This window comes from Marinobacter sp. F4216, from assembly GCF_019931195.1.
GTDB classification, from domain to species: domain Bacteria; phylum Pseudomonadota; class Gammaproteobacteria; order Pseudomonadales; family Oleiphilaceae; genus Marinobacter; species Marinobacter suaedae.
This window is the reverse complement of the sequence record NZ_JAIOUO010000002.1, coordinates 1-57,671: the sequence shown is the minus strand read 5'-3', so window position 1 is coordinate 57,671 and position 57,671 is coordinate 1. Positions and strand designations below refer to the sequence as shown.

56 protein-coding genes and 2 tRNA genes are annotated in these 57,671 nt (G+C 57.3%); 26 read left to right on the top strand and 32 right to left on the bottom strand.

The window, feature by feature from the left end; all coding sequences use genetic code 11:
- Positions 1-9: 9 nt before the first annotated feature.
- The 8 genes from K8I84_RS00800 to ffh form a co-directional block, all read right to left on the bottom strand.
- A complete protein-coding gene (locus tag K8I84_RS00800) occupies positions 10-1,311 on the bottom strand; it encodes a homoserine dehydrogenase (RefSeq protein WP_223792822.1) in 1,302 nt (433 codons plus the stop codon).
- A 136-nt stretch (positions 1,312-1,447) separates the two neighbouring features.
- On the bottom strand, positions 1,448-2,158 hold the full coding sequence (locus tag K8I84_RS00795) for a thioredoxin fold domain-containing protein (RefSeq protein WP_411722648.1): 711 nt from the start codon (positions 2,156-2,158) through the stop codon (positions 1,448-1,450).
- Positions 2,159-2,317: 159 nt separating this feature from the next.
- Positions 2,318-3,220, bottom strand: a complete 903-nt coding sequence (xerD, locus tag K8I84_RS00790) for a site-specific tyrosine recombinase XerD (RefSeq protein WP_223792820.1) — start codon at positions 3,218-3,220, stop codon at positions 2,318-2,320.
- A gap of 111 nt (positions 3,221-3,331) precedes the next feature.
- On the bottom strand, positions 3,332-3,688 hold the full coding sequence (rplS, locus tag K8I84_RS00785; RefSeq protein ID WP_223792819.1) for a 50S ribosomal protein L19: 357 nt from the start codon (positions 3,686-3,688) through the stop codon (positions 3,332-3,334).
- A 37-nt stretch (positions 3,689-3,725) separates the two neighbouring features.
- Positions 3,726-4,472, bottom strand: a complete 747-nt coding sequence (trmD, locus tag K8I84_RS00780; protein WP_223792818.1) for a tRNA (guanosine(37)-N1)-methyltransferase TrmD — start codon at positions 4,470-4,472, stop codon at positions 3,726-3,728.
- Between the two features lie 3 nt (positions 4,473-4,475).
- On the bottom strand, positions 4,476-5,003 hold the full coding sequence (rimM, locus tag K8I84_RS00775) for a ribosome maturation factor RimM (RefSeq protein WP_223792817.1): 528 nt from the start codon (positions 5,001-5,003) through the stop codon (positions 4,476-4,478).
- Positions 5,004-5,028: 25 nt separating this feature from the next.
- Positions 5,029-5,268 carry a 30S ribosomal protein S16 gene (gene rpsP, locus K8I84_RS00770; RefSeq protein WP_223792816.1) on the bottom strand — a complete coding sequence of 80 codons (240 nt, stop codon included), beginning with the start codon at positions 5,266-5,268 and terminating at the stop codon, positions 5,029-5,031.
- A gap of 163 nt (positions 5,269-5,431) precedes the next feature.
- The gene (gene ffh, locus K8I84_RS00765) at positions 5,432-6,820 is read right to left on the bottom strand and encodes a signal recognition particle protein (protein WP_223792815.1); all 1,389 of its coding nucleotides are present in this window, start codon (positions 6,818-6,820) and stop codon (positions 5,432-5,434) included.
- A gap of 183 nt (positions 6,821-7,003) precedes the next feature.
- On the opposite strand from ffh, the gene K8I84_RS00760 reads away from it, so the two are divergent.
- The 4 genes from K8I84_RS00760 to K8I84_RS00745 all read left to right on the top strand — a co-directional run bounded on the left by K8I84_RS00760 (position 7,004) and on the right by K8I84_RS00745 (position 12,346).
- Positions 7,004-7,810: an inner membrane protein YpjD gene (locus tag K8I84_RS00760; protein ID WP_223792814.1), complete on the top strand. Its 807-nt coding sequence runs from the start codon at positions 7,004-7,006 to the stop codon at positions 7,808-7,810.
- Positions 7,811-7,890: 80 nt separating this feature from the next.
- A complete protein-coding gene (locus K8I84_RS00755) occupies positions 7,891-9,171 on the top strand; it encodes an HlyC/CorC family transporter (RefSeq protein ID WP_223792813.1) in 1,281 nt (426 codons plus the stop codon).
- A 177-nt stretch (positions 9,172-9,348) separates the two neighbouring features.
- On the top strand, positions 9,349-11,559 hold the full coding sequence (locus tag K8I84_RS00750) for a DUF1631 domain-containing protein (RefSeq protein WP_223792812.1): 2,211 nt from the start codon (positions 9,349-9,351) through the stop codon (positions 11,557-11,559).
- A gap of 547 nt (positions 11,560-12,106) precedes the next feature.
- Positions 12,107-12,346, top strand: coding sequence for an energy transducer TonB (locus K8I84_RS00745; RefSeq protein WP_223792811.1), 240 nt, complete (start codon positions 12,107-12,109; stop codon positions 12,344-12,346).
- Positions 12,347-12,354: 8 nt separating this feature from the next.
- Here the strand turns inward: K8I84_RS00745 and grxD are convergent, their stop codons facing one another.
- On the bottom strand, positions 12,355-12,681 hold the full coding sequence (gene grxD, locus K8I84_RS00740) for a Grx4 family monothiol glutaredoxin (RefSeq protein ID WP_223792810.1): 327 nt from the start codon (positions 12,679-12,681) through the stop codon (positions 12,355-12,357).
- Positions 12,682-12,915: 234 nt separating this feature from the next.
- Between grxD and argF the strand changes: the two genes are divergently transcribed.
- Positions 12,916-13,830, top strand: a complete 915-nt coding sequence (gene argF, locus K8I84_RS00735; protein ID WP_223792809.1) for an ornithine carbamoyltransferase — start codon at positions 12,916-12,918, stop codon at positions 13,828-13,830.
- Between the two features lie 2 nt (positions 13,831-13,832).
- Positions 13,833-14,906 carry an ABC transporter ATP-binding protein gene (locus tag K8I84_RS00730; RefSeq protein WP_223792808.1) on the top strand — a complete coding sequence of 358 codons (1,074 nt, stop codon included), beginning with the start codon at positions 13,833-13,835 and terminating at the stop codon, positions 14,904-14,906.
- An 8-nt stretch (positions 14,907-14,914) separates the two neighbouring features.
- Here the strand turns inward: K8I84_RS00730 and glpK are convergent, their stop codons facing one another.
- The 8 genes from glpK to dinB all read right to left on the bottom strand — a co-directional run bounded on the left by glpK (position 14,915) and on the right by dinB (position 24,783).
- Positions 14,915-16,396 carry a glycerol kinase GlpK gene (gene glpK / locus K8I84_RS00725; protein WP_223792807.1) on the bottom strand — a complete coding sequence of 494 codons (1,482 nt, stop codon included), beginning with the start codon at positions 16,394-16,396 and terminating at the stop codon, positions 14,915-14,917.
- Positions 16,397-16,657: 261 nt separating this feature from the next.
- A complete protein-coding gene (locus K8I84_RS00720) occupies positions 16,658-18,232 on the bottom strand; it encodes an ATP-binding protein (RefSeq protein ID WP_223792806.1) in 1,575 nt (524 codons plus the stop codon).
- 69 nt (positions 18,233-18,301) lie between these two features.
- Positions 18,302-19,030, bottom strand: a complete 729-nt coding sequence (locus tag K8I84_RS00715; protein WP_223792805.1) for a response regulator — start codon at positions 19,028-19,030, stop codon at positions 18,302-18,304.
- Positions 19,031-19,259: 229 nt separating this feature from the next.
- Positions 19,260-19,730, bottom strand: a complete 471-nt coding sequence (locus K8I84_RS00710) for a peptidylprolyl isomerase (RefSeq protein WP_223792804.1) — start codon at positions 19,728-19,730, stop codon at positions 19,260-19,262.
- The gene (locus K8I84_RS00705; RefSeq protein ID WP_223792803.1) at positions 19,730-21,940 is read right to left on the bottom strand and encodes an acetyl-CoA hydrolase/transferase C-terminal domain-containing protein; all 2,211 of its coding nucleotides are present in this window, start codon (positions 21,938-21,940) and stop codon (positions 19,730-19,732) included. Before K8I84_RS00705 ends, K8I84_RS00710 begins: the two co-directional genes overlap by 1 nt.
- A 131-nt stretch (positions 21,941-22,071) precedes the next feature.
- Positions 22,072-22,395: a hypothetical protein gene (locus K8I84_RS00700; protein ID WP_223792802.1), complete on the bottom strand. Its 324-nt coding sequence runs from the start codon at positions 22,393-22,395 to the stop codon at positions 22,072-22,074.
- 224 nt (positions 22,396-22,619) lie between these two features.
- Positions 22,620-23,657, bottom strand: coding sequence for an NADP(H)-dependent aldo-keto reductase (locus K8I84_RS00695; RefSeq protein ID WP_223792801.1), 1,038 nt, complete (start codon positions 23,655-23,657; stop codon positions 22,620-22,622).
- Positions 23,658-23,718: 61 nt separating this feature from the next.
- Positions 23,719-24,783 carry a DNA polymerase IV gene (dinB, locus tag K8I84_RS00690; RefSeq protein ID WP_223792800.1) on the bottom strand — a complete coding sequence of 355 codons (1,065 nt, stop codon included), beginning with the start codon at positions 24,781-24,783 and terminating at the stop codon, positions 23,719-23,721.
- Between the two features lie 115 nt (positions 24,784-24,898).
- Between dinB and K8I84_RS00685 the strand changes: the two genes are divergently transcribed.
- From K8I84_RS00685 to minE, 5 genes are all read left to right on the top strand, one after another.
- The gene (locus tag K8I84_RS00685; RefSeq protein ID WP_223792799.1) at positions 24,899-25,183 is read left to right on the top strand and encodes a DUF1244 domain-containing protein; all 285 of its coding nucleotides are present in this window, start codon (positions 24,899-24,901) and stop codon (positions 25,181-25,183) included.
- A complete protein-coding gene (locus K8I84_RS00680; RefSeq protein ID WP_223792798.1) occupies positions 25,180-25,560 on the top strand; it encodes a HopJ type III effector protein in 381 nt (126 codons plus the stop codon). The genes K8I84_RS00685 and K8I84_RS00680 overlap by 4 nt, the downstream gene beginning before the upstream one ends.
- Entirely contained in the window at positions 25,557-26,324 is a 768-nt protein-coding gene (minC, locus tag K8I84_RS00675; RefSeq protein WP_223792797.1) for a septum site-determining protein MinC, read from the top strand. Before K8I84_RS00680 ends, minC begins: the two co-directional genes overlap by 4 nt.
- Before the next feature lie 77 nt (positions 26,325-26,401).
- Positions 26,402-27,214, top strand: a complete 813-nt coding sequence (gene minD / locus K8I84_RS00670) for a septum site-determining protein MinD (protein WP_223792796.1) — start codon at positions 26,402-26,404, stop codon at positions 27,212-27,214.
- A 3-nt stretch (positions 27,215-27,217) separates the two neighbouring features.
- Entirely contained in the window at positions 27,218-27,469 is a 252-nt protein-coding gene (minE, locus tag K8I84_RS00665) for a cell division topological specificity factor MinE (RefSeq protein WP_223792795.1), read from the top strand.
- Between the two features lie 41 nt (positions 27,470-27,510).
- Here the strand turns inward: minE and K8I84_RS00660 are convergent, their stop codons facing one another.
- Entirely contained in the window at positions 27,511-28,539 is a 1,029-nt protein-coding gene (locus tag K8I84_RS00660; protein WP_223792794.1) for a DUF2804 domain-containing protein, read from the bottom strand.
- A 115-nt stretch (positions 28,540-28,654) separates the two neighbouring features.
- Here K8I84_RS00660 and K8I84_RS00655 point away from each other — a divergent pair, with 115 nt between their 5' ends.
- From K8I84_RS00655 to K8I84_RS00645, 3 genes are all read left to right on the top strand, one after another.
- Positions 28,655-29,383 (top strand): START domain-containing protein, encoded by a 729-nt coding sequence (locus K8I84_RS00655; RefSeq protein WP_223792793.1) that lies wholly within the window; start codon positions 28,655-28,657, stop codon positions 29,381-29,383.
- A gap of 74 nt (positions 29,384-29,457) precedes the next feature.
- Positions 29,458-29,943: an HPP family protein gene (locus K8I84_RS00650; protein ID WP_223792792.1), complete on the top strand. Its 486-nt coding sequence runs from the start codon at positions 29,458-29,460 to the stop codon at positions 29,941-29,943.
- A gap of 61 nt (positions 29,944-30,004) precedes the next feature.
- Positions 30,005-31,360, top strand: a complete 1,356-nt coding sequence (locus tag K8I84_RS00645; protein WP_223793702.1) for a PhoH family protein — start codon at positions 30,005-30,007, stop codon at positions 31,358-31,360.
- A 93-nt stretch (positions 31,361-31,453) separates the two neighbouring features.
- On the opposite strand, the gene K8I84_RS00640 is transcribed toward K8I84_RS00645, so the two are convergent.
- The 8 genes from K8I84_RS00640 to K8I84_RS00605 form a co-directional block, all read right to left on the bottom strand.
- Positions 31,454-33,637, bottom strand: a complete 2,184-nt coding sequence (locus K8I84_RS00640) for a TRAP transporter permease (RefSeq protein ID WP_223792791.1) — start codon at positions 33,635-33,637, stop codon at positions 31,454-31,456.
- An 80-nt stretch (positions 33,638-33,717) separates the two neighbouring features.
- Positions 33,718-34,692 (bottom strand): TAXI family TRAP transporter solute-binding subunit, encoded by a 975-nt coding sequence (locus tag K8I84_RS00635; RefSeq protein ID WP_223792790.1) that lies wholly within the window; start codon positions 34,690-34,692, stop codon positions 33,718-33,720.
- A gap of 203 nt (positions 34,693-34,895) precedes the next feature.
- Entirely contained in the window at positions 34,896-35,321 is a 426-nt protein-coding gene (locus K8I84_RS00630) for a secondary thiamine-phosphate synthase enzyme YjbQ (protein ID WP_223792789.1), read from the bottom strand.
- A 22-nt stretch (positions 35,322-35,343) separates the two neighbouring features.
- Positions 35,344-36,408, bottom strand: coding sequence for a succinylglutamate desuccinylase/aspartoacylase family protein (locus K8I84_RS00625; protein WP_223792788.1), 1,065 nt, complete (start codon positions 36,406-36,408; stop codon positions 35,344-35,346).
- A gap of 3 nt (positions 36,409-36,411) precedes the next feature.
- Positions 36,412-37,317, bottom strand: coding sequence for a 30S ribosomal protein S6--L-glutamate ligase (rimK, locus tag K8I84_RS00620; protein ID WP_223792787.1), 906 nt, complete (start codon positions 37,315-37,317; stop codon positions 36,412-36,414).
- The gene (locus K8I84_RS00615) at positions 37,314-37,811 is read right to left on the bottom strand and encodes an ATP-dependent zinc protease (protein ID WP_223792786.1); all 498 of its coding nucleotides are present in this window, start codon (positions 37,809-37,811) and stop codon (positions 37,314-37,316) included. Before K8I84_RS00615 ends, rimK begins: the two co-directional genes overlap by 4 nt.
- Positions 37,795-38,679 (bottom strand): mechanosensitive ion channel family protein, encoded by an 885-nt coding sequence (locus tag K8I84_RS00610; protein WP_223792785.1) that lies wholly within the window; start codon positions 38,677-38,679, stop codon positions 37,795-37,797. The genes K8I84_RS00615 and K8I84_RS00610 overlap by 17 nt, the downstream gene beginning before the upstream one ends.
- Before the next feature lie 15 nt (positions 38,680-38,694).
- On the bottom strand, positions 38,695-39,510 hold the full coding sequence (locus K8I84_RS00605) for a hypothetical protein (RefSeq protein WP_223792784.1): 816 nt from the start codon (positions 39,508-39,510) through the stop codon (positions 38,695-38,697).
- 152 nt (positions 39,511-39,662) lie between these two features.
- Here K8I84_RS00605 and phrB point away from each other — a divergent pair, with 152 nt between their 5' ends.
- Positions 39,663-41,063 (top strand): deoxyribodipyrimidine photo-lyase, encoded by a 1,401-nt coding sequence (gene phrB, locus K8I84_RS00600; protein WP_223792783.1) that lies wholly within the window; start codon positions 39,663-39,665, stop codon positions 41,061-41,063.
- An 80-nt stretch (positions 41,064-41,143) separates the two neighbouring features.
- Here phrB and K8I84_RS00595 read toward each other — a convergent pair whose 3' ends face one another.
- Genes K8I84_RS00595 through hemA form a run of 4 tightly spaced genes read right to left on the bottom strand, consistent with a single transcriptional unit; the run spans position 41,144 to position 45,137 of the window.
- Positions 41,144-41,893 (bottom strand): HesA/MoeB/ThiF family protein, encoded by a 750-nt coding sequence (locus tag K8I84_RS00595; RefSeq protein WP_223792782.1) that lies wholly within the window; start codon positions 41,891-41,893, stop codon positions 41,144-41,146.
- Positions 41,894-41,903: 10 nt separating this feature from the next.
- Positions 41,904-42,773 (bottom strand): peptide chain release factor N(5)-glutamine methyltransferase, encoded by an 870-nt coding sequence (prmC, locus tag K8I84_RS00590; RefSeq protein ID WP_223792781.1) that lies wholly within the window; start codon positions 42,771-42,773, stop codon positions 41,904-41,906.
- Positions 42,763-43,851 carry a peptide chain release factor 1 gene (prfA, locus tag K8I84_RS00585; RefSeq protein WP_223792780.1) on the bottom strand — a complete coding sequence of 363 codons (1,089 nt, stop codon included), beginning with the start codon at positions 43,849-43,851 and terminating at the stop codon, positions 42,763-42,765. The genes prmC and prfA overlap by 11 nt, the downstream gene beginning before the upstream one ends.
- Positions 43,848-45,137 (bottom strand): glutamyl-tRNA reductase, encoded by a 1,290-nt coding sequence (gene hemA / locus K8I84_RS00580; protein ID WP_223792779.1) that lies wholly within the window; start codon positions 45,135-45,137, stop codon positions 43,848-43,850. Before hemA ends, prfA begins: the two co-directional genes overlap by 4 nt.
- Before the next feature lie 234 nt (positions 45,138-45,371).
- On the opposite strand from hemA, the gene K8I84_RS00575 reads away from it, so the two are divergent.
- From K8I84_RS00575 to K8I84_RS00530, 10 genes are all read left to right on the top strand, one after another.
- Positions 45,372-47,120 carry a tetratricopeptide repeat protein gene (locus tag K8I84_RS00575; protein ID WP_223792778.1) on the top strand — a complete coding sequence of 583 codons (1,749 nt, stop codon included), beginning with the start codon at positions 45,372-45,374 and terminating at the stop codon, positions 47,118-47,120.
- A gap of 8 nt (positions 47,121-47,128) precedes the next feature.
- Positions 47,129-47,761 carry a lipoprotein insertase outer membrane protein LolB gene (gene lolB, locus K8I84_RS00570; RefSeq protein WP_223793701.1) on the top strand — a complete coding sequence of 211 codons (633 nt, stop codon included), beginning with the start codon at positions 47,129-47,131 and terminating at the stop codon, positions 47,759-47,761.
- On the top strand, positions 47,758-48,621 hold the full coding sequence (gene ispE, locus K8I84_RS00565; RefSeq protein ID WP_223792777.1) for a 4-(cytidine 5'-diphospho)-2-C-methyl-D-erythritol kinase: 864 nt from the start codon (positions 47,758-47,760) through the stop codon (positions 48,619-48,621). The genes lolB and ispE overlap by 4 nt, the downstream gene beginning before the upstream one ends.
- A gap of 19 nt (positions 48,622-48,640) precedes the next feature.
- Positions 48,641-48,715 (top strand) — tRNA-Gln (locus K8I84_RS00560).
- A 52-nt stretch (positions 48,716-48,767) separates the two neighbouring features.
- Positions 48,768-49,718: a ribose-phosphate pyrophosphokinase gene (locus tag K8I84_RS00555; RefSeq protein ID WP_223792776.1), complete on the top strand. Its 951-nt coding sequence runs from the start codon at positions 48,768-48,770 to the stop codon at positions 49,716-49,718.
- A gap of 168 nt (positions 49,719-49,886) precedes the next feature.
- Positions 49,887-50,537: a 50S ribosomal protein L25/general stress protein Ctc gene (locus K8I84_RS00550; RefSeq protein ID WP_223792775.1), complete on the top strand. Its 651-nt coding sequence runs from the start codon at positions 49,887-49,889 to the stop codon at positions 50,535-50,537.
- Between the two features lie 21 nt (positions 50,538-50,558).
- A complete protein-coding gene (gene pth, locus K8I84_RS00545; protein ID WP_223792774.1) occupies positions 50,559-51,146 on the top strand; it encodes an aminoacyl-tRNA hydrolase in 588 nt (195 codons plus the stop codon).
- A 117-nt stretch (positions 51,147-51,263) separates the two neighbouring features.
- Positions 51,264-52,355: a redox-regulated ATPase YchF gene (ychF, locus tag K8I84_RS00540; RefSeq protein ID WP_223792773.1), complete on the top strand. Its 1,092-nt coding sequence runs from the start codon at positions 51,264-51,266 to the stop codon at positions 52,353-52,355.
- Between the two features lie 93 nt (positions 52,356-52,448).
- Positions 52,449-52,525: transfer RNA gene (locus K8I84_RS00535), tRNA-Met, on the top strand.
- A 199-nt stretch (positions 52,526-52,724) separates the two neighbouring features.
- Positions 52,725-53,675: an alpha/beta fold hydrolase gene (locus K8I84_RS00530; protein ID WP_223792772.1), complete on the top strand. Its 951-nt coding sequence runs from the start codon at positions 52,725-52,727 to the stop codon at positions 53,673-53,675.
- Between the two features lie 52 nt (positions 53,676-53,727).
- Here K8I84_RS00530 and K8I84_RS00525 read toward each other — a convergent pair whose 3' ends face one another.
- Together K8I84_RS00525 and K8I84_RS00520 are read right to left on the bottom strand one after the other, a co-directional pair.
- Positions 53,728-55,440: an Ig-like domain-containing protein gene (locus tag K8I84_RS00525; protein WP_223792771.1), complete on the bottom strand. Its 1,713-nt coding sequence runs from the start codon at positions 55,438-55,440 to the stop codon at positions 53,728-53,730.
- A gap of 185 nt (positions 55,441-55,625) precedes the next feature.
- The gene (locus tag K8I84_RS00520; protein WP_223792770.1) at positions 55,626-57,170 is read right to left on the bottom strand and encodes an Ig-like domain-containing protein; all 1,545 of its coding nucleotides are present in this window, start codon (positions 57,168-57,170) and stop codon (positions 55,626-55,628) included.
- 35 nt (positions 57,171-57,205) lie between these two features.
- On the opposite strand from K8I84_RS00520, the gene K8I84_RS00515 reads away from it, so the two are divergent.
- Positions 57,206-57,671 (top strand): hypothetical protein (locus tag K8I84_RS00515; protein WP_223792769.1); only part of this gene is annotated, 466 nt, incomplete at its 3' end.

The following is a 57,671-nucleotide window of genomic DNA, read 5'->3' as shown; positions in this document are numbered from 1 at the left end:
GGGTACCTGTCAGTTAAAGTTTTCAGCGCGGATGCGAACCACCTGGCCATCCGTGTCGGCCAGAGCTTCCAATTCTTCGATAGCCTGGTTCATCTGCCGTTCCTGAACCGTGTGGGTCAGGATAATCACCGGTATGCGCCCATCCTTGAGTTCGGATTCTTTCTGCATGATGGACTCAATGTTGATGCCATGCTCACTCAGGATGGAAGAAATGTTAGCCAGCACCCCCGGGCGGTCGAGCGCCGTAATCCGGAGGTAATAAGCCGAATGCACGTCCTCCATGGGCAGCACGGAAAGATCTTCTACTGCTTCCGGCTCAAATCCGAGATAGGGAATCCGCTGCTCGCTGCCGACGGAAACGGCTCGAGCCACATCAACGATGTCAGCGATTACAGCAGAAGCCGTTGCCTCGTCACCGGCGCCTGGGCCGTAATACATGGTCTGGCCAACGGCGTCGCCATCCACCAGAACGGCGTTCAGCACGCCATCGACCTTGGCAATGAGATGGCTTTGGGGAATCAGCGTCGGATGAACTCTCAATTCGATACCGTCCTCACGGCGACGGGCAATGCCCAGATGCTTGATGCGGTAACCGAGCAATTCTGCATGGGCGATGTCGTAAGGGGTAATCTTGGAAATCCCCTCGGTAAAGCCTTTCTCAAACTGCAGGGGAACACCAAAACCCGCGGATGCCAGGATGGTCAGCTTATGGGCCGCGTCGATACCCTCAACATCAAAAGTCGGGTCTGCCTCGGCATAACCCAGCTCCTGTGCTTCCTTGAGCACTTCGGCAAACTCGCGACCGGCCCGCATCTCAGTCAGGATGTAGTTCCCGGTGCCGTTGATGATGCCCGCGATCCAGTCAATACGGTTGGCGGCCATACCCTCGCGAATCGCCTTGATCACCGGAATACCACCGGCCACACCGGCTTCGTACGCTACAACCACACCGGCTTTCTGGGCAGCGTCAAAAATTTCGTTGCCGTGCACGGCGATCAGCGCCTTGTTGGCGGTGACCACGTGCTTGCCATTGCGAATGGCTGCCAAGACCAATTCCTTGGCCGTGTCGTAGCCGCCAATCAGCTCAACAACAATATCAACAGAGGGGTCGTTGACGACATCAAAGATGTCGGTGGTGAAAGGAATGTCACCAAGATCCATATCGTCACGGGGACGACGACTGGCGATTCGGATGATGTTAATACTGCAGCCTGCCCTGCCGGCAATCAGCCGGGCATTACGGGTCAAGACATTGAACGTACCGCTACCAACGGTCCCCAGTCCGCAAATTCCGACACTAACGTCCTTCAAACTATTACCCTCTGATCCCGAAAAATTCACTAAGAGGGGGCATAGTATACTGATTAGGGTGCCACTGATAAGCCCCGGCCTGGAAACGCATCACGACCAGTGCGAGTCCCAGGCCGGCATGGCAGAAGGTTGGAAATCAGAGCAAGCCAAGCCCCTTGGCAAGGTTAGCCGCAGGCACGTACCCGCGCACGATGTTACCGTCTTCCAGAATGATCGCCGGTGTACCGGTCACCCCGACGCGACCACCGAGCTGGAATTGCTCCTGCACCGGGTTGTCACACTTGGCAGGCTCAACCGAACGCCCTCCTTTGGCTGCATCCATCGCTGCCTGCTGGTCTTCGGAACACCAGACCGACACGTATTTATCAAACGACGGCGTACCGGGACCGGAGCGGGGAAAACCATAGTAATTAACGGTGATGCCGTAAGCATTCAACTGCGGAACCTCATCGTGCAGCTTGCGGCAGTAGGGGCAGTCAATGTCCGTAAAGACATCAATCACCGCCTTCTCCTCGCCATCCGCCGGAAAGCTGATCGCCTGCCCATCGCCATAGCTGGCCATCAATTCGTTGCGGCGGTTGGCCCGGGCCTCTTCGGTCACATTGGCGACACCCGCTTCCGTTAACCGAAGCAGATCACCGTTCAACAGATATTTGCCATCGGCTGTACTGTAAATGGTGTCTCCGCTGCTGGTTTCGACCGTGTACAGCCCTTTGGCCTCGGATTCCTCAACAGACTCGATCTTCAAGCCGGGAACCATGGAGGTAAGACGCTCGGCAATAGCATCTTCAACCTCACCAGCCGATACCGACGATGCGATCCCGAAGCCGGAGATCAAACCAACCATAGCAATAACGTTTCGCACATTTAGTCTGGCAACCATAAATACTACCCAGTTAGATGATATTCGGCCGCTGCCGGGCATCGGCAGGCCGCGAAAGGCACGGAGTTGCGACATAGGCATCCGGCAAAAGTTCAGACAACACCATACCCAAAAACACCCCGATCAGCCACGGGGATGATGGGACTGATGCAGGGACTGAAGGCGCTGACGCGCCACATGGGTATAGATCTGCGTTGTCGACAGATCCGCATGGCCAAGCAACATCTGAACAACGCGGAGGTCAGCACCGTGATTGAGCAGATGTGTGGCGAAAGCATGACGCAAAGTGTGAGGAGATAAATGTTTGCGGATACCCACCCGGGCAGCGTAATGCTTGATTCGATGCCAGAAGGTCTGCCGGGTCATGGCGGCAGCCCGGCTTCCGGGGAACAGTGCATCGCAGGTTTGCCCCTTGAGCAACTCGGAACGAGCTTCCCTCATGTAGCGGAGCAGCCAGTCAACCGCTTCTTCCCCAAGAGGCACCAGTCGCTCTTTACCCCCCTTACCGGTAATGCGCACCACGCCTTGGCGAAGGTTTACCTGATCCACCGTCAGACCCGTTAGTTCGGACACCCGCAGGCCACAACCGTACAGCACCTCAAGCATGGCTTTGTCGCGAAGCTCAATGGGCACGTCAGGATCCGGCTCAGTCAGCAACGCATCGACCTCCTCTTCCGTGAGAGCGTCGGGCAGTCGCCGCGGCAAACGTGGACTCTCGATTCGGAGGGTGGGGTCTTCCGATATACCGCCCTCACGCAGGAGGAAACGATAGAAACGACGTAAACCAGAAAGCCTCCTGGCCGCCGTGGACGCCTTCACACCCTCAACCAGCCCCTGGGACACCCAAGCCAGCACATCCGACCGTTTGGCGTCCAGCAACAGGGGCTTACCCGGACGCATGTCGAGCCATTGAGCAAACCTGGCAAGATCGCTCTGGTAGGCAGATCGGGTTTTCTCACCCAAGCCGTCTTCTAACCAGAGCGCATCGGTAAAACGGGCGACTACCGCCTCATCGTCTGGCCTCACGCCACTCACCTCAAAACAATCACTGCGAAAGGATGCCCCAATTTTCGTGCAGGCACAAAAAAGGCAGCCCGAGGGCTGCCTTTTTCTCCAGTCTGCTCAGCAGAGTGCTGATCAGCCCAGCTTCTCCTTAATACGAGCTGCCTTACCAGACAGGTCGCGCAGGTAGTACAGCTTGGCCTGACGCACATCACCGCGACGCTTCACGTTGATGCTGTCGATCAGCTTGGAGTGAGTCTGGAAGGTACGCTCCACGCCCACACCGTAAGAAATCTTACGTACGGTGAAGGAGGAGTTCAGACCACGGTTACGCTTACCGATCACAACGCCTTCGAACGCCTGCAGACGCTCACGGTTTCCCTCGGTAACACGAACCTGAACAACCACGGTGTCACCCGGCGCGAACGCAGGGATTTCCTTGGTCATCTGTTCCGCTTCAATTTGACTGATGATGTTGTTCTTGCCGCTCATCGTAATGCTCCTGATACCCAATCTTTCAATGCCCTGATTATTCAGAGGCACCCGGTTCGTTCAAAATCTCATCCAGTAGCTGACGCTCTTCTTCCGTAAACACCCGCTTTTCCAGCAGGTCGGGGCGCCGCTCCAGAGTTCGCCTCAGCGACTGCTGCAGTCGCCAACGCCGGATCTGATCATGGTGACCGCCCAATAAAACATCCGGCACTGCCTGACCTTCATAAACTTCTGGCCGGGTGTAGTGCGGACAATCCAGCAAACCGTCAGCAAACGAATCCTGCTCTGCTGACTGCGCATGACCCAGCGCTCCGGGGATGAGGCGCGTAACCGCATCAATCACTGACATCGCAGCCAGTTCGCCACCGGAGAGTACAAAATCACCCAGCGACACTTCCCGATCCACCTCGGAGGCAATCAGGCGCTCATCGACACCCTCGTAGCGGCCTGCAACCAGGATCAGGGACTCATTTGAAGCCAGCGACTCCACACCAGCCTGATCCAGTCTCTCGCCCTGGGGCGACAGGTACACCACGCAAGCCTTACCGGGTGCTGATTCCCGCGCCGCATGAATTGCGTCCCGGAGCGGCTGAATTTTCATCAGCATTCCGGGACCGCCGCCATACGGCCGGTCATCCACGGTGCGGTGCCGGTCATGGGTGAAATCCCGGGGATTCCACGCATTAAAAGTAAGGAGCCCGTCCCGGACCGCCCTACCCGTAATTCCGTAATCCGTTACCGCACTGAACATTTCCGGGAACAGACTGACTGCGCCAATCCACACCCGTCAGAACTCCGGATCCCAGTCTACAGTCATACGACCAGCCGCCAGATCTACGTCTTTCACGACCTGATCCGGCAGATAGGGAATCAAACGCTCCCGCTGATCAATAGAAGCCGATGATGCATGCACGACCAATACATCATTGGAACCCGTTTCCATCAGATGATGCACCTTGCCCAGGCACTCATCATTCACCGTGAAAACGTCGAGATCTTCAAGCTGGTACCAGTAGAACTCACCCTCAGGGAGTTCTGGCAACTCGTCAGTCCCAACCCGCACCTCTGCGCCGCAGTAGGTCCGGGCAACGTCACGGTCATCAATACCTTTAAGCCTGACAACGAGCCCCTGCCCCTGGCGACGCCCCTCTTCAAGCTTTGCAGGAATACGCTTACCGTCCAGATCAAGGATCCAATCCCGGTAGTCCAGTATTCCTTCTTTGGGATCAGTGTAGGAATAGACTTTCAGCCATCCCTTAACCCCGAACACCGAGGTAATCCGGCCGATCACAGTTTCCTGCGAATGCTGTGTCATGACCAGACCCCGGCTTGGAACGAAATTACTTAGCAGCTTTCAGCAGCTGTGCAACACGCTCGCTGGTTTGGGCGCCCTGGCCCAGCCAGAAATCAACGCGGTCGCGATCAACACGCAGACGCTCTTCCTGGCCCCGGGCAACCGGGTTGAAGAAACCAACACGCTCAATGAAACGACCGTCGCGGGAGTTGCGGCTGTCAGTGACTGTCAGATGGTAGAACGGGCGCTTCTTAGAGCCGCCACGAGCCAAACGGATAGTTACCATTTAACTAATATCCTGTCCTGTTGTACGAACTTTGTACGCTTCACACCTCGCCAAACAAGGCTGGCGGGAAGACCCATACTCGAAAGGGCCGCTATTCTATGCTAAAAAATCGCCAATGAAAACAGGGAAACGCCCTGTTTCCCTGTTTTCCTTATACGGCATTTTACATACGCCCGAAGGGTGGCATTCCACCACCGCCACCGCCCGGCGGCATCATACCACCCATGCCGCGCATCATGTTGGCCATGGCACCTTTCTTACTGAACTTTTTCATCATCTTCTGCATCTGCTTGTGCTGCTTGAGCAGCCGGTTCACGTCCTGAATCTGGGTACCGGAACCTGAAGCAATACGGCGCTTGCGGGAGTTATTGATCACATCGGGATAACGCCGTTCCTTGGGCGTCATGGAGCTGATGATCGCCTCCATCTGACCGACTGACTTGTCATTCACCTGCTGCTGGGCCATCTGAGCCATCTGCCCCATACCCGGCAACTTGTCCAGCAGACCGCCAATACCACCCATGTTCTTCATCTGCTGCAACTGGTCCCGGAAGTCTTCCAGATCAAAACCCTTGCCTTTCTTGATCTTCTTGGTGAGTTTCTGGGCCTTCTGTTTATCCAGCTTGCGCTCAGCTTCCTCAATCAGGGAAAGCACATCCCCCATACCAAGAATGCGTGACGCCACCCGGTCCGGATGGAAAGGCTCCAGGGCATCGCTCTTCTCGCCCACACCAAGGAATTTGATCGGCTTGCCGGTGATATGACGGACTGACAACGCCGCACCACCCCGGGCATCACCATCCGTTTTGGTCAGAACCACACCGGTCAGAGGCAGCGCGTCATTAAACGCTTTAGCGGTATTCGCCGCATCCTGCCCCGTCATTGCATCGACGACGAACAGCGTCTCTACCGGCTCAACCGCTTTATGCAGCCGACCGATCTCGCCCATCATCTGCTCGTCAATGTGCAAACGACCAGCGGTATCCAGAATCACCACATCAATGTGCTTCTTGCGCGCGGCGTCGATCGCACCCTCGGCAATGTCTACCGGATCCTGGTCACCGGTACTCGGGAAAAACTCAACCCCGACCTCACCCGCGAGCGTCTCGAGCTGCTTGATGGCAGCCGGGCGGTAAACGTCTGCGCTCACGACCATTACCGACTTCTTTTCACGCTCTTTCAGGAAGCGGGACAACTTTGCAACGGTGGTGGTTTTACCCGCGCCCTGCAAGCCCGCCATCATGATCACTGCCGGGGGGCGCGTTGCCAGATTCAGGGAGGCACTGCCATCCCCCATTACCCGCTCCAGCTCCTGCTGGACAACCTTCACGAACACCTGGCCAGGCGTCAGGCTGCGCTGAACCTCCTGTCCGATAGCGCGCTTGCGCACACCTTCAACAAAATCCTTGACGACTGGCAGGGCGACGTCTGCCTCAAGCAGGGCCATACGCACTTCGCGGAGCGTGCTCTTGATATTGTCATCGGTTAGCCGCGCCTGACCCGAAATCTTACGCAGGCTACCGGAAAGTCGGTCTTGGAGATTCTCAAACATTTGGCTCTTCCGTACCCCGGATAAATTAAGTGCATGGTCCTCAGAGCCGGATTAGGCTCCTTGATTCCAGTTGCATAATCGCGACATTATAAACAGACTATCGCACTGAAACGACCGGCACGGTCAAATCGGTGCGACAGACCCACCGTTTTCTTACTTTGCAAAGCATTAAATAAGGACAACATGGGAACGCTGATTCTCGCGGTCACCTCTCTTCTTTTATACAGCGTTGGTACCGCATTGCAGGCGCTCCACTTCAGAGGCCGCTTCAACAGTAATCTAGCCATCACCACCGTCATCGGCGCGCTCGCCCTGATCAGTCATGGCTTACTGATCACCCAGAGTGTGTATCACGATGGTGGCTTTGACTTCAGCTTCTTCAAAAGTTCCGTACTGATCTCGTGGCTCATCGTCGTGCTACTGGTGGGACTTAATCTGCGAAAACCGGTTCAGAATCTGTTTTTAGGCGCGTACCCGATTGCAGCGCTGACGATTATCCTTGCCCTGATTACCCACGCTCCGTCCCGACTCGTTTCGGGAGACAGCTACGGAATGCTCTCCCATATTGCCCTGTCCATCACGGCCTACAGCCTGTTCACACTCGCCGCACTTCAGGCCATTCTCCTGTCTGTCCAGAACCGTCAGTTGAAGCACAACTACAACAGCCTTCTGGTACGCAACCTGCCGCCACTGCAAACCATGGAATCACTGCTGTTTGAGCTGGTATGGGCTGGTGTAGTTGTCCTGGTGCTTGCGATCGCGACCGGCGCACTGTTTGTCGAAGACCTGTTTGCCCAGCATCTCGCCCACAAAACCGTCTTCTCGCTGCTGTCACTGGCCGTTTTTGTTGGCCTCCTGATCGGCCGATACACCAAAGGCTGGCGCGGAATGACGGCCACTCGCTGGACCCTCGCGGGCTGTATACTGCTAATGCTAGCGTTCTACGGCAGCAAATTTGTGCTGGAACTGCTGTTTCAGCGCGCAGGCTAACAGCCTGAGGTTCGCGGCTTGACAGCACCCGCAGGCACCCCCTATTTTCCCAACTTGTCAGCCAAATAAGGACACCACTCTTGAACGAAACATCGCTTACCGCGCTGTTTATTCTCCTAGTTGGCCTCATCATTCTCTCCGGTTTCTTTTCCAGCTCCGAAACCGGCATGATGTCACTGAACCGCTATCGCCTGTCCCACCTGGCCAAGACCGGCCACAAAGGCGCCAAGCGAGCACAGCGATTACTGCAACGAACTGACCAGCTGATCGGTGTCATTCTGATCGGCAACAACTTCGTGAACATCCTCGCGTCATCCATCGCCACCGTCATCGCGATCGAACTTTGGGGTGATGCCGGTATTGCCATTGCCACCATTCTGCTGACGCTGGTCATCCTGGTGTTTGCCGAGGTGACCCCAAAAACGCTGGCAGCCCTCTTTCCGGAGAAGATCGCCTTTCCCGCCAGCTACGTTCTCGCGCCCCTACTAAAACTACTTTATCCCCTTGTGTGGGCCGTAAATCTGTTCACCGGCGCCATCCTGAAGCTTCTGCGAGTGTCGCCAGAAGATGCTGCCAACGATCACCTGAGCCGGGAAGAGCTTCGCACACTGGTGAACGAAGCCGGCAGCCTGATTCCCGCCAAGCACAAGGACATGCTGGTCAGCATTCTTGACCTGGAAAAGGTGACCGTGAATGACATCATGGTGCCCCGTAACGAAGTAGTCGGCGTCGACCTGGATGACGATACCGATACCATTCTGCGTCAGCTCAGAAGCAGCCAGCACACCCGGCTACCGGTGTTCAAAGGCGACATCAATAACATTCAGGGCATCCTCCACCTGAGAAGCGCCTCAAAACTGGTGCAGCAGGAGGAGATCAACAAAGCGATGATCATGCAACTGTGCCAGGAGCCTTACTTCATTCCCGAAAGCACACCGCTCAATACACAGCTTATCAACTTCCAGAAGGGCAAGCGGCGTTTCGGTGTGGTGGTGGATGAGTACGGCGATGTTCTTGGACTCGCCACCCTTGAAGACATACTGGAAGAAATCGTCGGCGAGTTCACGACGGATTACGCCGCCACCAGCCCCGACATTATTCCGCAGGATGACGGCACGTTTATCATCGATGGCACGGCAGCAGTACGAACCATCAACAAAACCCTTGGCTGGAAGCTACCGACGGATGGCCCGAAGACTCTCAACGGACTGATTACCGAGGCACTGGAAAACATTCCGGACACCAACGTTTGCCTGAAGGTCGCAGACCATCGACTGGAAGTGCTGCAAATCAAGGACAACGTGGTGAAGGCCGCCATCGTACACCCGAAAAAACGCCGAAAATCCGGCAAACCGCAATGAGAAGCAGCTAGCCGGGCGAAAGAAACCAGCCGGTGCCAGAATATATGACGAACGTCCCAGCTCGGCGTTTCAGCATGGGCAGTTTGGCAAAAATGCGGTAAATTTAATCAATAACGTAAAATATCAGGATTAAAAGCTCGGTCATGTATCCGGTTGAGGCGCATAAAGGAACCAGCCATGAATAAGCAGCCCGGTATACATTACCTCCGCGAACACAGGGACGCCGCAGCCGTGCCCGTGGAGGTGACACGAATCAAAGACACTGTTGTTGCAGGACTCGGCGACCTGCTGCAGGGCGCCTTCGATGCCGTTGACGACTCGCTGTTTGAGCTGGCCAATAATGCCCGAAGCAACAACGAGCAGAACCGCTATTTCGAAGCCATGCGAGAAATTCGCATCAAGCGAAAGGGTGTTGAAAAGCAGTTTCACGATACCATCGGCTCGCTATTTTCAAACCCTCCACGCATCGGCCAGTTAAATACCGACGCACCCAAGCCAGCGGATACAGCCGAGTCGCTCTCTCTGCTGGGTGACGATACCCTGGAAGAACAGGTCGCTCTTAACGCGATGGCCACCAAGGCCAGGGCCCACTTCCAGGGACAGCTGCTGCAATTGCAGACCCGGTTTAGCGAAGTCTATCCTGGTGCCGGCGAGCAGTCGCCAGTCAATCCAATGGCGCCGGAACACCTCTGCGCCGCCTTCGCAGAGGCGATTCAAAGCCTTGATGTCGACATTCGTGAACGCCTGATACTTCTCAAGCAATACGATCGCTACGTTATCTCAAACCTTGGCATGCTTCTGGACGAATCTAACCGGATTTTAATCCAGGCCGGCGTTATTCCGAATTTCCGCTACCATGGCCGCACATCGTCGTCAGAGACCGCCAGCAAGGACGCCAGCCGAAACACCGGAGTCAAAGCTTTCTCCGAAGCGAGCGCCCAGCCGGAGGACCGAAACAACAGCTTGATGTTTGAGCAGATCCGGCAATTGCTGGCTGACCAAAGGGCCGGCCAAGGCGCCCGACTTCGATCTACAGACCCTAACGTCCGGGTCATCGCAGATCATGAACTTGTGGAACTGCTTAACCGCATGCCCTCGCCAGATCCCCGCCCCATCAGCGGCAACCTGAGCGATGGCGATCCGATCACCATTGACCTGCGACACCTGGTTACTCAACTGATCACCAGTGCGGATGCCGAAACAGGCAAAGACGCGGCGCTGAACGAGGCTGACGAGGACCTGATCAATCTGGTGTCCATGTTGTTCGAGTTCATTTTGGACGACTACAACCTGTCAGCGCCGGTTCAGGTTCTGATCAGCCGCCTGCAAATCCCGATCCTGAAAGTGGTCCTGAAAGACAAGGGTTTCTTCAACAGGTCTACACATCCGGCCCGCCGATTGCTCAATTCGCTGGCTCGCTCCGGAATTGGCTGGAGCTCCAGTGACGAAAAAGCCAGGGACAAGCTCTACAACCAGATTCATAACACCGTCCAGCGCATACTGAATGAGTTTGACGGTGACATTAGCCTGTTTGAAACCCTGAACCAGGAGTTTGACGCCTTTCTGGAGAAAGAAAACCGTCGTGCCTCGTTGGTCGAACAGCGAACCCGGGAATCCGAGCGAGGTCGAATCAAGTCCCAGAAGGCCCAGGAAACCGTCGACCACCTGCTGAAAGAGAAGGTCGCCCGCTACAAGCTGCCCTACACCATCAACAACATCCTGATGAATGGATGGAGCCGCGTCTTGTTTCTCGCCTACCTCCGGGATGACGCAGAGCATCGCTGGAAAGATCGAGTCCGGGTTGTCGATGACCTCATCTGGTGCCTGCACCCGCATCAGGGCGAACACGAGCGAGATCAATGGGTCAGACTCGTCCCCAAACTGCTTAAAGAAATACGCTCCGGACTCGAAGAGGTTTCCTACAACTCCTCACGCCTCGATGACATGATGGGCCAGATCAAAGTGGAGCTGACCGATGCCTTCCGGGCCAATGGCACTATTGAAACACGTCAGGAATCTCCCGCTCGACAGAATCAGGCATCGCTATCCACGGAGGCACTGCAGCACACCGCCGCCAACCATCAGGCGGAGCTGGAAGATGCAACTGTGGCAGAATACATCACCCAGATTGACAACCTCTCGATCGGTAATTGGGTGGAGTTTCGACTGGTCAACGGTGCCAGCTTCCGCTGCAAACTGTCTGCTGTCATTGAGGATGCAGACAGCTTCGTGTTCGTGAACCGGATGGGACTGAAAGTTATCGAGAAGAATCGTATCGAACTGGCCCATGAAATGCGGCGCGGCCGCCTTAAACTACTGGAACAGGGCGCACTGGTAGATCGGGCGCTGAACGCGGTTGTCGGCAATTTGCGGAACAAGACAGCCTGACCCGATGAGGGAACCATCGACCCTTTATCAGAGCGTTCCGGCCGAATACAGGATTGGTCTTGCCTTGTCGATGGCCATCCTGTTTCACGCTGTCTTATTATCCTTCCCGTCGGCCCCGCCCTCAAAGCCTGAAGCCCATCGAAATACCGTGAGGTTTGAACTATTGGCGAGCGCTCGCAGCCCCAGCTCCCTGGCCACAACGCCATCAGAGGGATCAAACCGCAATCCACAGTTCGATATCCCTCCGCTTCAGGACGAAAGGTCTTCCGCCATAACTGAGGCAACCACAGGCCAGCGCAAAGCTAGCGATGTATCGCCGGCAGATACATACCACGCAAAATCAGAGCAGACCAACGCCGCTACGAAACCAAGCGTCATTTCTTCGTCGATGAGCCGCTCATCAGCCAGCAGGCCTCAAACAGAGAATGAACGGAGCGAGGGGGAGGAAAACGGACGGGATACCAATAATCAGGTTTCGACCAACCCTGCGGAGCAAGACCCGTACTTGATCACCCTCGCCAGCCATTTGGGACGAGAGATCGAGAGATTGAGCATACCCGGCGTCAGCCAGCTATCCGAGAAACTATCGCTGGAAGTCGAGCTTCAACTGCTCGGTAATGGCGCGCTCACCAGAGCAAAAATCCTGAAGTCCTCGGGTATCAAGAGACTGGATGATGCGGCCTACCACGCCTCGCTGTCCGCCAGCCCTTACCCGGCACCACCGGCCCACCATGACGACCAGAACCGCTTCGAGGTCGAACTCATTTTTTCCCCGAAACGATTCTGACAGGAATATCAGGCTTCCGTCTGTTTGGCAGCAGCCTTAACCATGGTTGCCAGCTCACCACTCTCGGACATTTCCAGAACGATATCGCAGCCACCAACCAGGTCACCATTGATGTAAAGCTGCGGGTAAGTTGGCCAGCTGGAATATACTTTCAGAGCTTCGCGCAGCTCCTGGTTATCCAGAATGTTAACAAAGGCAAAGCGCTCGCCGCACGCCATCAGCGCCTGAACCGTCTTGGCTGAAAACCCACACTGAGGTGCCTGTGGCGTGCCCTTCATGTACAGAATGATCGGGTTTTCGTCGAGCTGGCTTTTGATAGTTTCGTTAATGTCCATGAACATACACCTCTTGGGTAGATAGAATCGCCCGAAGGCTATTTAACATTCAGTTTGGCAGCATTGTACACGCCCCGCATTCGGCGCACCAAACCCGGAGTTTGCAGGTCCGCAGAAGCACGGAGTGCGCCGTTGTCTTCCTTTTTACGAGGGGCTAGACTTGGAGCCCATTTTTTCCTCGATTTTTCACCTACCCTCGTAAGTTGGGTTTTTGTTGATATGAAGGACCATTGAATGGCGGCAAGGCATTTTCTTACGCTTGATGACATGACAGCGTCCGAGCTGGACAGCTTGGTAAATCACGCCAGCAAGCTCCGGACCGAGTGGCGCGAAGGGAAGGTCCGGGATTCACTGAAGAACCGCGTTCTGTCGATGATTTTCGAAAAATCGTCGACCCGGACCCGGGTTTCGTTCGAGGCTGGCATGGCCCAGCTCGGCGGCTCCGCCATGTTCCTGTCACCGAGAGACACCCAGCTCGGCCGCGGCGAACCCATCGAAGATTCTGCGATCGTTATCTCGAGCATGGTGGATGCGGTGATGATCCGCACCTTTGCCCATGAAACAGTAGAACGTTTCGCCCAAGCCTCCAGGGTGCCGGTGATCAATGCGCTGACCGATGATTTTCATCCCTGTCAGCTTCTGGCTGATATGCAGACCTACCGCGAGCATCGCGGCAGCATCAAAGGCGCGACCGTGGCCTGGATTGGCGATGGCAACAACATGTGCCACTCCTATATGAACGCAGCAGCCCAGTTCGGTTTCCATCTCAATGTAGCGTGTCCGGAAGGCTATGAACCCGATCCGGCCCTGATGGACAAGCACAGCAGTCGCGTTACCCTGTATCGCGAGCCCGCCGAAGCGGCACGGAACGCCAACGTACTGGTTACTGACGTGTGGGCCTCCATGGGTCAGGAAGAGGAACAGAAGGCGAGAGAGCAGGCCTTCAAGCGTTTCCAGATTAACCGGGAACTTATGCAACTGGCCGACAAGGATGCCCTGTTCATGCACTGCCTGCCGGCCCATCGCGGCGAAGAAATTTCCCACGACATGATGGAGCATCCCGGCTCCGTGGTATGGGATGAAGCGGAGAACCGCCTGCACGCTCAAAAAGCGCTGCTGGAATTCCTGATTCTGGGTACGCTGGACTGAACATGACCCTAGGCACCATTGCGCCAGACGACTGGCTACTTGAAGTCAACAACCTGTCTTGCGGCTACGGCGGGGACTCGGTTATCCGCGATGTCAGCTTTGCCCTCAGCCACGGTGACATCGGTTGCCTTCTGGGCCCCAGCGGTTGCGGGAAAAGCACCATTCTTCGGGCTCTGGCGGGCTTTTTGTCGCCAAACACCGGCGAAATCCGACTGCAGTCCCGGGCCATTAGCCTGCCGGGCCGGTCCTTGCCACCGGAAAAGCGAAAAATTGGCATGGTCTTTCAGGACTACGCCTTGTTTCCACACCTGACAATCGCTGACAACGTCGGTTTTGGCCTGAAGGACCTGCCGAAACCGGAAAAACGCCAGAAGGTGATGGAGCTACTTAAACTGGTTCATCTGCAGGACCTGGCAAACAGCTATCCCCACGAACTGTCAGGCGGTCAGCAGCAGCGTGTCGCCCTTGCCCGGGCACTCGCCCCCGAACCCACACTGATCTTGCTCGACGAGCCTTTCTCCAATCTGGATGCAGACCTGCGTCGCAGGCTGAGCCTGGATGTTCGTGAGATTCTCAAAACCCTGGGCATCAGTGCCATTCTGGTCACCCACGACCAACAGGAAGCCTTTGCCATGTGCGACCAGGTGGCCGTGTTGCGAGATGGCCAGATCCAGCAATGGGATGTCCCCTACAACCTGTATCACGAACCCTCTAACCGGTTCGTTGCGAGTTTCGTTGGCCAGGGAGGTTTCATTCCGGGCAAGGCTCTGGGGCCGGACACGATCGAGTCGGAACTGGGGGTTATCGAGGGCAACCGGGCTTACAAATGGGAAGCGGGCACGCTGGTGGATGTCCTCATTCGACCGGACGACATCGTGTATGATCCGGAGTCCACGCTACGACCGAAAGTGGTTGAGAAAACCTTTGCCGGCACATCGACCCTCTACCGGTTCCGCTGCTCAGAGGAAACTGAGTTCGAGGCGCTGTTCCGCAGCCACCTGGATTTTCACCTTGGCGAATCGGTCCCCGTGCGCGTCGAGGCCGATCACCTGATCGCCTTCGAGCGCACGGGCTAACACCCTTTTTAGTTATTGCAAACGCGCTCTACTGCATCCAGCCAGCCTGAATAGAGCGATTCCCGTAATGCGGGCGTCATCACCGGATGGAATTGGCGCTCGCATTCCCAGAGCGCAGACACTTCATCGAGGCTTTCGTACACGCCGGTTTGCAATCCGGCTAGGAAAGCCGCACCCAGAGCGGTTGTCTCGGTCACTCTCGGGCGGTCAACCGTGACGTTGAGAATATCCGCCAGGAACTGCATCACCCAGTCGTTCACTGACATTCCGCCATCAACCCGTAAACCTTCCAGCGGCGCGCCATCGTTCTGGATAGCCCGAACCAGATCTTTGGTTTGGTAACAGACCGACTGCAGACCAGCCGTGACGATTTCCGCGATGCCCGTGTCACGGGTCAACCCCATGATGGCTCCGCGAGCATGAGGATCCCAGTGAGGGGCGCCCAAACCGGTGAATGCCGGCACCAGGTAAACCGGGTTGTTGACCCCCACCGTTTCCGCGTGGGCCGAGGACTCGCTGGCGTGACTGATAAGCTTCAGACCATCCCGCAACCACTGCATGGCCGCCCCCGCCACAAAAATACTCCCTTCCATGGCATAGCATGGCTTGCCATTGAGGCGGTAAGCCATAGTCGTCAGCAACCGGTTTTCCGACCGAAGGGCCTGATCCCCGGTGTTCAGCATGAGGAAGCAGCCAGTGCCGTAGGTACTCTTGGCCATGCCCGGCTGAAAGCAGGCCTGCCCGATCAATGCCGCATGCTGATCACCGGCAATACCGGCAATGGCTACCGGCGCTCCCAGCCATCTTGACTCTGTGGTTCCAAAATCAGCTGCGCTGTCGAGCACGTCTGGCAAAATGGCTTTCGGCACACGGAACAGCTTCAGGAGCTCGTCATCCCAGGACTGATCGTGAATATTGAAGAGCGCCGTCCGGGACGCATTCGTGGCATCGGTATAGTGGGACTGGCCATCGGTCAGATTCCATAACAACCAGCTATCCACCGTTCCGAACGCAAGTTCGCCGTCTTCCGCACGCTGACGGGCGCCATCAACATGATCAAGAATCCAGGCCGCCTTTGTCGCAGAAAAGTAGGGATCGATCAGCAGCCCGGTTCTTTCTACCACCAGGTCTTCATACCCGTCAGACTTCAGCTTTGTACACAATGACGCCGTTCGCCGATCCTGCCAGACGATGGCGCGGTAGATGGGCTCGCCCGTTTGACGATCCCACACCACCGTCGTTTCCCGCTGATTGGTAATACCAATGCCCGACAGGCCCGCCGCTTCAACACCTGCTTTTGCCAGGGCCCCACGACACACGGCGAGTGTACTGTTCCAGATTTCGGTCGCATCATGCTCGACCCAGCCGTCCCGTGGGAAGTATTGGCGAAATTCCTGCTGGTCGACACCAACAATGGTGCCCGTTTCATCGAATACGATGGCGCGAGAGCTTGTCGTTCCCTGATCGATGGCAAGCAGATAGCGACTCATGAGTTCCTCCGGTGATTTTTCCCGGAGTTTAGCAACCCGCTCACCTGAGGGAGAGGACTCAGCACAAAAAAATGGAAGGAAAAGATAAAAAAAGGGCCGGAAAACCGGCCCTCAAAATGACGAATGAAACAAGGAAAGTTCGTAAGAACTACAACCTCAAAAGTCATCCCTTACGGTTTCCATTATTGGGAAAAGCCCACTACACGTCAGTAGCGGTTCTGTAGCCGCTTTGTTACATAAGGTGAGAGGGCGAGAAGTGGCTCACACAATGGCGTCCACCGGCTTCTTGCGGGGCCATACAAGGCTGAAACGAGCACCGCCCAAACGCTCACTTCGGCCGACAAATGCCTGCCCACCATGCCAATACAGAATCCGGCGCACGATCGATAACCCCAGACCATAACCACCGGAGGTGCGAGTCCGGCTATCATCCAGGCGGGCGAAGGCTGTGAACACCTTTTCCCAGTCACTTTCAGGGATACCGGGGCCATCATCCTCGACGTCGACCCGGCAGTTATCTTCATCAATGTGGCAATGCACTCTCACCCTGCCGGCCGCATATCTCCCGGCGTTACCAACAAGATTCTGAATGGCCCGGTGAATATATCGAGGCTCGATATCCGCCATGGCCCACTGCTCTGAACCCTCTTCGATATCCGCCTCAATAGTCAGTGCCGGCCGGATTAACTGCTGCTCGGAGACAACCTGCCGCACCAGATCGGTGACCGATCCTTCCTGAAGAGAAAACACCGGCCCACCTTGTTCAAGGCGGGCATAGGTCAGTATTTCGTCAATCAGTTCATCCAGTTCCTGGATGTCCCCGTCAATACCTTCCAGCTGCTTCTCCAGCCGCTTTTCATCCTCACAGTTTTCAATCATCTGAACCCCGAAACGAATCCGGGCAACAGGCGTCCGAAGCTCATGGGACACCGCATGGATCATTTCCCGCTGAACCTGAACCAGTCGCTGAATGTGCTCTGCCATGCCATTGAACGATGCGGCAAGCCGGGAAACCAATGTACCCGAACCAGACTCGACTCTGGCTCCCATCTCGCCACGGGCAATGCGGACAACAACGGACTCAACCATTCGCAAGTTGTTGTCGACCTCCCGAAGTGCCAGTGCCAGTACCACCGCCAGCACGCCACCGACGGCCATGACAAGCAGAACAATGACGGGCAAGGCCCAGGGATCAAACGGCCGAGCCATGTCAATGCGGAACAACTCCCCGTCCGACAGCTGCATCAACACATGGCCCACGCCGCCAGAGTCGTCACGAAAGAAGACGACACCGCGGCGCAGAACCTGCTCCAGCACTTCATCAGACGGCAGGGTTTCCGGCTCTGAAACCCGGCCTATGCCCACAGCCAGTGCCTCGCCAAGCTGCTTCGCTAGGACCGCCCGGTCATCCGGCATTGCGGCATCGAGATGGCGAAGAACGATCATGGCCGTTGCCTCGGAAACCCCGCGATACAATTCCTCAAATCGAACCTGGATGACCTTGCCATCACCACCCTGGGCAAGTACCCGATAACCTACGCCGTTTTCGAGGGAAACAACCTGATCGTAACCAAGCCGTTCTTCCACCAAGGGCGCCAACTTCAACTCATTGATATCAACAAATCTGAAGTCGTAGCCGGCATGGAGCCAGTGCTCCGGAGCATTCAAATCGGGCTCGGCCTGAAGCCAACGCATCAGAGGATCGGGGAAGTGCTCATGCCAGGCCATGGAACGCACGGCGTTAACCCCTACGAACAGGGCAACGCACAGCAGCATAACCAGCACCATGAGGCCGGCAAAGCGGGCATAGAGTTTGAGAAAAAACGTCAGGGACATGTCACAAACCCTGGTGGGCGTCGCCGGTGAACACCCGGGGTGTTGTCACCGGCACTGAGGGCAGCGGAGTCAGGCTTCCTTAACGAACAGATAACCTTTGCTGCGAACCGTTTTGATGCGTCGTGGGTGAATCGGATCGTCGCCAATCTTGGGACGAATTCTCGATACCCGAACGTCGATGGAGCGATCCTGACCGTCGTATTCGATACCACGCAGGGCGGTAAAGATTTCCTCACGGCTGAGTACTCGGCCGGCGTTGCTTGCCAGGAGCCAGAGCAAGTCAAACTCAGCGCTGGTGAGGTCAATACTCTCGTCGTTAAGCCAGGCTTCACGCATGGAGCGATCGACAACGAGATCGTTGAACTGGAGACGAACCGGTTCTTCACCACTGGCTTTTTCGTCGCCGCCCTGACCGGACTCCGTCACTCGACGGAGCATCGCACGGATGCGGGCCAGAAGAACACGGGGTTTGACCGGCTTGCCAATGTAGTCATCTGCGCCCATTTCCAAACCGAGAACCTGATCGAGATCGTCAGTTCGGGCCGTCAGCATAATGATCGGACCGGTGAAAAACGGGCGGACCCGCCGACAAATGGACAGACCGTCTTCGCCGGGAAGCATTAGATCCAGAACCACCAGATCTGGCTGCTCGTTCCGGATACGTTCAACCGCTGCGCCTCCATTGGTCTCGAGCGTCACCTGCAGGCCGTTACTCTCCAGGTACTCCCTGGTCAGCTCTGCCAGTCGTTCGTCGTCTTCGACAATGAGAATTCGCCAACTTTCGTTCGTCTGTTCCACGCCGTCTATCTCTGATTTTGTTATCGCGGGTTTGGAAAGACCACCTGCCACCGGGGGCCGATAGCCTGATGTTTCAGCAATTATACATGCTGCCACCGAATATACATGGAACAACGCTGCTGTTACACCCCGTGACAGAGCTTAGACAAGATAAGTATTAAATGCCCGTCACAAACATGCCACAAAGCAGAATTAATTCTAACAATCAGGCGCAATTGGTCGTTTTAACTCAGAAAAGCGGACGCCCCTGAGCAACCTCGTCATCGGTCGCCGGCCGACGACCGACAATTTCGAGATCAAAATAGAGGGTATAGCCAGCGAGAGGATGATTTGCATCCACTTTCACCAGATTGCCATCGATCGCCACAACCTTGACGACCTGCGCCTGATCGCCGGTGTTGGTCTGGAACTTCATACCCACTTCCAGCTTCTCAATCCCTTCGAACATCGAGCGTGGCACCTTGCGAATCAACTCAGGGTTATGCTCGCCATAGGCCATGGCTGGCGGCACGGTGACCTCAAGGCAGTCCCCCACACTGCGATCCTTCACAGCCTCCTGAATACCTTCAATGATATTCGGGCTCCCGTAGACGAAATGGAGGGGCTCGCTCCCTTCTGAAGTATCGACCAGATCACCAAGCTTGTTTTTCAGAACGTAGTGAACCGTGAAAACATCGGGTTTGACACTTGCATCAACCATCAGCCGCTTGAATTTCCTGTATTGGTGGGTGGCTCAGTCAGCTGCAGGCCATAAATCACGAGGCGCTGATCCAGCGTCTGCCTCAACCCTTTGGGGTTGGACAATCCCATGCGATCGAGAAGGGGCTGGTAAATGCCCTGCTCATCCCGCGCCCGGATAGCCTGCAATATGGCGCGGAGTTTACCACGACGACTGCCGGTTGCGGCCTTAAGCGCCTTAAGGGCTTTCCCTAACCTCAACTCATCATCGGTAAAATCGCAACCGAACGGGAATGCCGGGAACAGATCGGGCCGTCCCGGCGCAGCCAACGCCTTGCGAACAGCCTCTGGCGTGTTATTGCACCAGGCATCAGGCAATCGAAAGTTCGGGGCGACCTTGCCCGCTTTCTGCGCTTGCTTGAGCAATGAAGCCTGGAAACGCGAGTCGGCAATTCGGATCAGTCGCAGATAGACCTGCTCATCAGGCTGTCCCCGCAGATCGGCAATGCCATACTCGGTAATAACCACGTCCCGAAGATGTCGTGGAATCGTGCAGTGGGCGTAATTGAACACAATGTTGGACAGGGTCTCACCACCGGATTTCCGGGTTGCCCGCATGGTGAGGATGGATCGCCCGCCCGGTAACTCATGGGCCATAGCGACAAAGTTGTACTGACCACCAACCCCACTCACTACCCGGCCGTCCGCCAGCCCATCCGATACGGCGGCGCCGCTGAGGGTATACATCATCGCCGAATTAATAAACCGGCCATCGACCCGCTGGGCCGCCTTAAGCCGCTGATTGCCATAGCGATGATCGTAGAGCTGATTGATATAGTTGACGCTGGTCATGCACACCTGAGCGCGTTGTTCATCGGTCATTTCCCGAAGTGCCTGGTAAAACCGTTCCGGACCGACATAGAAACCACCGTGCATGACAATACCGCCTCGTAACCGGTCTCCCAGCAGGTAGGCCTCAATGGCCTTGCGCGCGTCGGGGTTATCCAGATCACCTTCCACAGAGTGCTCGCCAATGAGCAGTCGGCCACCCCGAAACTCCACGGAGTCCTTGAGAACCCCCAGGCTCACCAGCCAGGTCACGTCTCTGGACCGGAAAGGTGAATCAATCAACTGGTGCTTGCGAAGCACGTCCAGAGACTCGATGGTAATGGCGTCGCTCAGCTCCCCGCGATTGATCAATTCCTGCAGGTCCGCATTGTCGTAAACCTGACGTTTCAGGATGCCGGCCTGCATCAGATACAGGAAGCCATCCACCATCATTTCACTGCAACCATAGAGCCCTTTTTCGAAGGTTCCTGTCCCTCCTTCTGCAGCGACCATTGGAAATTGGCCCGCCACATCAAGGTGATCGAATACCGCCTGCCAATCCGGGTTCTGGGTGTGACGGAGAATTGTGCTGTAGACCAGGGCCGCACCCAAAGAGCCGATACCCACCTGCAGGGTACCGCCATCCCGCAGCAACGCGCTGGCGTAGAATCCGATCAGATGATCCTCGGGACTGATGGCCAATGCCGGAGCCGAGAACAGCGGGTAGTCCGTGGAAGGCTGCTCAAACACCACATCGAAATCCGTCTCGCCGACGGCGGCGTGATTTCCCATGTAGGGAAGATTCCGGTTTATTTCCGCCACCAGGGCCACAGGCTGCCCACCCGCTTCCCGCTCCCGCATCAGCGGAATCAGGTCCAGCGTCAGATCCGGATTGCAGCTCAGGCTGGCCCGCCCCGGATCGCCCGCACGCTCTCCGGGAGACACCATTTGCGCAACCACGTTGATCCCCTGGGACATCAGGTCCCGCACGGCATGGGTGTAATTGCTGCTGACGTAATGACGCTGCTGGGGCTTGTTGTTCAGGTAACTGCCTGCCTTGAAGAAGAACTCAGAAACCGTCACGTTGGGCGGCAGGGCATTACTGGACACCGCCCGGGCATAGGCCAGCTCGGGGATCTCACCGTACAGGCGTTCGGTGAAAGGCTCGAGGAAACGCTTCTCGAGGGAGGAACCTCCTCTGGGAGCAAGTAACGACAGAGCCGTTACGATGTGCAGCCTGATATCCGGATCGGCCTTGGCGCGCTCGTAAAGAGCGTTGGCAAACCGAACCGGTTTTCCCAGCCCCAGGGGCATACCGAGAGTAATGCTCTTGCCAACCCGACGAATGACTTCGTCGACGCAAGTCTCGACATCATTCAATCGACGACCGCTTTCCTGCGCCATTCCCAAGCTCCTTCTTATTCTCAGCCCGTTGTTTGACCAACGATGATCACATGGCCGATCAGGAGTGGCAATGTACCCGGAGGGGTTTTGTGTTTTTTTTGATCAGAAATTTAGAGAAACACTGATCTGGATCAGAAGATCCACTTGAGATTGAGGCAGGCGCCTTCGTTCAGCAGAGCAACGCCATGGTCTGGCTGGGCAGGTTCGGAAGCAAAGCGCTTGTCGTCATCTCGGCGGGACAGGGACCAGGTCAGGAGACGGGAGCCAAGCTCGGATAAAACACCGACCGAAACGTCGTCATTGTCATTGCCGGCGAGGCGTTCCTGGGCGCCGATAATCCCTTCAACGGCACTGCTTTCCGAACGCTCTTCAAAGACACGCTCGTCGGCTTCGGCACGAACCACAAAGGCGACCAGATTGAGAACAAGCAGTGCGACAAATAGACGAATAATCATGACACTTCTGAAACCTGAAAAATCGAAACGCGATACGGATATCAACTAATTCTAAAGTCTAATGATTGTGCGCCGAAAAGGTGTGAAGTTGTACACAAAGCAGTCATTTATTTGTCATTTTTTAACTTTCTTTTTGTCAAAAAATAATCCTGAATATTTCCGGATGTAATCGGAGCTGCCTTTGCCCCGACCTGGTGCCGGGGCAAAGGACCCAAAAGAGAGCGTCAAGGACAGGGGTAAGTAAATGTTTGGTGGAGATTTTCCAAAGACTCCAACAACTCTTCGCTGAGCTCGATGAACGCTGACCCCAGGTTTTCCTGAAGCTGCTCCAATGTCGTCGCACCAATGATATTACTGGTGACAAAACTCCGACTATTTACATAGGCCAATGCCATCTGTGACGGCGACAACCCGTACTCTTTCGCCAAGCCCACGTAGGCTCGGGTGGCAGCCATTCCTTGCTCGCCAGTGTAACGGCTAAACCGCTCGAAGAGCGTCAGTCGCCCGTTCTCTGGCCAGACATCGCCAAGATATTTCCCGGACAGCATGCCAAACGCCAGAGGCGAATAGGCCAAAAGCCCAACACCCTCACGATGGGCAACTTCGGCAAGACCAACCTCGAAAGAACGATTCAACAGGTTGTAGGGGTTCTGGATACTGACGGGCCTGGGCCAGTCATTTTCCCGGGAAAGACGCAGGTACTCCATGGTCCCCCAGGGGGTTTCATTTGACAGACCAACATGACGAACCTTGCCCTCCCTGACCAGTTCATCAAGAGCCTCAAGAGTCTCTTCTATGGGAGTGAAATGTTCATTCGCCTTGTGCTCGTAACCCAGCTTCCCAAAGAAATTGGCGACCCGGTCTGGCCAGTGCACCTGGTACAGGTCGATATAATCGGTCTGCAACCGCTTCAGGCTGGCCTCACAGGCCTCGCGGATGTGGTTGCGGGTAAGACGCGGCCCATTTCTCAGATAGGTCAATCCATTGCCCGGCCCCGCCACTTTGGAGGCAATCACCAAATCGTCCCTGCGCCCCCGGCGTGCCAGCCAGTTGCCCAGATAGGTTTCCGTCAGGCCTTGGGTCTCCGCGCGGGGCGGCACCGGATACATTTCGGCCGCATCAATAAAATTCACACCCTCCGAGGTGGCTAAATCCAGTTGCTCGAAGGCTTCCTGCTCGGTGTTCTGTTCGCCCCAGGTCATGGTCCCCAGGCAAATCAGACTGACATCGAGATCGGTCTTACCCAACTTCCGGGTTTCCATAGCAGCTCCTTGTTGATGTGTGACATGAAGAATGGTGGGGGTCGCGCCACGCCCGCGGGTTTCAGTCGAACAATCTCAACTGGGTCACAGGCGCATCGTCATTGCGGAAGCGTACGCCCATTCCAAGCAACCGGACCGGACGGTCGCCCTCGGCGACTAACTCCCGAAACAAAGGCAGATAGTCATCGAGCGCTGGCAACTCAATATGTTCGCGCACCCTTTCCAGCGTATGAGTAGAGAAATCACTGTAGCGTACTTTGACAAACAGCTTGTGGATCGGCTTCTTCCGGCCTTTGCGGGTCAAACGGTGAGTCAGGTCGTCCACCAGCGATGCCATCACCGTTTCACAGGCCGCCCGGTCGGGTAAATCCTGGGAAAACGTCCGCTCAACACTGACCGACTTGGCCACCCGGGAAACCACCACCGAACGCTCATCACGCCCATGGGCCATTTCGTAAAGGCGGTAACCCTGTTTGCCAAAGCGATCAATCATTACTTCCGGCGCCAGAGCCCGGATGTCACCACAGGTTTTTATCCCCAGACCGTACAGTTTTTTGGCCGTCACCTCCCCCACACCAAAAAGCTTTTCAACAGGCAGTTCCATCACAAAGGCATCAACATCTTCCGGACGGACGACAAACAGTCCGTCGGGTTTTTGCCAATCACTGGCAATCTTGGCGAGGAATTTGTTCGGAGCCACTCCCGCCGACACGGTGATGCCCACCTCCTCGAGGATGCGCGCCCGCAGTTTCCGGGCCATCAGCGTTGCGCTGCCCCTGCAATCAGAAACGTCAGTGACGTCAAGAAAGGCTTCATCCAGAGACAAAGGCTCTACCAGGTCGGTCATTTCCCGCAAAATGGCCATCACCTGTTGCGACACAGCCCGGTAACGCGCCATATCCGGCGGGACCGTCACCAGGCCCGGGCACAGGCGGCGTGCCTCACTGCCAGGCATGGCAGAACGAACCCCAAATGCCCGCGCTTTATAATTACAGGTAGTGACCACACCCCTGCCCCCGTCGCCGCCCACCGCCAGGGGAACATCGCGCAATGAGGGATCGTCACGCATCTCCACCGCTGCGTAAAAACAGTCGCAATCAATGTGGATGATTTTGCGCTGACTCATGGCTCAGGGCTCACAACAAGACACATGTACATTCATACAGCCTTGTATCTTAAGCTAACATACAGAGAATGTCAGGAAGCGTAGTCATCGCAACACAAAAACATCGCGAGGCCCCATGAGCAATCCAATCCCAGAATCCCGTCGCACTGAAATCGAGGCGGCCGCTTTTCGACGCCTGGTAAAACACCTGCAGGAACACACCGATGTACAGAACATCGACTTGATGAACCTGGCCAGTTTCTGCCGCAATTGCCTGTCGAAATGGTATCGCGCCGAGGCCCAGGAGCGTGGCTTTGACATTTCCGATCCGGATGCCCGGGAAGAAATCTACGGCATGCCCTATGACGAATGGAAAAGCCGATACCAGTCTGGAGAAAAACAGCAGGCCCCCAAGGAATGATCGTCAACGAAGCTGTACGCATCCACCTGGCGTCGCTGGCTGCAGGTCATGGCGACTTTGCCGGGACGCTGGCACTGGTTGAGCGCTTCTTCGATTATCAGCCCACGGGTTTTCATAATGGGCCTCTCGCTAACGCGCCGGGCGAAAACTCCGGCTCCTGCCGGGTGTTCGCCCTGGGGCGGTACTGCAACCTCCCCGAGTCCGACACGCTTTCGCTGTTTGCCGAGCACTACCAACAGGTCATTAACGACCCATCGGGCAGCAGCCATGCTAACATCCGGCAGTTCATCAGTACTGGCTGGTCGGGCATCCGCTTTGACGTCGAACCGCTCCGGCCGCGCCCAGCGCCCAACACCACGGAAGAGAAACATTCATGACCGATAACGCCAAGGCCGGGGTTACACAGGTTTTCCAGCTCAAGAGTGCCAGCCTATCCATTACCGCTATAGAGCTGTATTTTTTCGATAACGACGAGTTTGAAGCCACACTTCGGGACAAAATCAGTCAGGCCCCGGGCTTCTTCAAGGACATTCCCGTCATCATTGCCCTGGAAAAATACGAAGGCCTGGACAGCGAACTGGATTTTTTCAAGATTATTGGCATCTGCCGCCGGCATAACATGCATGTCGTGGGTGTTCGCGGCGGAACCGACGATCAGCGACGCCTTGCCCGTGGTGCTGCACTGGCGTTGCTGCCGGCCGCCGGCCAGAAAGAACCGGCCCGGGAGCCCGACCCTGCACCAAAACAGGCCCAGGAGGCATCACCCGCTGCCCAACCCGCAGTAGAGGTCAAATCGAGCGAAGCCGTGCCGGCAAGGGTTGTCTCCCAGCCAGTTCGTTCGGGCCAGCAAGTGTACGCACCCGAGGGCGATCTGATCATTCTGGCCCCGGTACAAGCCGGCGCGGAAGTCCTCGCGGGCGGCAACATCCACGTGTATGGGCCACTGCGGGGCAGAGCCCTGGCTGGCATCCATGGCGCCCAGAACGCCAGAATTTTTTGCCAATCCCTTGAAGCAGAGCTTGTGTCCATTGCCGGACACTATAAAATTTCAGAAGATCTTCAGAATGACGGCTGGAAAAGCGCGGTTCAAATCCAGCAAAAGGACGATTTGCTGGTGGTAACGCCACTAGACAAAGCCTGACAGTAAGACAAAATACAACAATAGAAGCATTCATTCGGCATATTCCGACGAACTCACCGCGATACAGGAAATGAACCTTGGCTAGAATCATTGTCGTCACCTCAGGAAAAGGCGGCGTTGGCAAAACCACCACCAGCGCCTCAATCAGCACCGGTCTTGCCAAGCGCGGCCACAAAACCGTCGTCATCGATTTTGATGTTGGCCTGCGAAATCTGGACCTGATCATGAACTGCGAGCGACGGGTCGTTTACGACTTCGTCAATGTCATTCAGGGAGAAGCCTCCCTCACCCAGGCACTGATCCGCGACAAGCGGGTTGAGAACCTCTACATTCTTCCTGCCTCACAGACCCGGGAAAAGGAAGCCCTGACCAAAGACGGCGTGGAAAAGGTGATCAACGAGCTGTCTGAAAACTTCGACTACATCGTGTGCGACTCACCTGCGGGCATCGAGCACGGCGCGCTGATGGCGCTGTACTACGCCGACGAGGCAGTTGTCGTTACCAACCCGGAAGTGTCCTCTGTCCGTGACTCCGACCGCATCCTTGGCATCCTGCAGAGCAAATCCCGTCGCGCCGAGATGGGTCAGGATCCGGTCAAGGAACACCTGTTGCTGACTCGCTATAACCCGGCCCGGGTTGAGCGGGGCGAAATGCTGTCCGTTAACGACGTGGAAGAAATTCTGGCCATCCCCCTGCTGGGCGTGATCCCGGAAAGTCAGGTCGTGCTTAATGCATCCAACCAGGGCGTACCGGTCATCCTGGAGGAAGAGAGTGACGCGGGCCAGGCCTACGATGACGCAGTCAGCCGCCTTCTGGGCGAAGAGCGCGAGCACCGTTTCATGACAGCCCAGAAGAAAGGCTTCTTCTCCCGCATGTTCAAGGGAGGTTAAGGCATGAGCTTCCTTGATTATTTCCGGGGCAGCAAGAAGAACACCGCCAACGTCGCCAAAGAGCGCCTGCAGATTATTGTTGCGCACGAACGCGGTCAGCGCGAGCAGCCGGACTATCTGCCGCAACTGCAGCAGGAGCTTCTGAATGTCATTCGCAAGTACGTGCAGATCAGTGATGACATGGTGCAGGTAGAGGTTGACCGGAACGACGACGTCTCCGTTCTGGAACTCAACGTCACCCTGCCCGAGCGGTAATTCGCCAGAGTTCGCCCTTCGCTGGTGGTCCCGACCGGGGCCTACCAGCGGGCGTAATGGTCTTCCATCAGGCCTCGCATGCCCCTGATGGCGATGCTCTCTCCGTCATCGCCTGTCATCTGGCCCTCAAACGTCCCGATAAACTGCCGGAAGTTGGACGCCAGCACGAGCGCATTCAGCTTTTCCTTGCGCACACCTCCGGGTTGAAAGGTCAGATCAACCCGCCCGTCATCGGTCGTCACTCGCCAGGGTTGCTCAGGGTGATATCGGTCAAAGTCGAAACAGGCGATACCCAGCTTCACACAACGGCCATCCAGCCACAGCGCATTTTCGGTCACGCCAGTTTCATTCACCCCCGCCGCCAGATTCAGCCCTATCGATCGCCCATCGGGCAACTGACCGGCCATGCAGGCCCAGTTCCAGGCTGTCTCCCGCCGCATGAAACCACAGCTCCAGTCCACGGAGCCGCGGGTTGCCTCATCAGTACGCCAGACCTCCTGCCCCCAGCGGACCTCACCATCCACTGCGAGCCCAGCTGATTTACGTGTGAAAACCCACCCGTTATAGCCAGCCGGACTCACCAGGCGAAGCGGATCCGAATCCTGCCGGAGCGTCAGGTCTACCTGAATATTCCCGGGAGCCTTCACCTGGATGTGCCGTCCGGCCACATCGGGCATGATACTCATGCTGACCTTTGCATTGGCGAATATCGCCGCTCCGCGCTCCGGCAGGGGATCAATTTCCACCCCCCGCGCCAGTGGCGCCAGGAACGACTGTTCATGCAAGGTTCCGGTCGAGAAGTCGTACAGGTAGAAAAACCCATTGGCCACCAGCTTGAGATCGACGATCGCGATACCAAACACCCAGTCGGCTCCCATGACACTGACAAACTGGAACTGGTTGAACCGCCAGCGCCGCGCCCATCGGGATCGGGGCCGGTCCATAACAGTTCGAAGGTCATAGTCCTGGAAATTGATCTCTTCGACAGCTCCCTTCAGGAGACCCGGGGTAATCTTTCCACACTCATCAATCAGTTTTTCGACCATCACAAATCCGTCAGCTTGGGCCATTTCTCGCGAGGACACCGCCAGTGAGATACCTGGTTCACAATCCCCGGTTTAAGAAAACTGAACAGCCCGACACCCATGCTAGACTCGGGCCACAATTGTCAAGGAAGCATACTTCATGAGAACTACCAGAGCCCAGAGCATTACGGGCTGGATGGCGGCCATGGGCGGCACACTGCTTGCCTTTTTCGTTTCCGCCTCCACTGCGAGCGCAGAGTTACCTGCAGAGAACGCCAAGGATTGGAAACTGCGCCAGGAAGTCGGCAACATCCGGGTCTATACCATCGACCAGTCCAATTCCAGTTTCAAGGCGTTCAAGGCTGAAGCGCTTCTGGACACCCCCATCGAAAACCTGATGGCGGTCATGATCAACCCCGGCTCCTGCCTGGAGTGGGTGCACAACTGCACCGAATCCTACGCATTTGGAGAGGGCAATTTCCACGACCGCTACGCCTACTCGGTCAACAACATGCCCTGGCCAGTCACCGACCGGGATTACGTGCTTCGCATCCGGACTCAGGGTGACGAGGAAACCGGCGAAATCATCATGGACCTCAATGCGACCCCGAACCAACGTGAGGAGTTCAGGGACCGGATTCGCGTCGACCGCTCCGACACCCTCTACCGTTTCATCCCCAGAGGCGAGCAGACCCGAATGGTCTGGGTTCAGCACACCGACCCAAACGGTTCCCTTCCCGGCTGGCTGGTTAACTCACTTCTGGTGGACATTCCCGTCCGCTCCCTGCAGGCACTGGAACGCGTCGCTAACAAGGAACGCTATCAGGGCTATGAACTGGTCTATGACGAGACTGGCAAACTGACCAGTGTTCGCAACTCAGCTCGTTAGCAAGAAGGGGATGACTCGTCTCCGGTGAGACGATAAGCTTGGGCAAAAGAACCACAAAAGGCAGGCACCGATCCATGACGGTTCTCGCTTACGAGATCATGACTCCCAGCATCAAGGCTGTTCCCCAGGCCTGGACCATGGACCGGCTCGCCCGCTTCCTCATCGACAACGAAATAACCGGCAGCCCGGTCACCAATGACCAGGGCGACATTGTCGGGATTGTCACCCTCAAGGACATCACCGAGTTCCGCTGGAATGCCAACCGGTCTGAAACCGATAACCGTCTGACCCCGGAAGAGGAGGAAGAGGCCAGGCGCCTGCGCATGTTCATTTTCGAGGAAATGAGCAAAGTCCCGGTGGAAGTTCGGGACATCATGACCCCCAGCGTCCTGTCCGTCGACGAACAAACCCCGGTTCATGACATCGCGGACATCATGATGCGCGAACACCTGCACCGGATCTTTGTAAAAAAAGATAAAAAAATAACGGGAATAATAACCACATACGATATGCTCAAGTTAATCTCAGACAAGGAACTGATGCAGCGATGTGCCCTGTAACAACAGCTTGACCAGAGAGGTAGCGCGACCTATGCCCGGAGCACCTGAAGCTCACAAGAAGATGTACGTCCTCGACACCAACGTCCTGATTCACGATCCCAACGCCCTCCTGAATTTTGAAGAACACGATGTCATCATCCCGATGACAGTCCTCGAAGAACTCGACAACCTCAAATCCGGCAAGCAGGCCGTTGCCGCCGATTGCCGCCAGGCCATCCGAAACATCGACAAACTCCTCGGCGATGCCACCCCGAAGGAAATCGAAAAGGGTGTTCCCATTGTCCGTGCCGAAAAAGCGGATCCATTGGGCAGGCTACTGATTCTGATGAGCACGCAGCACTCCGAGACTCACTCGCTGCCAGAGCACCTGAACGACAACAAGATCATCAATACCCTTGCGGCCCTGCAGGAAAAGCACGAAGGCTATGAGATCATCCTCGTCAGCAAAGACATCAACATGCGCCTGAAAGCTCGCGGGTTCGGTGTAGAAGCGCAGGACTACCACAACGACCAGTTGCTGGACGACATTGACCTGTTGCCCAAGGGCTACCACGAGTTCCCCAACTCTTTCTGGGACACCATTGAGAAAGTTGAAACCGTGCAGCGCGAAGGTGTTACTGAACACATCCTCAGGCGAGAGGGCGCGCTGGCACAGTTGCACATCAACGAGTTCGTGATTGACGAGCAGGGCTTCGTGGGCCGGGTTACCGACCTGTCCAGCGATCAAATCGTCATTCGTGACCTGCATCAGCACGACCTGATGGATGAGGAGGTCTGGGGTCTGGTGCCACGGGACATTTACCAGGCACTGGCCCTGAACCTGCTGCTGGACCCGGAGGTCCATCTGGTGAACCTGACCGGCTCTGCAGGCTCTGGTAAAACCATCCTGGCGCTGGCCGCCTGCATCGAAATGACCGTGGCCAGCAAGCTTTACAAGCGCATCATTGCCACCCGCTCCACCCAGGGTCTGGATGAGGACATTGGTTTCCTGCCGGGCACCGAAGCCGAGAAAATGGAGCCCTGGCTGGGGGCCATCGTGGATAACCTCGAAGCCCTGCACGAAGACGACGAGAACATGACGGCAAGCGTGGATTACATCCTCAGCAAGGTGCCACTGCACTTCAAGTCGATGAACTACATCCGGGGCCGGAGCTTCCAGCACAGCCTGATCATCATCGATGAGTCACAAAACCTGACGCCACACCAGATCAAGACGATCATCACCCGGGCCGGCAACGGTTCCAAGGTGATCTGTCTGGGTAACCTGGCTCAGATCGATACCCCGTACCTCAGTTCCCTGAGTTCAGGCCTGACCTATATGACCGAGCGCTTCAAGAATTTTCGTCACGGCGGACACATCCATCTGCAAGGCGTGCCCAGATCGGCCCTGGCGGAATACGCCGAAGCCAACCTCTAACTCAAAACACCCCAACCGGGAATTTACCGGTTGGGGTGTTTGCTCAGGGCTACAGATGCCTTTGTCGCCCACAGGGCGTTGCTGTCTCTGGCGTCAGGCGGTCGCCACCTTCTCCGCCCGCTGGCGCTGCAGCAGAAACGCCACAACCGCCAGCGCGATACCGCCAAGATCGGTCCAGACTCCACCTTCGATCATCAGTAGGGCCGACGCAATCAGCAGAAGCCTGACCAGCCACGGCGCCGCAGCCCGGGCAAACCAGCCCAGCACACCACCGGAGAGCAGATACACACCAAAGGTCGCCGTGATCAAAGCCCGCACAATGTCAAACCAGCCTGCTTCCATCAATAGCGCACTGTTGTAGAAGAACATGAACGGCACGATGAAAGCGGCAATTCCGATCCGGAAAGACGCCACCGAGGTTTCCATGGCATTGGCTCCCGAGATGCCGGCGGCGGCGTAGGACGCCAGGGCCACCGGCGGTGTGATGGCTGACACCACGGCAAAGTAGAACACAAAGAAGTGCGCGGTGAGCGGATCGATACCCAACTGCACCAGGCCCGGTGCCACCACGGATGCCGCCACCGCGTACGCAGCGGTCGTGGGCATGCCCATACCGAGCAATATCGAAATCAGCATGGCAAAGATGAGCGCCAGCAGATGACTTGCCTCCGCCAGGTCCAGGAGCAACACGGAAAAGCGAGCGCCAACCCCGGTCAGTGAAATGACCCCAACGATCACTCCCGCAGCAGCACATACGGCGATGATCTGGACCGACATGTAGGAGGCGATTTCCAGGGCCTTGAGAACACTACGCCATCCCATCTTGTTCGGTGACAGCCAGCTCACCACCGCCGCTGAAACCGTGGCCAGGGTGCCCGCCCGGATTACCGAGTACCCCTGAAACAGGGCCACAATCAGAATCAGGATGGGGATAAACAGGTATACCTGCTTGAGCAGACGCTTCAGGTTCGGCAACTCGTCTTCACGCATGCCGCGCATGCCAAGTTTTTTCGCCTCGAAGTCCACCATGAAAAACACAGAGGCAAAGTAAAGGATGGCCGGGATGATGGCGGCGATAGCAATCTCGGTATAAGGGATACCGGTGATCTCCGCCATGATGAACGCGCCCGCCCCCATGATCGGTGGCATGATCTGACCACCGGTAGAGGCGGCCGCTTCGACGGCACCCGCCGACTTCTTGCTGTAACCCACCCGTTTCATCAGCGGTATGGTCAGGGAGCCGGTCGATACAACGTTTCCGGCACTGGTGCCGTTGATCATGCCCATCAGACCAGAGGCAAAGATAGCGACCTTGGCGGGACCACCCCGGGAGCGACCAGCGGCCGCAAAGGCGAAGTTTACGAAATAGTCCCCGACCTTCGACGCCTGCAAGAAGGCCGCGAAGATGATGAACAGGATAATGTAAGTCGATGACACTGCGGTCGTAGGCCCGAGAATACCCGCGTCCGTATAGACCTGGCTGAAGAAGCGCTGCACGGACAGCCCCGGATACCCTAGGAAGCCCGGCAGATAGGGCCCTGCAAACACGTAGCCCAGAAAGATCAGCCCTATGACAACCAGTGCGAGGCCCGCGACCCGACGGGTCAACTCCATGATCAGAGCGGTGCCGGCAATCGCGGCGAATGAAATCCCGATGGGCGCAAATGAGGTGCCCGTGGACATCCTCATGGAGGTGTTATAAACCACCAGCAGGTAACCCGCGACCACAATTGAACACACCACCAGGACCAGGTCCGGAAGACTCAAGTGTTCACGATCACGCTGATGGAACCAGGTAACCAGTATGCCGAGCCCGGTCGCGGCCAGCAGTGGCCAGCCGAAATGCCAGGTTTCCAGTTCGGCAGGAATCCGCATGGTTCCACTCTGGATCATCCCGTGGAAAACATACACCTGATAGAGCGCGTAAAGGGCCGGAAGCATCAGCACCCAGGCAGCCCACGTGGTCCAGCGCCGGCGATGCCAGCCTTCTTCAATCGTCACAAATCGCGCGCCGGCATACAGGATGAAGCCAAGCACCAGCGCGCCGGCGATATGCACGATGCGGAAGGACCAGGTTTCCAGTGGCGCAATATTCAGGGTATACAGGTGAAACGCGGAGTAAACGATCGCCAGGAACATCACCAGCTTGAGCAATCCGCCGGTAAAAAGGCGCCTGTTTGCCTCGACAGGTTCCTCGTCCACATCGTGGGCGAGCATATGGTCAGCGTCTTCTGGCAAAGGGGTACTGTTGTTTTTCGGATGCGTGTCTTCGGCCATAAATCAACCTTGGTATGCGGGAACTGCCGCCGGCAAATATAAAAAGGGCCACGCTTGTGGCCCTTCACTACAGCTGGTTACTACTTGATCGCGCCGTCTTCAATGGGAAAACCGTTCTCATTGAACCAGCGAGCGGCTCCTGCGTGCCACGGCAACACGTTGTTCTTGTCGTAGTTCTCAGGAACGGAGTGGCGGGCGGCCTTGTGGATGGATACCATCTTGTCGTTGTTTTCCATAGTCAGCTTGGTAATTTCATACACGAAGCTTTCCGGAACGTCGCAATTGACCATGGCGAAGTTCCACATGGAGACAACCCGGGACGGCTCGTCCAACGACTGGTAGGTTCCTGGCTGGATGTTGAACTCGGAAACCGGAAACGCCTCGGTAATCTTGGCCGCTTCCTCATCGGTCATGCTGATGATGTTAACGTCGGTCTGAGCCTCAAGCTGGCTTACGGCAGGCACTGGCACACCGGCTGCGAACGCAACGACGTCGATCAGACCATCCTGGAGCTGGCCACCAAGATCAGACCAGCTACCGTTGCGGCGCTCGAAGTTGACGCCCAGAGTTTCCATCATCCGGGGGAAATAAGTGTCTGACGTGGAACCGGCAGGGCCAAAGCCGATGGTGGCACCGTCCGGAATATCAGAAATAGACTTGATGCCGGAACTGGACAGAGCGGTCACCGAAAACGGCGTTTCGTACATCGGGAACATGGCGCACACATTGTTCATTTTCATACCTGGCGCCAGCGGACTGTTGCCGTCCATGGATTCCCGCGCAGGGCCAAGCGTGGTCAGACCAAACTTGAGGTCGCCGGTGTGCACCAGGGCCATATTCTGCATCGGACCACCCGTGATTTCACCGCCGCCGGAAACGCCCAGGTTTTCGGCAACAAAGTTCGCCCAGCCAGATCCATAGGCAAAATAGGTTCCCCCCTGACTGGCGGTTCCAACGGTAAAGCTCTCCGGCCAGCCTTCACGGTCCTGAGCCGAAATCGGAGTTGCAACAACGATAGTAGAGGCTAGCGCAGCCAGAACGGCTTGTTTTTTCATGGTGATCGATCTCCCTTTCTTTATTGTTTATCAGTACTGAGCAAGAAATGATATAGCCCTGCCCGCCCTGATTCGATTCGGGCCAGGCGCACGGAGATTACCTCCAGCATTCGGTTTCCAAACGCAAAACTGATTAGGAAACATCCCGTTATCAGTCTAGCTGGGATATTCGGAGAAAGGTCTAGGACGAAAGTCGAAGGGAATCACCAGCGCCCCTGAAGCGTCGCAACCAGCCGCCGGCTTCCGGCCCGGTTCCGATGCTCACACAGGTAAATTCCCTGCCAGGTACCAAGGGCAAGGCGCCCCTGATGAATGGGTAGCGTCAGCGAGGGGCCGATCATGATGCTTTTGATGTGGGCAGGCATGTCGTCCGGCCCCTCCATGACATGGGCATAGTGCGGGGCATTCTCTGGCACCATCACGTTGAAATGACGTTCCAGATCACCCCGCACATCCGGATCAGCATTTTCGTTGACCGCCAGCGACGCGGAGGTGTGCTGAATGAACAGGTGCAGCAGCCCTACTTCACAGTGGGTCAGCTCCGGGGCCTGTGCCAGAACCTCATTAGTCACGAGATGAAAGCCCCTGGGCAGGGGCGAGAGCTCAATGATAGTTTGATCCCAAATCATCCCACGCCTCCCGGACACAGGCCTATCGTTGCAAATCGTCCCACGGATGCACCGGAACAACCGCATCGGGCGATTCGTTTTCCAGGGAGCTTCGGAAATAATCCATGGCCTTCTCCGCCTCGCCCAGCTCCTCGAAACGGGCGATGTGATAGATCGCCTCCCCCTCGTTCACCAAGGGGAGGTTATTCACACAGATCACGATGCCGGAACAGGGCGACAGCACGGTCGCTTCGGATTCCCCGAAAGGATCTGCCACCATGGCCAGACGCTGGCCTTTGCGTACCTTCTGCCCAAGCCAGGCAATGGGACGCATGATGCCGTCAATGTCGGCCCGCACCCACTGGGATGTAACGGCCGTTTCCGATCGGTTTTTGGGCGCCTTGGGGGCTTTTTTCACCGGGATCATTTCCAGTTCCCGCATTACCCGGATCACTCCCCGGGCACCGCTGGTGATGACCACCTCGTCAAAGCGTAGGGCTTCGCCGCCTTCAAAGGTGATGACGGGAATGTCCAGAGAATCGGCGTAGGCTCGCAAGCTGCCCTCCCGCAGTCCGGCCTTGATGATGATCGGCGCACCAAAAGCGTTGGCCATGCGTTCGGTTTCCGGGTTGTTCAGCTCAGCACGGATTTGCGGCAGATTAAAGCGATGAATGGCTCCGGTGTGCAGATCGATGATGTGAGTGACTTTCTCCATGATCTGGGTGCGCAGCAAGTACGCAATGCGCCCTCCCAGAGAACCGGTTTCATTGCCCGGAAAACACCGGTTCAGGTCCCGGCGGTCCGGCAGGTAACGGGTGCGTTGAACGAAGCCAAAGATGTTTACGATGGGAACCGCCACCAGCGTTCCCCGGAGATGCCGGAGTGCCGAGTTCTTCAGCACCCGGCGAATGATTTCCACGCCATTGATCTCGTCGCCATGAATCGCGGCACATACCATCATGACGGGGCCGTCCCGGCGACCGTGAATCACCTCCACCGGGATATGCAGCGGCGTATGGGTGTAGAGTTTGGCAACCGGCACTTCGACGGTTTCCCGCGTACCCGGTTTTATCAGCGTCCCTGCTATTTCAAATGGCTCACGAGCCATACATCATCCCCGCCCTTTAGTTCTTGTTTTCCACGGCTTGTAGTTCTTTTCGGTCCAGTTGATGATCATGCCGGCGACATTCTTGCCGGTCGCACTCTCAATGCCCTCCAGCCCCGGTGAGGAATTCACCTCCATCACCAGTGGCCCACGGCTGGAACGCAGCAAGTCCACACCAGCCACATTCAGCCCCATGGATTTGGCCGCCATGACCGCCGTGCGCCTTTCTTCCGGAGTAATCCGAACCAGGGAGGCCGTACCACCACGGTGCAAATTGGAGCGGAATTCCCCGTCGGCCCCTTGCCGCTTCATTGCAGCGATGACCTTGTCGCCGATCACGAAGCAGCGAATATCCGCACCGCCCGCTTCCTTGATGAACTCCTGCACAAGGATATCGGCTTTCAAGCCCATGAAGGCCTCAATCACACTCTCCGCCGCCTTGCGGGTTTCCGCCAGCACAACGCCAATACCCTGGGTGCCCTGCAGCAACTTGATCACCACCGGCGCACCGCCCACCATTTTAAGCAGCTCGGGCACGTTATCCGGCTTGTTGGCAAAGCCTGTCACCGGCATGCCCACGCCTTTTCGGGCCAGAAGCTGCAGTGAACGAAGCTTATCCCGCGATCTGGAAATTGCGACCGACTCATTAACAGGGAAAACCCCCATCATCTCAAACTGACGCAGCACAGCCGTGCCGTAGAAGGTGACCGAAGCACCGATCCGGGGGATGACCACGTCAAACCCGTCCAGAATTTCCTCGTGATAATGGATCTGGGGGTTGGCGGAGGTGATGTTCATGGAGCAGTGCAGGCAGTCGATGACATGTACTTCGTGCCCCCGATTGATGCCCTCCTCCACCATGCGTCGGGTGGAATACAGATTCTTATTCCGGGATAAAACCGCAATTTTCATACGTCAGTCCTTAGGTCCGGTTCTCCGGCGAGGTACGAGGCTTCAGGGTGGACAACAGCGCGTCTGGCCATTGCCGTACGTCCCAACAACATCCGGAAACGCATGGAATCCCTGTTCGTTAGTGTCATTTCAACGGGCCAGCGCTGCTGCCCGACAACCAGCGTTGTTTCGATCACCAGGCGCTCCTCACGGTGGCCACCGGAGTCGGATACCACACGTTCATCCAGAATCCTGGCATCGCATTCAATCACTTCATGCAGATCGTTTTGCACCGGATGGACCCAGAATCGGACCCTGCGTTCACCGTTTTCCGTGTAGGGCTCCGTGCGAAACGCGTGCAGGCAGGACGTTCTGGCGCCCGTGTCCACTTTGGCTTTGATCCGGTTGATATCGAGGTCAGGCAGTGCGACCCATTCTCGCCAGCCCAGGGCTATTTTGGCGCTGTCGGTGACCTGCTCATCAGGCTCGATGCCTTTCTCATTTTTCGTCGACATCCAGAATTTCCTTATTATCTTGAGTGTCCGGTCCCAGAAGCTGAACGCGGAACGGTGCGGAGTGGCTGCCCGCGTAGACACTGGTATGTGGGAAGGGGATTTCGATGCCTTCGCGATCAAGCATTTTCTTGATGGCCACCATGATGCTGCTACGCCCATCGAGGACTTTGTCCTGCGGCACCCAGACGGAAAACTGCACGTCTACTGACGATGGACCGAAGGCCGTGACTACGACAAAGGGCTTTGGCTCCTCAAGACAAACCGGCTCGTTTTCGGCCAGTTTGAGCAACAAGGTTTCCACGCGCTCTACATCTTCAGCGTAGGCAATCCCTACGACCAGGTCGAGCCTGCGTATCGGGAACCTCGACCGGTTCACCACTCTGGACTTGATCAGGGTTTCGTTCGGAATACGAACGTAAAGGTTGTCCGGCGTGCGCAGTTTGACACTCAGCAAATCGATCGCCACCACCTCACCGATGGTTCCCTCCACCTCAATCACGTTACCAATTTCGAAGGATTTCTCCATCAAAAGGAATAATCCGCTGATCATGTTGGACGCCGAGGTCTGGGATGCAAAACCGAGGGCAACGGTCAGGATACCAGCTGCCCCCAGCACCACATCCAGGGAAAAGCCGGCTTCCCTAAGGGCCGCCATGGCAAACAGCAGGACCACCACATAAAACACCAGGCGCCGGATAACGACATTATGGTGCCGGGATGTGCGGTCCCCAATGAGCCGGGAGATACTCCTGGCTGCCAACGAGCCAAGTATCAGCCCAAGAATCACCAGAAACGCCGCATTCAGCCACTGGCTGAGGTCAGTGCTGATCCATCCGAACAGGGCGTCGGTGCCCGCGTTGTCTTCCAATGTCTGCTCCTTGAATTACCCGAACATCCGGTCAAAGGCCCGAATCAGTCGGCCACGGGAAACCCGCTCCCGGGCCGGCCCAACTTGTTGGGCGTCTCCGGCCGCCGGCATCAGGGCCTGGTCCACACGCAGGGTGGCAGAATTCATATCGGTTTCACACTCCACCGTCACACCAGGCGTCCACAGCTGCCCCTTCGAATTCAAGTGGAGCGACAGCAACGGCGTGGGAAGGCTGAAGCGCTCCAGCAGCAGAGGCTCCTTTCGTCGGTTGATGATGGTCACCGGGGTAATGGCTCGCCAGGGTCGCTTGGGCACCGCTTCCAGCACCAGACGTGCAAAACTGGCCGATGAATAACAAAGTTCGCCTTCCATTGTGTTGGGACCAACCCAGGTCATGGAGGGCACCGCCAGCGGGACTTCCGTCAGAACCGACTGACTCTCACCAACACAGACCTTCATCCACACTAGGGTTCCAACGTAAATCACACAGCGCTGACCGGCAGGTATGGTCATGGCCTGGTATGGGCGGATCACCGTTGGCAGGGAGGCGACCGCCGGGATGAAAGTAACGGATTCGGTGTCCGTATCGGTGGTCCGGATAAACCGCTGAAGCGGAACGTCGGTTGAGGGCAGCACATGGCTGACGCCTTCCGTCCAGGTGACCGGGTCTGTTCCCGATTCCAGGGTCTGAGCCCTTACCTGCCATTCGCGATCCAGCAACGTGATCCAGAGGCGAACCTGACCAAGCTCATGATACTGGGTTTGCCCCGACGACAAACTGTAGGGCTTTGCCCACACGCCGTCACTACGGCCCTCGGCTACCGAATCCATGTCTGCTGGGCATCTCCTGTAACAATGAAGCGATACGGCGTCTACTATAATCCAAACACTCGCCCACAACGAATACCCAAGTCTGTGATTTCATTGAATCAATTAGTCGTAGTTACGCCTATTCGCTCCCCGACCACCCAACAGGACAGACGATGAAAGAACTGGTCTGGTTTCGTAACGACTTGCGGGTCGCCGACAACCCCGCCCTGACAGCGGCATGCAAACAGAATAACGGCGTACAGGCCTGCTTTGTGGTCACACCGCGCCAGTGGCAGGAACACGACTGGTCTCCCGCACGGGTTCAGTTCGTGATCGCCCACGCCAACGCTTTGGCCGAGGACCTGTCCGCGCTCGGCATCCCCCTGACGTTTATCCAGGCCCAAACGTTTGACGACAGCGTGGAAAAGCTCGAACAGTTTTGTCGGGAACAGGGCATTGTCCGACTCCACTTTAACGAGGAATACGGCATTAACGAACGCCGCCGGGACAAGGGCCTGAAGCAACGGTTGGACGAGCTGGGCGTGGATGTCTGCAAGTATCGCGATCAAACCGTTGCCCCGGTGGGCGCGGTGCTCACCCAACAGGATGAACCCTACTCCGTATTCACTCCGTTTTCTCGGCGCTGGAAGGCGTGGATTGAGGAAAACCAGCCGGTGGTTCTGCCTCGCCCTTCGTCGCAAGGTGCAGCGATCAAGCCAGAGAAGCTGACCGACATCCCGGACGCTTTCCGGGAGGCCCCCACGCCCCTCGTCGAAACCGGGGAAACCGCCGCGCATCAGCAACTTGAGACCTTTCTCGAAGAATCCGCCGGTCGGTACAAAGAAGACCGGGATTTCCCGGCTATTGATGGCACCAGCCAGCTTTCGCCCTACCTGGCCAATGGCGTTCTGTCCGGCCGGCAGTGCCTGCTCGCCGCCCGGGAAGCCCAAGGAGGCGGAGGCAACCAGGAGGGATACGTCACCTGGATCAGCGAAATCGCCTGGCGGGACTTCTACATCAACATTCTGTATCACTATCCCCGCATCAGTATGCACCGGGCCTTCAAACAAGAAACCGAGGCCCTTCAGTGGAACGATCCGGGTGATACATTCGAGGCCTGGAAAACGGGTAACACCGGGATACCTGTTGTTGATGCCGCCATGCGCCAGCTCAACAAGACAGGCTGGATGCATAATCGCCTGCGAATGATCGCCGCGATGTTCCTGACCAAGAACCTGTTTATTGACTGGCGGCTTGGCGAAGCCTACTTCATGTCCAAGCTGGTGGATGGATTCCTGGCCTCGAACAACGGCGGCTGGCAGTGGAGTGCCTCAACCGGAACCGATGCGGCGCCCTACTTCCGGGTGTTTAACCCCACCACCCAGAGTGAACGGTTCGACCCGAAGGGGCTGTTCATCCGCCAGTGGGTGCCCGAACTGGCGAAACTGGATAACAAGCGGATTCATGACCCCGGCAAGGGGGGCGTGATTCCCGGCGGGTATCCCAGGCCAATCGTGGACCTGAAGGAAAGCCGAAAAGAAGCAATAGCCAAGTTTCAGGCACTGAAGGATTGATTCAGGGGGGGGCAGGCAACTCAGGAGTCTACAGGAGAGACTGGCAGGCCTTGCCAGGCTCGACATACTCCCAGCTGCGGTCACTGCAGACCGCACACCGGGCACTCAGGATCACGCGCCAGCTTCATCTCCCGCCATTGCATGTCCCAGGCATCCAGAACCAGCAATCGCCCGACGAGCGGTGTCCCCACACCCGATACCATCTTGAGGGCTTCCATGGCCTGCGCCGAACCGATCATGCCCACCAGCGGTGCAATCACACCGGCCTGGGAGCAGCTCAGGTCTTCATTGCCCTGCTCGGGGTACAGGCAGTGGTAGCAGGGGCTTTCGTTATCGCGAGGATCAAACACCGCGAGCTGGCCTTCGCCACGGATGGCCGCACCGGATACCAGCGGCACACCGGCTTTCACGCAGGCGCGATTCAGGGCGAAGCGGGTGGCAAAGTTGTCACTGCAGTCCACCACCAGTGATGCTGCGGCAACCTTTTGATGCAACAAGTCCCCATCCAGACGCGCCGTGATGGCTTCCACGGCCACCAGCGGGTTGATCTGCCGCACCCGCTCGGCCAGGGCAGCGGCCTTCGGCTCGCCAAGTTGCAATTGATCGAACCCGATCTGCCGCTGCAGGTTGGCCAGCTCCACTATGTCGTCATCAACCAGGGTGAGGCTCCCTGCACCGGCAGCTCCCAGATACAAGGCAACGGGGCAACCCAGTCCGCCAGCGCCAACCACCAGAATGCTGGCCTCACGCAGCTTTGCCTGACCTGCCACATCAAAACGGGGCAACAGAATCTGCCGGCTGTAGCGAATCAGTTCCTCGTCGCTGAGCATGGAATTGTCCTTATGTTTGCGGTTCCTTAACGCCCTTGGAGGGCCACTGCCCGAGCGTCATACGCTCTTGATTACCATAGTCCTTTCGGCTTTCAACTGCACCAAAACCTCGATCTCGGAAGAGCGCCTGTACGGCATTCGCCTGATCGTATCCGTGCTCCACCAGCAGCCAACCGCCGGTATTCAGCCAATCCGGCGCCTGGTCGACGATCAGCCGCAAATCGTCCAGTCCATCCTGTCCGGCCACCAGCGCAGATGTCGGCTCAAAGCGCACATCGCCCTCCCCCAGATGGTGGTCATCCGCAGCAATGTAAGGAGGGTTCGACACAATGAGATCGAACCGACCTGGCGGCAGGCTCGCAAACCAGGAACTCTGGAACACCTGCACCGGCAGCCCATGCTCCCGGGCATTGCTCTTGGCCAGCTCAACCGCTTCTTCGACAACATCGCAGGCGGTCACCTGCCAGTTCGGTCGTTCACTGGCCAACGCCAGCGCGATGGCGCCGGTACCGGTGCCAAGATCCAGGACATTGGCTGATTCGGGAAGATCAAGTGTCAGGGCCTGCTCCACCAGACACTCGGTATCGGGACGGGGAATGAGGGTAGAAGGGCTTACACGCAAAGGCAGCGACCAGAACTCCTGATGGCCGAGCAAATGGGCGATCGGTCTGCCCGTGATACGGTCGAGCACCAGCCGCTCGAAGGATTCCGCCTGCTCCGGAGTAATTAGCCGCTCGGGCCAGGCACGAAAACTGGTACGACTCAGGCCGGTGATATGGCTGAGCAGAAGCTCTGCATCCAGCCGGGGGCTGTCACCGCCGATGCGCTCAGCGACCTTTCTTATCAGACTCTCACAGGTCAGTGAGGATTTACTGATCATCAGACAGCGAGGCGAGGAGTTCGGCCTGGTGCTCCTGCTGCAAAGGAACCACCACCGCGTCGAGATCACCGGACACGACCTCGTCCAGCTTATACAGCGTCAGGTTAATCCTATGATCAGTCACCCGCCCCTGGGGGAAGTTATAGGTGCGGATACGCTCGGACCGGTCACCACTGCCCACCAGGCTCTTGCGGGTTTCCGCCACTTCCTTTTGCTGGCGTTCAATTTCGACATTCTGCAACCGGGACGCCAGCAGACTCAGGGCCTTGGCGCGGTTCTTATGCTGGGAACGCTCTTCCTGACACTCCACCACGATGCCCGTAGGCAGGTGGGTAATCCGGATGGCGGAATCGGTTTTGTTAACGTGCTGACCACCCGCCCCAGAGGCACGGAAGGTATCCACCCGCAAATCCGCTTTGTTGATCTCCACCGCTTCGGCCTCATCGGCCTCGGGCATGACGGCCACGGTACAGGCCGAGGTGTGAATACGACCCTGGGATTCTGTTTCCGGAACCCGCTGAACCCGGTGGGCGCCGGACTCAAATTTCAACGCGCCGTAGACGCCCTCACCACCGACCCGGGCAATCACTTCCTTATAGCCACCGTGCTCGCCTTCACTCTCACTCAGAAGCTCCACCTGCCAGCGCCGCTTTTCAGCGTAGCGGCTGTACATGCGGAAAAGATCGCCGGCGAAGATCGCAGCCTCATCACCGCCGGTTCCCGCACGAATCTCGAGGAACACACTCTTCTTATCGTTCGGATCCTTGGGCAACATCAGACGCTGGAGTTCTTCATCCAGCTCTTCGCTCCTGGCCTGGGCCGCCTCCAGCTCCTCGGCAGCCATTTCGCGCATATCTGCGTCGCCATCCTCAGCCAGCTCCCGAGCGGCTTCAATGTCCGCAAGCGACTCCCGCCAGGCCTTGAAACATTGAACAATCGGCTCAATCTCGGCGAATTCCTGGGACAGCTCCCGGAATTTACTCTGATCGGAAATGACCGAGGCCTCGCTCAGCAACGCGCTGACCTCCTCGTAACGATCACTCAGATGATCGAGACGGTTTTCAATCGATGGTTTCATAGTTTTTCCGTGGTGGTCGGCTCGTCGGCTTCCAACGCGTCCAGCTGATGGAGCTCACGCAGCCACTCCGTGACCTCAGGGCGTCCTTCGGTGGTCGCTTTACGCACCTGGACCGAAGGTTCATGCAACAGTTTGTTGGTCAGGCCTCGGGCGAGGCTTCGCAGAATCGTCTCAGGGTCGCCGCCGCTGCGCAGTGACCGGAGAGCTTTCTCCGTTTCCATATCACGCAGAATCTCGGCACGGCGCCGGAACTGCTTGAGCGTCGAAACCGCATCCAGGGCACGCAACTGCTTCTGGAAATCCTGAACCCCTGCAGCCACCAGGTTTTCCGCCTCACGGGCAGCCCCTTCGCGGGAACGGATATTCTCTTCGATGACCTGGCGCAGATCGTCCACGGTATAGAGGTACACGTCATCCAGAGACGACACTTCCGGCTCAATGTCCCGGGGAACGGCGATGTCCACCATGAAATAGGGTTTGTGCTTGCGGGTTTTCAGGGCCCGCTCCACCGCGCCTTTACCCAGGATGGGCAAGGAACTGGCGGTAGAGGAAATGATGATATCGACGTCTGCCAGGTGTTCAGGGATATCGGACAACAACAGGCCCTGCCCACCATACTGGCCGGCAAGATTCTGCGCACGTTCCAGGGTGCGATTGGCCACCAGAAACTCGGTAACGCCGGCATCGGACAGGTGCTTTGCCACCAGCTCGATGGTATTGCCCGCCCCGATCAGCAGCGCTTTGTTACGGGACAGGTCGGAAAAGATATGCTGGGCCATACTGACGGCCGCATAGGCGACAGACACCGGGTTCTCACCGATGGCGGTCTGGGTCCGGACACGTTTTGCGACGGAGAAGGTCTGTTCAAACAACCGCGACAGGAAGGACCCGCTGGCCTGGTTTTCCCGCGCCAGGGCATAGGCGTCCTTCAGCTGGCCGAGAATCTGGGGTTCGCCCAGCACCATGGAATCCAGCCCTGCAGCAACTCGCATCATGTGACGAACCGCGTCGCCATCCCTGTGCACATAGAAGGACTGTTCAAGATCCGCCACATCCACATCATGAAAACCAGCCAGCCAGCGCAGGACCAGCGGTGCACAGTCGTCATCACCGGCCAGGTAAAGTTCGGTGCGGTTACAGGTGGAAAGGATGGCTGTTTCACTGGCGCCGGAGGCGGCGCGGAGTTCGGTGAACGCCTCGGCCATTCGCTCGGGCGTAAACGCAACGCGCTCGCGCAGCTCCACGGGAGCAGTACGATGATTGATACCGAGCGTAACCAGTGCCATATCGGGTTTGAACAACCTTACGGATTCAGGGGATATTTTCCGGCATTTTACCGGTCAGAGCCTGCTACTGCCACCATAAAGCCCTGTCGATTCGGGAAGTGCGGACAGGTTGGGCAAGATGAAAGGCTTATGCCATTATAGGGGCTCGGCCACGGCTGCGTGCTTTCTCGGCGTATAACAGTTATTCGCGGCCGTTACGCTTGACGCGCTGTCGACATAATCATGGGAAGATGCATGTACAAATTCGCACCACTGCTGACCAGCTGCCTGATCGCACTTTCGCTCACGGGCTGCGCCAGCCTGACCGGCCCTAACGAAGAGCCGGCAGAGCAAAAGGAACCGGCTCCAGCCGAGGCCGCAGGCGAACAGCAAGAAGCCATCGAATACGCGGAATTCGAGCCGGAAGTACTTTACCTCCTGCTGTCCGGGGAAATTGCAGCTCAGCGTGGTCGCTACGACATCACCCTCGTCAACTACCTCCAGGCCGCCAAGCGGTCCCGCGACAAGGGAGTCATCTCCCGCGCGATGCGGATTGCCCAGTCGCTTAATGGCGACAACGCACAGCAGCAACTGGCCAACCTCTGGCTTGAGGTCGAACCAGACAGCGTGGAGGCGCATCGCATCGCTGCCATCCAGGCGGTAAAAAGAAATGAACTGGAAGCGGCGCTCGGGCACATGGAAACCCTGATGGACCTGGGGGCCGATGCCGACTTCGACGCCCTAGCCATCATGGCCAGCAACCTTCCTCCCGAACGGCAGGCAGAGCTTCTGGCCCTTTACAAGGAAATGGCCGAGCAGCACCCCGAATCGGTGGAACTGGAATACAGCACTGCCTTACTGTTGAAAATGAACGGCAGCCCTGACGAAGCTCTCAGCCGCGTAAACGCCCTACTCGAGGACAACCCGAACTTTCAGCCGGGCATCACCCTCAAGGGCGATCTTCTCTACCAGACCGGACAAAAGAGAAAAGCCCTCGACTATCTGCTCACCAACACCCGACGCTACCCATCCAACCGCCAGATGGGCACCCTGTATGGCCGTGTACTGATTAACGAAGGGGAGGTTCGCGCCGCGCAGGACGAGTTCGATCGACTGGTCAACCAGTTTCCGGATACTCCGGGCCTGCGGTTATCCCATGCACTGGTGGCCATTGAAAACGGCGAGACAGATCTGGCTCGGGAAGACCTCACCCAGCTGATTGAAGAAGGTCACCATATCAGCGAAGCCAATTACTACCTCGGACGGATCGAAGACGGCGAAGGCAACATCCAGCCCGCCATCAACTACTATGGACGAGTGGCAGAAGGCAATTTCTACTTTTCCGCACTGGCTCGAAAGAGCGCGCTTCTTGCCGAGAACGATCAGCTCGACGAAGCAGTCAGCAACATACGCAATCTTCGCGAGGCCAACCCGGCACAGGATGAAAATTATCGCCTGCTGGAAGTCAACTTGCTGATGGAACAGGAAGAAGAGCAGACTGCGCTCGAAAGCGCCTCCCGAGCAGTAGAACTCTATCCCGAAAACATTCAGATCCGGTATGCCCGGGCCATGCTGCTGGACATGCAGGGGCAAACAGCCCCGGCGGAGGAAGACCTCCAGCTCATCATCAACCAGGATCCGGGCAACTCGGTAGCCCTCAACGCACTGGGCTACATCCTGACCACCAAGACTGACCGGCTGGACGAGGCCCGCAATTACATCGAACGGGCCCTGGCACTGGACCCGGAGAACCCGGCCATACTGGACAGCATGGGCTGGGTCCTGTTTCTTGAGGGCGATGTAGAGCAGGCACTGGACTACCTGTCCCGGGCATGGTCCGAATACACCGATCCGGAAATCGCCGCCCACTATGGCGAAGCACTGTGGACAACTGGCGCGCGCGAGCAGGCCCGCATCATCTGGAAAGAAGGGCTGGACATGGATCCGGATCACGAGATTCTCAGGGAAACCATCGAACGACTGACCGAAAGCAGCGACAATTAATGACACAGCTGATCCGCTTCTGGCTGCTCCTTCCATTGATCGCTCTCGTTTCCGCCTGTACCACCATACAGGTGGAACCATTACCAGAAGGCATGACTGAGCAACCCCCGGCCAACTGGACCGGGCGAAGCGAACAGCTTCGCCAGTTCGACCACTGGCGGTTGATGGGTAAACTGGCCATCCGCCAACCCTCTGACAGTGGTACGGCCCTGATTAACCAGTGGGTACAGAAGGGCGAGGTTTACGACCTCGCCCTGTCGTCATCGTTCCTCGGCATGGGCAGCACTCGACTGAAAGGTACGCCGGGATTCATTGAACTGACCCTTCCCGGTGGCGACATCTACCAATCCGGTGATCCGGAAGCCCTGGTCGAAGCAGCCACCGGCTGGCAACTGCCGCTGAACCATCTGATCTGGTGGATACGTGGACTGCCTGCCCCGGGCGAGGATTTTCGACTGCTGTTCGGCACCGATCAGCAACTGGCCATCATTCGCCAATCCGGCTGGGAAATCCGCTACGACCGCTGGCAACAATTCTTGCCCAGCCACCCGAGTCTGCCTGCGAAAATCACCGCCCTGAAGGACGACAAACGGGTTCGACTGGTCATCAGCGATTGGCGAGAACTCGGAAACACAAAGTGAAGACCTCGATTACCCTGCCATCTCCGGCAAAGCTGAACCTGTTTTTGCACATCGTTGGCCGCCGACCGGATGGCTATCACGAACTGCAGACCCTGTTTCAGTTTCTGGATTACGGCGACGACCTCACGTTCACCCTGACCCCCGACCAGCCGGGAGTCCGCCTGACCGAATCCCTTCCTGGCGTTACAGAGGAAGACAATCTGATCATCCGGGCAGCCAATGCGCTGATCGACCAGGCCAGGCACCCTCTTCCGGGCGTAGCCATCAGCATCGACAAGCGCCTTCCCATGGGGGGCGGACTTGGAGGCGGGAGTTCCAATGCTGCCACCACACTGGTAGGGCTGAATTACCTCTGGGAGCTGAACCTGTCTGCCGATGCACTGGCGGACATCGGCCTGAGCCTGGGCGCCGATGTGCCGGTATTCGTACGCGGCCATGCCGCCTTCGGTGAAGGCGTTGGCGAGCAGCTCACACCAGCCAATCCTCCCGAAGACTGGTTCGTTGTTCTCAAGCCAGACTGCAGCATCAACACCGGCAAGATTTTTTCCGAGGAAGGGTTGACAAGGGACACCCCGAGAATCAAAATAGCGCCCGCTTTTGAGGGAGACGCCTCGAGGTACCGAAACGACTGTGAGGATGTAGTTCGCAAACTGTATCCTGAGGTTAAAGAAAGCCTGGACTGGCTGACACAATTCGGACCTGCAAGATTAACCGGAACCGGGGCTTGCATTTTTGGACGTTTCCCGACAGAATCCGCAGCCCGGATTATCTGGGAAAGCAAACCCTCCGGCATCACGGGGTTCGTAGCTAGAGGGGTGAACATTTCACCTCTACACGAAAAGCTGACAGAGCTAAACTGATGCCAAGAAAGCACGATACTGGGGTGTCGCCAAGTGGTAAGGCAACGGGTTTTGATCCCGTCATGCGCAGGTTCGAATCCTGCCACCCCAGCCACCTCTCTCCCGCTCGCTCTGAATCAAACGCTGATACTGAGAAGGATGCCGTCGTGTCCAAACTGATGATTTTCGCTGGCAACGCCAATCCGGAACTTGCCAAGGCCATCGCGCAGAAACTGCACATTCCCATGGGCCAGGCCACCGTTGGCCGTTTCAGCGACGGCGAAACCGCTGTCGAAATCAACGAAAATGTGCGCGGCCATGATGTCTTCATCATCCAGCCGACCTGCTACCCGACCAACGATAACCTGATGGAACTGATCGTGATGGCTGACGCACTGCGTCGTGCTTCCGCGACTCGCGTTACTGCGGTAATCCCCTACTACGGATACGCACGCCAGGATCGCCGGGTACGTTCTACCCGGGTCGCCATCAGCGCCAAAGTCGTTGCCGATATGATTTCCAGCATCGGCGTGGATCGCGTACTGACCGTCGATCTGCACGCTGACCAGATTCAGGGCTTCTTCGACATTCCAGTGGACAACATCTACGCCACCCCGGTCATGCTCGAAGACATTGAAAAGCAGCGTTTTGAAAACTTCGTCGTGGTTTCACCAGACGTTGGCGGTGTCGTTCGCGCCCGCGCCGTGGCGAAGAAACTTGACGACGCCGACCTGGCCATCATCGACAAGCGTCGCCCGAAAGCGAACGTAGCCCAGGTCATGCATATCATCGGTGACGTCAAAGACAAGACCTGCATCCTGGTAGACGACATCATCGATACCGCCGGCACCCTGTGCAAAGCGGCCAACGCGCTCAAGGAACATGGTGCTTCCCGCGTCGTTGCCTACATCACCCACCCGGTACTGTCCGGACCGGCTATCGATAACATCAACGCCTCCACCCTGGATGAACTGGTTGTCTGCGACACCATTCCGGTGGATGACAAAGCCCGGAATTGTGATAGAATCCGCGTCCTCGGAATGGCCGGACTGCTGGCAGAGTCGATTCGTCGCGTCAGCAACGAAGAGTCCATCAGCGCCATGTTCGATAACGCCTGAACGACGTCCGGGAAACCGGGTTCAGGCCAGGAACGCAGTTAACGGATCGGGAGCCTACCATGGGCTCCCGATCCTTTTCGTCGGTCGGGAAAAATTTCCCGGCTATATTAACCATCATCTGAACCGAGCCTGGTCGCGGGCCGATCAGATGACACGTGAGGTAATACCATGTCTCAGGATTTTGTGATTGAAGCATTTCCTCGTGACGATCAGGGGAAAGGTGCGAGCCGCCGCCTGCGTCGCGAAGAGCGTAAGATTCCGGCCATCATCTACGGCGGCGGAAAAGACGCTGTTGCCATTTCCATCTGGCACAACGAGCTGAAGAAGGCCCTCGAAAACGAAGCCTTCTTCTCACACGTTCTGACCGTCGATATCGCGGGTAAGAAAGAAAGCGTCATCCTGAAGGACCTGCAGCGTCACCCGTACAAGCCGATCCTGACCCACGCTGACTTCCTGCGTGTGGACAAGGACCACGACATCCACGTCAACGTACCGCTGCACTTCATTAATGAAGAAACAGCGTCTGCCGTGAAGAATCAGGGTGGTATCGTGACCCACCAGATGAACGAAGTAGAAGTGATCTGTCGCCCGCAGAACCTGCCTGAGTTCATCGAAGTGGACATGCAGGACGTAGAAATGGACCAGGTCATTCACCTGAGCGACCTGAAACTGCCCAAGGGTGTTGTTATCGCTGCGTTGCAGCAAGGTGAGGACCACGACCTGCCGGTTGTTGCTATTCACATGCCCAAGGGCACCAAGGCTGACGAAGCCGAGGACGCCGAAGGCGAAGGTGAAGGCGAAGAAGGCGGCGAGGAGTAAGTTCTCCCGGGGCGACGGCACATGGCACAGGACATTCTCATGGTGGTGGGGCTGGGTAACCCCGGTTCCGACTATGAAAATACCCGCCACAATGCCGGCGCCCTGTTCGTCGAGGCACTGGCCCGCCATGCGGGCCAGTCGCTGCGCCCCGAGCGCAAATACCACGGGCTGTACGCCCGCATTCACTGGCAGGGCATGGACCTGCATCTTCTGAACCCCACCACCTTCATGAACCGCAGCGGCCTCTCCATCAAGGCACTGGCGGATTTCTTCAAGATCACCCCCGAGCAGATTCTCGTCGCCCACGACGAACTCGACCTGCCACCCGGTACCGCCAAGCTGAAAAAAGGCGGCGGACACGGTGGACATAACGGCCTGCGGGATACCATCAGCCATCTTAGCACTCGCGATTTCCAACGCCTGCGCCTCGGTATCGGACACCCCGGCGACAGCCGACAGGTGACCGGCTACGTTCTGGGCCGTTTTGGCAAGCGTGAGCATGAGCAACTGGACGCTGTGATTGATGAAGTGATTCGGGTGTTACCGGATGCGGCCAATGGCAAACTGGCGGCTGCCATGAACCGGCTGCACAGTTTCAAGTCCGAGTAACTCTTCCCCCTGCCCGAGGGCCTGGCGGCACCAACTCCGTATTCCTCCTACTCGCACCCCGGTGCCTCGACCGGTATAATCCTGCCACATTTTTTCAAGCATCAGCAGAGGCATTCCATGGGCTTTAACTGCGGCATCGTTGGCCTTCCCAACGTCGGCAAATCCACCCTGTTCAACGCGCTGACCAAAGCCGGCATTGGCGCCGAGAACTTTCCGTTCTGCACGATTGAACCCAACGCCGGCGTGGTCCCCATGCCGGACCCGCGCCTGAACAAACTGGCCGAGATCGTCAAACCCGAGCGCGTGGTGCCCACCTCCATGGAATTTGTGGACATTGCAGGCCTGGTGGCCGGTGCCTCCAAGGGCGAAGGCCTGGGCAACCAGTTCCTCGCCAATATTCGCCAGACCGATGCCATTGCCCACGTGGTCCGCTGCTTCGAAGACGACAACGTTATCCATGTCGCTAACAAGGTACACCCGGCTGCCGACATAGAGGTCATCAACACCGAACTGGCGCTGGCCGATATGGACACCGTCGAGAACGCCATCAAACGGGTACAGCGCGTCGCCAAGAGCGGTGACAAAACGGCCAAAGCCCAACTTGAGGTGTTCGAGAAACTTCTGCCGGTGTTGAACGAGGGTAAGCCCGTGCGCGGCATGGATCTGGCCGACGAAGAAAAAGCGCTGATCCGGGAGCTGTGCCTTCTGACCGTCAAGCCCACCATGTACATCGCCAACGTCAGCGAGGACGGGTTCGAGAACAATCCGTACCTGGATGAGGTAAAGGCCATCGCGGCAGAGGAAGGCGCCGTTGTCGTGCCCATCTGCAACAAAATTGAAGCCGAAATTTCCGAACTGGAGGATGACGAAAAGAGCATGTTCCTGGATGAAATGGGCATGGAAGAGCCTGGCCTGGACCGCGTGATTCGCGCCGGCTACAACCTGCTTGGCCTGCAGACCTATTTCACCGCCGGCGTTAAGGAAGTCCGCGCCTGGACCACCAAGATCGGCGCAACAGCGCCCCAGTCTGCCGGCGTGATTCATACCGATTTCGAGCGGGGCTTTATTCGGGCAGAGGTGGTCAGCTACGACGATTACGTGGCAGGCAACGGCGAAGCCGGTGCCAAGGAAGCGGGTAAATGGCGCCTGGAAGGCAAGGATTACATCGTTAAGGACGGCGACGTTATTCACTTCCGTTTTAACGTGTAATTTTTGCTGGAAAAAGCTGGCCGGAGGCCTTGACAGCCCCCGCACAAATGCTGAAAATACGCGCCTCGTTTGGGGCGATGCCCAGAACGATTTGGCAAGGTAGCTCAGTTGGTTAGAGCACAGCACTCATAATGCTGGGGTCGGCGGTTCGACTCCGCCCCTTGCTACCAGTTTTTCGAAAGCCCGCTTCCTAGCGGGCTTTTTTTTTGCCTCCATGGTGACCCGCCCTGACAAGAGCTAGTCGACATATCGACTCCCGCGACGAAACATTGAACCAGCTCCGAAAAAGGAGTCCGCAAGGTAGGCTTTCCAGCCCGTCGCGTCTACGATGGGAAACGAAGAAAACACACGTGGAACGGATACCCACCTATGCCCCAGGATTTCAGCGGCCCCAGACAGATAAAACTGCCCGGATACACATGTCTGGCGTTCAACGAACACAGTAAGGGTGTCCCCGTTGTTCTGATCCACGGACTGATCAGCTCGGTGTATTTCTGGCACCCGCCCCATTTATCCGTGTTTGGCGACCGTCCGGTCTACGCCATTGCCCTGCCCGGGCACTACCCCTCAGCAAGCCTTTCAAGCTCAGAGCAGATTAACGAGCAGCGACTCACGAACGCCCTGCTTGAGCAGATTGACACACTGATCGGCGACCAGCCATGCATCCTGGTCGGCCACTCCACAGGCGGGCAGGCCGCCCTTTTCGCCGCAACCCGGCATCCTGATCGTGTCCTGGGCGTCATCGCGATGGGAAGTGCCTTAACGGGGCAGGAAGAAAACGGGGTATATGCCGCCTTTCAGTGGCTGGCAACCCGCTTGGGCCAGATGGGGCTAGGCCTCGTGTCCATGATTCTGAAGATGAATTCCCTCTCGAAGCCCATTCATCGGCTGTTCATGCGGGATGTCGTGGCCTCTCCCGGGGAGTTTTTCGCCCACGCGGAGTTTCCGGGTTACCTGCAGTACTATTTCCCGGCGATGCAGAAAACCTGCCGGCGTTCCATGGGCATCTACTTCCGGGACCTGGTGAGGCTGGACCTTACCCCTCACCTGCCATCACTCAAGCGTCCAGCTCTCGTTCTATGCGGTAACAAAGATCCGTATGTTTCTATCGAGCGCACACACGAACTTGCAGATGCCGTTCCTGGCTCGCGAAAGGTGTTCATTGAAGGAAGTGGACATATGCCGATGTTCGAGAACTGGCCGGCGTACTCGAAAGCCATCACTGAGTTCATTCAGGGAATTCAGGACCACGGCCGGACCAAGGCGCAGAATCTGGTCGACAGAGGACACCCTCCGATTCCAGCCATACTTGGCCCATAACTAAAGAGTTAATGTGCGATCATCGGCACGTAAACCTGCACACTCCTCGCCCCTAGTAATACCGATTGGCCATCAGATCATTTTGCCCACCAGAGACCTGAATCCAGGCAGCCAGGGCATCGCCATCAGCACCCAGGGCGATGCCAGGCTCAAAGGGAGCACCGGAAACACCACTGATGCGTTCCCGGTCTTCCCACGCATTCTCGCCACGATCAAAACTTCGGGCATTTATGTAATACCCACCATCCTCACGCTGCACCCACACCACAACGGCATCGCCGTTGGCAGCCGCAACCTTTGGGTAGTCGGCCCGGTCAGCGGTGTTCTGAAGGTTGGTGATTCCCTGCCAGCCACCACTGAACCGGTTTACCTGAATGCGATAGCGTCCGTCACTGAATTGTCGCCATGTAACAAAGGCGTTGCCGCGACCATCCGTTGCTATGTGGGGCTGAACACCGTTGGGGACGCCCGAGCCGATACGCACCGCACCCGACCATCCTCCTGAGCCCACCACGCGACTTGCGTAGATATTTTGGTTGCCACCATCCGACTGCCTCCAGACAACAAAGGCCCGGCCTGACTGGTCCATCGCCAACTCCGGTGGGGCCGCGGAGTTCACGCTGGGGCCAACGGCCTCCGGACCACGCCATCCTGAACCTGTAATGAATCGATTCGCGTAGACAGTGAAGGTATTGAAGATGTTGAAAAGACTAACCCGCTGTCGCCAGACGACCACCGCGTTACCACTGGCATCCATGGCGACTTGCGGCCGGCGACTGTGATCAGAAAGGTTTTCAAGACGCACAGGGTCACCCCAGTCGCCCCTTTCCGGCGCCAACCGACTCGCGTAGATGTTGTTCGAGAGAGCCCCACGTTGCTGCCAGACTGCGATAGCCCCACCCCGGGCGTCCATAGCCACTCTGGGGTTACTGGCGTCGTCACCCCCGATGCGGGTGTCTTTTTCCCAAATTCCACGGCCTGCGTCGAATCGTCGGGCGTAGACGCGATCATTGTTCTCCTTACTCCAGACCACCACCGCATTGCCCGAAGGATCCATTGCCACATGGGGCCTGGCGCTGTCTTCCACCTTCCCTTTGATGCGCTCGATACTGCGCCATGAGCCGTCATCCCCATCGAAAATTCGGGCATACAGGTCCTCGTCCTGGACCCAGACAACAATGGCATCGCCTCTTGCGTTGCTGGCCAGTTGGGGCCCGATGACCGGGCCTGAGTCTGCGTCCAGGGCAACCGCGTCTGCCCAATATGGCCCGGAGGTGGTAAAGGACCATCGGTATGCTTCCCCCAGGGAGCTCCCGTTCAGATCAGCAACCTGATCATCCACAACCGCGTCGATGAGGGCTGTCTTTGGCAAGCGGTCTTCCGGTGAAAAATTCAGGGTATTGGTTTCCGCATCAAACCGAACGGCGCCGGGAACAGCCTCACCACCAGCGCTCAGCGTCAGGCTGCTGCCGGAAATACTGGTACCAAGGATGTCTTCACTAAACCGGACGCTGATATCAGCGGTGCGATCGACCTCGCCGGCATTGTTTTCCGGCGTAGTGGCAATAACCCGCGGCGGGCTTAGACGGGGTTCCGGGCCGCCGCTCGGGTCGGGGGCAGATCCACCGGACCCCGGATCGGCCCCGGGTATCTGGGCCGCCCCGGAGCCGGTGTCCTCTTTAAAGGTTGTCTCACTTTCGGTACAGCCAAACACGAGAGCACAGAGCGCCAGGATCACAGCGCTGGACGACGGTTTGGTATTCATGGCTCGGCTTCCTTGATCGCGCCAGGCGGAAGGTCGAAGGTCTCTTGGTGTCCAATTAACCAAGTAGTATAGAAACAATGTGATACTACGCACACTTTAAAACAACATTAAGAATGGTCTGCCCTGCCTTAGTCGCAGGCAGCCGCTCAGTGGGGCAACTCCAGCCGCCCCAGGGAGCGCCCACGTCAGTCATACCGGTTCGTTTGCAGCGCACTTCCGCCGTCGTTCACTTCAACCCAGCCAGCTACTGCGTCGGCATTCGGAGCCATCACGATCTCCGGCGCAAACAGCTCTATGGATGCACCGCTCAGGCGGGTGATGCTCCCCCACCCCCCTTCACTGGCCACGTAGGTCCGGGCTTCCGCGAAGAATCCGCTACCCTCACGCTGAGACCAGACAACAACCGCATCACCGCTTCCGCTGGTGGCGATACTGGGCATATCGGCCCGCTCAAGGTTGGCCTGTATCGTCGTCGCTCCCTGCCAACCGCTGCTAAACCGGTTAACCTGGATGCGAGAGCCACTGTTGTCGTAACGCTGCCAGACCACAAAGGCATTTCCCGGGCCATCGGCTGCTATATCCGGCCGGGTGACGCTGGCACCGGCAATACCGATGCGTTCAGCCACGCCCCAGTGACCAGACTCCGTCGTGGACGTCGCATAGATGCCCTGACTTCCGCCATCGTTCTGGCGCCACACGACGAAAGCCCGGCCCGCCGAGTCCACCGCCACCTGAGGTGACGCGACCGAATTGACGCCGTCACCGAGCGCTGCCACGCCCTGCCACACTCCGGAAACAAGCCGGTTGGCATGAACATCAAACGTGCTGAGGCTGCCGAAGGCAGACACCCTCTGTCGCCACACCACGACGGCCTCGCCATCGGCAGTCATGGCAACCGTGGGTTGGTGGCTTTCGTCGGGATGAGTATCAATCCGATCGAGGGCTGCCCAGTTTTCACTGCCTGCGGAAAGACGGCCGGCGAAGATACTCAATGCCTGGCCATCGCGCTGCTGCCATACGGCCAGCGCATTACCTTGGGCATCCATGGCCACCTGCGGATAATCTGCCTCCCCGGCCAGATTGCCAACACGGCGTTCGCTTTCCCAGCTACCCAGCAGGGTGCTCCATCGCCTTGCGTAGAGTGCCCCATCGTCAGCGTTATTCCAGATCACAACGGCATCGCCCGTCGGGCTCATGGCAGCATGAGGCCTCGCTGTAGCGCCGGCATTGCTGCCCACACGTTCTGCACTCAACCAGTTTCCGGAGGCTGCATCAAAGCGGCTGGCGAAGACATGCTGGTTCTGCACCCACACCACGAGGGTATCGCCGTCGTCATTGGCAGCAAACTGCAGGTTCGAGAGCGGGCCGGAACTGACTTGCAGCACTTCCCCATCACCCCAGGAAGCGCCTTCGGTCATGAAGGACCAGCGGTACTCGGCACCCAGCACATTGCCTTCAATATCCGCCACGCCCTCGTCGACGGTTGCCTCTACCCGAGTCGACTTCGGCAGCTTTTTCTCTGGCGTAAAGGCCAGAATGTTGGATTGGGCATCGAATTGCAGAGCCCCATCGACTGGCTGGCCATCGGCACTGAGAGTCAGGCTGTTGTCACTGACACTGGTAACCAGAATGTCTTCTCCAAACTGGGCACTGACCGTATCCGTCCGGTCAACGTCGAGCGCTTCACTTTCAGGCGTTGTAGCAATAGCGATCGATGTTGACGCTCCCACCAAAGGCTCCTGGAATACCAGCGGTTCGAACGCAAGTGACTGCCCCTCAACGAGCAGTGGACCTGTATCGCCATCAGGTTCCGGCTCAGGTTCCGGTTCTGGCTCCGGAGGTGGCGGCCCCGGCTCCGGTTCAGGCTCCGGTTCCGGCTCAGGTTCCGGCTCAGGTTCCGGTTCCGGTTCCGGTTCCGGCTCAGGTTCCGGTTCCGGTTCCGGCTCAGGTTCCGGTTCCGGCTCAGGTTCCGGTTCCGGTTCCGGCTCAGGTTCCGGTTCCGGTTCCGGCTCAGGCTCTGGTTCCGGCTCAGGCTCTGGTTCCGGCTCAGGCTCTGGTTCCGGCTCAGGCTCTGGTTCCGGCTCAGGCTCTGGTGGTGGCGGAGGCGGAGGCGGAGGTGGTGGAGGTTCCGGTTCTGGCTCCGGCTCCGGTTCAGGCTCCGGTTCAGGCTCCGGTTCAGGCTCCGGTTCAGGCTCCGGTTCAGGCTCCGGTTCAGGCTCCGGTTCAGGCTC

What these genes read in the sequence shown, in the direction of transcription:
- prmC (WP_223792781.1), bottom strand. Translation starts at nt 42,773, where the DNA reads ATGATCAGTAAATCCTCACTGACCTGTGAGAGTCTGATAAGAAAGGTC.
- K8I84_RS00730 (WP_223792808.1), top strand. Translation starts at nt 13,833, where the DNA reads ATGACCCTAGGCACCATTGCGCCAGACGACTGGCTACTTGAAGTCAAC.
- K8I84_RS00575 (WP_223792778.1), top strand. Translation starts at nt 45,372, where the DNA reads ATGTACAAATTCGCACCACTGCTGACCAGCTGCCTGATCGCACTTTCG.
- dinB (WP_223792800.1), bottom strand. Translation starts at nt 24,783, where the DNA reads ATGAGTCAGCGCAAAATCATCCACATTGATTGCGACTGTTTTTACGCA.
- K8I84_RS00750 (WP_223792812.1), top strand. Translation starts at nt 9,349, where the DNA reads ATGAATAAGCAGCCCGGTATACATTACCTCCGCGAACACAGGGACGCC.
- K8I84_RS00530 (WP_223792772.1), top strand. Translation starts at nt 52,725, where the DNA reads ATGCCCCAGGATTTCAGCGGCCCCAGACAGATAAAACTGCCCGGATAC.
- K8I84_RS00660 (WP_223792794.1), bottom strand. Translation starts at nt 28,539, where the DNA reads ATGGCCCAAGCTGACGGATTTGTGATGGTCGAAAAACTGATTGATGAG.
- rimM (WP_223792817.1), bottom strand. Translation starts at nt 5,003, where the DNA reads ATGACACAGCATTCGCAGGAAACTGTGATCGGCCGGATTACCTCGGTG.
- rimK (WP_223792787.1), bottom strand. Translation starts at nt 37,317, where the DNA reads ATGAAAATTGCGGTTTTATCCCGGAATAAGAATCTGTATTCCACCCGA.
- grxD (WP_223792810.1), bottom strand. Translation starts at nt 12,681, where the DNA reads ATGGACATTAACGAAACTATCAAAAGCCAGCTCGACGAAAACCCGATC.
- phrB (WP_223792783.1), top strand. Translation starts at nt 39,663, where the DNA reads ATGAAAGAACTGGTCTGGTTTCGTAACGACTTGCGGGTCGCCGACAAC.
- K8I84_RS00635 (WP_223792790.1), bottom strand. Translation starts at nt 34,692, where the DNA reads ATGAAAAAACAAGCCGTTCTGGCTGCGCTAGCCTCTACTATCGTTGTT.
- K8I84_RS00710 (WP_223792804.1), bottom strand. Translation starts at nt 19,730, where the DNA reads ATGGTTGATGCAAGTGTCAAACCCGATGTTTTCACGGTTCACTACGTT.
- K8I84_RS00795 (WP_411722648.1), bottom strand. Translation starts at nt 2,158, where the DNA reads ATGGTTGGTTTGATCTCCGGCTTCGGGATCGCATCGTCGGTATCGGCT.
- K8I84_RS00640 (WP_223792791.1), bottom strand. Translation starts at nt 33,637, where the DNA reads ATGGCCGAAGACACGCATCCGAAAAACAACAGTACCCCTTTGCCAGAA.
- minE (WP_223792795.1), top strand. Translation starts at nt 27,218, where the DNA reads ATGAGCTTCCTTGATTATTTCCGGGGCAGCAAGAAGAACACCGCCAAC.
- K8I84_RS00720 (WP_223792806.1), bottom strand. Translation starts at nt 18,232, where the DNA reads ATGTCCCTGACGTTTTTTCTCAAACTCTATGCCCGCTTTGCCGGCCTC.
- K8I84_RS00705 (WP_223792803.1), bottom strand. Translation starts at nt 21,940, where the DNA reads ATGGCGCAGGAAAGCGGTCGTCGATTGAATGATGTCGAGACTTGCGTC.
- prfA (WP_223792780.1), bottom strand. Translation starts at nt 43,851, where the DNA reads ATGAAACCATCGATTGAAAACCGTCTCGATCATCTGAGTGATCGTTAC.
- rpsP (WP_223792816.1), bottom strand. Translation starts at nt 5,268, where the DNA reads ATGGTAACTATCCGTTTGGCTCGTGGCGGCTCTAAGAAGCGCCCGTTC.
- K8I84_RS00685 (WP_223792799.1), top strand. Translation starts at nt 24,899, where the DNA reads ATGAGCAATCCAATCCCAGAATCCCGTCGCACTGAAATCGAGGCGGCC.
- K8I84_RS00615 (WP_223792786.1), bottom strand. Translation starts at nt 37,811, where the DNA reads ATGTCGACGAAAAATGAGAAAGGCATCGAGCCTGATGAGCAGGTCACC.
- K8I84_RS00625 (WP_223792788.1), bottom strand. Translation starts at nt 36,408, where the DNA reads ATGGCTCGTGAGCCATTTGAAATAGCAGGGACGCTGATAAAACCGGGT.
- K8I84_RS00525 (WP_223792771.1), bottom strand. Translation starts at nt 55,440, where the DNA reads ATGAATACCAAACCGTCGTCCAGCGCTGTGATCCTGGCGCTCTGTGCT.
- K8I84_RS00630 (WP_223792789.1), bottom strand. Translation starts at nt 35,321, where the DNA reads ATGATTTGGGATCAAACTATCATTGAGCTCTCGCCCCTGCCCAGGGGC.
- K8I84_RS00655 (WP_223792793.1), top strand. Translation starts at nt 28,655, where the DNA reads ATGAGAACTACCAGAGCCCAGAGCATTACGGGCTGGATGGCGGCCATG.
- glpK (WP_223792807.1), bottom strand. Translation starts at nt 16,396, where the DNA reads ATGAGTCGCTATCTGCTTGCCATCGATCAGGGAACGACAAGCTCTCGC.
- minC (WP_223792797.1), top strand. Translation starts at nt 25,557, where the DNA reads ATGACCGATAACGCCAAGGCCGGGGTTACACAGGTTTTCCAGCTCAAG.
- K8I84_RS00595 (WP_223792782.1), bottom strand. Translation starts at nt 41,893, where the DNA reads ATGCTCAGCGACGAGGAACTGATTCGCTACAGCCGGCAGATTCTGTTG.
- K8I84_RS00760 (WP_223792814.1), top strand. Translation starts at nt 7,004, where the DNA reads ATGGGAACGCTGATTCTCGCGGTCACCTCTCTTCTTTTATACAGCGTT.
- pth (WP_223792774.1), top strand. Translation starts at nt 50,559, where the DNA reads ATGGCACAGGACATTCTCATGGTGGTGGGGCTGGGTAACCCCGGTTCC.
- argF (WP_223792809.1), top strand. Translation starts at nt 12,916, where the DNA reads ATGGCGGCAAGGCATTTTCTTACGCTTGATGACATGACAGCGTCCGAG.
- ychF (WP_223792773.1), top strand. Translation starts at nt 51,264, where the DNA reads ATGGGCTTTAACTGCGGCATCGTTGGCCTTCCCAACGTCGGCAAATCC.
- ffh (WP_223792815.1), bottom strand. Translation starts at nt 6,820, where the DNA reads ATGTTTGAGAATCTCCAAGACCGACTTTCCGGTAGCCTGCGTAAGATT.
- rplS (WP_223792819.1), bottom strand. Translation starts at nt 3,688, where the DNA reads ATGAGCGGCAAGAACAACATCATCAGTCAAATTGAAGCGGAACAGATG.
- K8I84_RS00550 (WP_223792775.1), top strand. Translation starts at nt 49,887, where the DNA reads ATGTCTCAGGATTTTGTGATTGAAGCATTTCCTCGTGACGATCAGGGG.
- hemA (WP_223792779.1), bottom strand. Translation starts at nt 45,137, where the DNA reads ATGGCACTGGTTACGCTCGGTATCAATCATCGTACTGCTCCCGTGGAG.
- K8I84_RS00605 (WP_223792784.1), bottom strand. Translation starts at nt 39,510, where the DNA reads ATGGATTCGGTAGCCGAGGGCCGTAGTGACGGCGTGTGGGCAAAGCCC.
- K8I84_RS00700 (WP_223792802.1), bottom strand. Translation starts at nt 22,395, where the DNA reads ATGATTATTCGTCTATTTGTCGCACTGCTTGTTCTCAATCTGGTCGCC.
- K8I84_RS00695 (WP_223792801.1), bottom strand. Translation starts at nt 23,657, where the DNA reads ATGGAAACCCGGAAGTTGGGTAAGACCGATCTCGATGTCAGTCTGATT.
- K8I84_RS00645 (WP_223793702.1), top strand. Translation starts at nt 30,005, where the DNA reads ATGTACGTCCTCGACACCAACGTCCTGATTCACGATCCCAACGCCCTC.
- K8I84_RS00680 (WP_223792798.1), top strand. Translation starts at nt 25,180, where the DNA reads ATGATCGTCAACGAAGCTGTACGCATCCACCTGGCGTCGCTGGCTGCA.
- K8I84_RS00650 (WP_223792792.1), top strand. Translation starts at nt 29,458, where the DNA reads ATGACGGTTCTCGCTTACGAGATCATGACTCCCAGCATCAAGGCTGTT.